Origin of the sequence: Hydrogenophaga sp., assembly GCF_026125785.1 — a bacterium.
Classification (GTDB): Bacteria; Pseudomonadota; Gammaproteobacteria; order Burkholderiales; family Burkholderiaceae_C; genus Hydrogenophaga.
This window is the reverse complement of sequence record NZ_JAHCKL010000001.1, coordinates 397,105-450,111: the sequence shown is the minus strand read 5'-3', so window position 1 is coordinate 450,111 and position 53,007 is coordinate 397,105. Positions and strand designations below refer to the sequence as shown.

65 protein-coding genes and 3 pseudogenes (2 of these 68 cut by a window edge) are annotated in these 53,007 nt (G+C 62.8%); 42 read left to right on the top strand and 26 right to left on the bottom strand.

Annotated features, from left to right (window positions below):
- From KIT53_RS02195 to KIT53_RS02110, 18 genes are all read left to right on the top strand, one after another.
- On the top strand, positions 1-316 hold the 3' portion of the coding sequence (locus KIT53_RS02195) for a transglycosylase SLT domain-containing protein (protein ID WP_297746876.1). Its footprint begins 503 nt before the window's first position; only the last 316 of its 819 coding nucleotides appear in the window; its start codon lies off the left edge, out of view; it ends in the stop codon at positions 314-316.
- On the top strand, positions 309-860 hold the full coding sequence (locus KIT53_RS02190; RefSeq protein ID WP_297746873.1) for a DUF2859 domain-containing protein: 552 nt from the start codon (positions 309-311) through the stop codon (positions 858-860). The genes KIT53_RS02195 and KIT53_RS02190 overlap by 8 nt, the downstream gene beginning before the upstream one ends.
- Entirely contained in the window at positions 857-3,139 is a 2,283-nt protein-coding gene (gene traD / locus KIT53_RS02185; RefSeq protein ID WP_297746870.1) for a type IV conjugative transfer system coupling protein TraD, read from the top strand. Before KIT53_RS02190 ends, traD begins: the two co-directional genes overlap by 4 nt.
- On the top strand, positions 3,136-3,921 hold the full coding sequence (locus KIT53_RS02180; RefSeq protein ID WP_297746866.1) for a TIGR03747 family integrating conjugative element membrane protein: 786 nt from the start codon (positions 3,136-3,138) through the stop codon (positions 3,919-3,921). Before traD ends, KIT53_RS02180 begins: the two co-directional genes overlap by 4 nt.
- 32 nt (positions 3,922-3,953) lie before the next feature.
- Positions 3,954-4,310 (top strand): RAQPRD family integrative conjugative element protein, encoded by a 357-nt coding sequence (locus KIT53_RS02175; protein WP_297746863.1) that lies wholly within the window; start codon positions 3,954-3,956, stop codon positions 4,308-4,310.
- Positions 4,311-4,329: 19 nt separating this feature from the next.
- Positions 4,330-4,560, top strand: a complete 231-nt coding sequence (locus KIT53_RS02170) for a DUF3262 family protein (RefSeq protein WP_297746860.1) — start codon at positions 4,330-4,332, stop codon at positions 4,558-4,560.
- Positions 4,561-4,658: 98 nt separating this feature from the next.
- Positions 4,659-5,054, top strand: a complete 396-nt coding sequence (locus KIT53_RS02165; RefSeq protein ID WP_297746857.1) for a DUF2976 domain-containing protein — start codon at positions 4,659-4,661, stop codon at positions 5,052-5,054.
- A gap of 25 nt (positions 5,055-5,079) precedes the next feature.
- On the top strand, positions 5,080-5,526 hold the full coding sequence (locus KIT53_RS02160) for a TIGR03750 family conjugal transfer protein (RefSeq protein WP_297746854.1): 447 nt from the start codon (positions 5,080-5,082) through the stop codon (positions 5,524-5,526).
- On the top strand, positions 5,523-6,314 hold the full coding sequence (locus KIT53_RS02155) for a PFL_4703 family integrating conjugative element protein (protein WP_297746851.1): 792 nt from the start codon (positions 5,523-5,525) through the stop codon (positions 6,312-6,314). The genes KIT53_RS02160 and KIT53_RS02155 overlap by 4 nt, the downstream gene beginning before the upstream one ends.
- A gap of 26 nt (positions 6,315-6,340) precedes the next feature.
- Positions 6,341-7,384 (top strand): TIGR03749 family integrating conjugative element protein, encoded by a 1,044-nt coding sequence (locus KIT53_RS02150; RefSeq protein ID WP_297746848.1) that lies wholly within the window; start codon positions 6,341-6,343, stop codon positions 7,382-7,384.
- Between the two features lie 14 nt (positions 7,385-7,398).
- On the top strand, positions 7,399-8,904 hold the full coding sequence (locus KIT53_RS02145; protein ID WP_297746845.1) for a TIGR03752 family integrating conjugative element protein: 1,506 nt from the start codon (positions 7,399-7,401) through the stop codon (positions 8,902-8,904).
- Positions 8,891-9,418, top strand: coding sequence for a TIGR03751 family conjugal transfer lipoprotein (locus tag KIT53_RS02140; RefSeq protein ID WP_297746842.1), 528 nt, complete (start codon positions 8,891-8,893; stop codon positions 9,416-9,418). The genes KIT53_RS02145 and KIT53_RS02140 overlap by 14 nt, the downstream gene beginning before the upstream one ends.
- A 35-nt stretch (positions 9,419-9,453) precedes the next feature.
- The gene (locus KIT53_RS02135; RefSeq protein ID WP_297746839.1) at positions 9,454-12,459 is read left to right on the top strand and encodes a conjugative transfer ATPase; all 3,006 of its coding nucleotides are present in this window, start codon (positions 9,454-9,456) and stop codon (positions 12,457-12,459) included.
- Positions 12,456-12,905 (top strand): TIGR03757 family integrating conjugative element protein, encoded by a 450-nt coding sequence (locus KIT53_RS02130; protein ID WP_297746836.1) that lies wholly within the window; start codon positions 12,456-12,458, stop codon positions 12,903-12,905. The genes KIT53_RS02135 and KIT53_RS02130 overlap by 4 nt, the downstream gene beginning before the upstream one ends.
- A complete protein-coding gene (locus tag KIT53_RS02125) occupies positions 12,902-14,260 on the top strand; it encodes a TraU family protein (protein ID WP_297746833.1) in 1,359 nt (452 codons plus the stop codon). The genes KIT53_RS02130 and KIT53_RS02125 overlap by 4 nt, the downstream gene beginning before the upstream one ends.
- A gap of 15 nt (positions 14,261-14,275) precedes the next feature.
- Positions 14,276-15,670, top strand: a complete 1,395-nt coding sequence (locus KIT53_RS02120; protein ID WP_297746830.1) for an integrating conjugative element protein — start codon at positions 14,276-14,278, stop codon at positions 15,668-15,670.
- A 14-nt stretch (positions 15,671-15,684) separates the two neighbouring features.
- Complete coding sequence (locus tag KIT53_RS02115) at positions 15,685-16,140, top strand: hypothetical protein (protein WP_297746826.1); 456 nt, start codon at positions 15,685-15,687, stop codon at positions 16,138-16,140.
- Between the two features lie 41 nt (positions 16,141-16,181).
- On the top strand, positions 16,182-17,819 hold the full coding sequence (locus KIT53_RS02110; RefSeq protein ID WP_297746823.1) for a conjugal transfer protein TraG N-terminal domain-containing protein: 1,638 nt from the start codon (positions 16,182-16,184) through the stop codon (positions 17,817-17,819).
- Here KIT53_RS02110 and KIT53_RS02105 read toward each other — a convergent pair whose 3' ends face one another.
- Positions 17,820-18,074 carry a hypothetical protein gene (locus tag KIT53_RS02105; protein WP_297746820.1) on the bottom strand — a complete coding sequence of 85 codons (255 nt, stop codon included), beginning with the start codon at positions 18,072-18,074 and terminating at the stop codon, positions 17,820-17,822. It lies immediately after the preceding gene.
- Positions 18,075-18,142: 68 nt separating this feature from the next.
- Between KIT53_RS02105 and KIT53_RS02100 the strand changes: the two genes are divergently transcribed.
- The 7 genes from KIT53_RS02100 to KIT53_RS02070 all read left to right on the top strand — a co-directional run bounded on the left by KIT53_RS02100 (position 18,143) and on the right by KIT53_RS02070 (position 22,035).
- Complete coding sequence (locus KIT53_RS02100; protein ID WP_297746816.1) at positions 18,143-18,385, top strand: hypothetical protein; 243 nt, start codon at positions 18,143-18,145, stop codon at positions 18,383-18,385.
- A gap of 153 nt (positions 18,386-18,538) precedes the next feature.
- Complete coding sequence (locus KIT53_RS02095) at positions 18,539-18,985, top strand: PH domain-containing protein (RefSeq protein ID WP_297746813.1); 447 nt, start codon at positions 18,539-18,541, stop codon at positions 18,983-18,985.
- Between the two features lie 16 nt (positions 18,986-19,001).
- Entirely contained in the window at positions 19,002-19,727 is a 726-nt protein-coding gene (locus tag KIT53_RS02090) for a DsbC family protein (protein ID WP_297746810.1), read from the top strand.
- A 33-nt stretch (positions 19,728-19,760) separates the two neighbouring features.
- The gene (locus tag KIT53_RS02085; RefSeq protein WP_297746807.1) at positions 19,761-20,360 is read left to right on the top strand and encodes a hypothetical protein; all 600 of its coding nucleotides are present in this window, start codon (positions 19,761-19,763) and stop codon (positions 20,358-20,360) included.
- 20 nt (positions 20,361-20,380) lie between these two features.
- Positions 20,381-21,292 carry a DUF3262 family protein gene (locus KIT53_RS02080; RefSeq protein ID WP_297746804.1) on the top strand — a complete coding sequence of 304 codons (912 nt, stop codon included), beginning with the start codon at positions 20,381-20,383 and terminating at the stop codon, positions 21,290-21,292.
- Positions 21,293-21,497: 205 nt separating this feature from the next.
- The gene (locus KIT53_RS02075) at positions 21,498-21,767 is read left to right on the top strand and encodes a type II toxin-antitoxin system RelB/DinJ family antitoxin (protein ID WP_297746801.1); all 270 of its coding nucleotides are present in this window, start codon (positions 21,498-21,500) and stop codon (positions 21,765-21,767) included.
- Positions 21,754-22,035, top strand: a complete 282-nt coding sequence (locus KIT53_RS02070) for a type II toxin-antitoxin system YafQ family toxin (RefSeq protein ID WP_297746798.1) — start codon at positions 21,754-21,756, stop codon at positions 22,033-22,035. The genes KIT53_RS02075 and KIT53_RS02070 overlap by 14 nt, the downstream gene beginning before the upstream one ends.
- Positions 22,036-22,056: 21 nt before the next feature.
- Here the strand turns inward: KIT53_RS02070 and KIT53_RS02065 are convergent, their stop codons facing one another.
- Both KIT53_RS02065 and KIT53_RS02060 read right to left on the bottom strand, forming a co-directional pair.
- Positions 22,057-22,194 (bottom strand): hypothetical protein, encoded by a 138-nt coding sequence (locus KIT53_RS02065; protein ID WP_297746947.1) that lies wholly within the window; start codon positions 22,192-22,194, stop codon positions 22,057-22,059.
- Positions 22,191-22,271, bottom strand: a pseudogene (locus tag KIT53_RS02060) (nucleotidyltransferase); the annotation flags it as partial. The pseudogene KIT53_RS02060 and the gene KIT53_RS02065, both read right to left, overlap by 4 nt.
- On the opposite strand from KIT53_RS02060, the pseudogene KIT53_RS02055 reads away from it, so the two are divergent.
- A pseudogene (locus KIT53_RS02055) lies at positions 22,266-22,373 on the top strand (type II toxin-antitoxin system MqsR family toxin); the annotation flags it as partial. The pseudogenes KIT53_RS02060 and KIT53_RS02055 sit on opposite strands and share 6 nt — an antisense overlap.
- A gap of 2 nt (positions 22,374-22,375) precedes the next feature.
- Positions 22,376-22,777 (top strand): type II toxin-antitoxin system MqsA family antitoxin, encoded by a 402-nt coding sequence (locus tag KIT53_RS02050; protein ID WP_297746796.1) that lies wholly within the window; start codon positions 22,376-22,378, stop codon positions 22,775-22,777.
- Positions 22,778-22,838: 61 nt separating this feature from the next.
- Here the strand turns inward: KIT53_RS02050 and KIT53_RS02045 are convergent, their stop codons facing one another.
- A complete protein-coding gene (locus KIT53_RS02045; RefSeq protein WP_297746794.1) occupies positions 22,839-23,891 on the bottom strand; it encodes a tyrosine-type recombinase/integrase in 1,053 nt (350 codons plus the stop codon).
- A gap of 101 nt (positions 23,892-23,992) precedes the next feature.
- Here KIT53_RS02045 and KIT53_RS02040 point away from each other — a divergent pair, with 101 nt between their 5' ends.
- Positions 23,993-24,529 (top strand): thermonuclease family protein, encoded by a 537-nt coding sequence (locus KIT53_RS02040; RefSeq protein ID WP_297746791.1) that lies wholly within the window; start codon positions 23,993-23,995, stop codon positions 24,527-24,529.
- Positions 24,530-24,537: 8 nt separating this feature from the next.
- On the opposite strand, the gene KIT53_RS02030 is transcribed toward KIT53_RS02040, so the two are convergent.
- Positions 24,538-25,713: a Y-family DNA polymerase gene (locus KIT53_RS02030; RefSeq protein ID WP_366521884.1), complete on the bottom strand. Its 1,176-nt coding sequence runs from the start codon at positions 25,711-25,713 to the stop codon at positions 24,538-24,540.
- Positions 25,714-26,158: 445 nt separating this feature from the next.
- On the bottom strand, positions 26,159-26,923 hold the full coding sequence (locus KIT53_RS02025; protein WP_297746786.1) for an IclR family transcriptional regulator C-terminal domain-containing protein: 765 nt from the start codon (positions 26,921-26,923) through the stop codon (positions 26,159-26,161).
- Between the two features lie 121 nt (positions 26,924-27,044).
- Between KIT53_RS02025 and KIT53_RS02020 the strand changes: the two genes are divergently transcribed.
- The 6 genes from KIT53_RS02020 to KIT53_RS01995 are packed head-to-tail and all read left to right on the top strand — an operon-like array spanning position 27,045 to position 31,835.
- Positions 27,045-27,518, top strand: coding sequence for a MaoC family dehydratase (locus tag KIT53_RS02020; protein WP_182120897.1), 474 nt, complete (start codon positions 27,045-27,047; stop codon positions 27,516-27,518).
- A gap of 14 nt (positions 27,519-27,532) precedes the next feature.
- Complete coding sequence (locus tag KIT53_RS02015) at positions 27,533-27,970, top strand: MaoC family dehydratase (protein ID WP_066787035.1); 438 nt, start codon at positions 27,533-27,535, stop codon at positions 27,968-27,970.
- A 48-nt stretch (positions 27,971-28,018) separates the two neighbouring features.
- Positions 28,019-29,008 carry a tripartite tricarboxylate transporter substrate binding protein gene (locus tag KIT53_RS02010; RefSeq protein ID WP_297746777.1) on the top strand — a complete coding sequence of 330 codons (990 nt, stop codon included), beginning with the start codon at positions 28,019-28,021 and terminating at the stop codon, positions 29,006-29,008.
- A gap of 9 nt (positions 29,009-29,017) precedes the next feature.
- Positions 29,018-30,271, top strand: coding sequence for a CaiB/BaiF CoA-transferase family protein (locus KIT53_RS02005; RefSeq protein ID WP_297746774.1), 1,254 nt, complete (start codon positions 29,018-29,020; stop codon positions 30,269-30,271).
- Between the two features lie 5 nt (positions 30,272-30,276).
- The gene (locus tag KIT53_RS02000; RefSeq protein ID WP_297746771.1) at positions 30,277-30,678 is read left to right on the top strand and encodes an OB-fold domain-containing protein; all 402 of its coding nucleotides are present in this window, start codon (positions 30,277-30,279) and stop codon (positions 30,676-30,678) included.
- The gene (locus tag KIT53_RS01995) at positions 30,675-31,835 is read left to right on the top strand and encodes an acetyl-CoA acetyltransferase (RefSeq protein ID WP_297746768.1); all 1,161 of its coding nucleotides are present in this window, start codon (positions 30,675-30,677) and stop codon (positions 31,833-31,835) included. The genes KIT53_RS02000 and KIT53_RS01995 overlap by 4 nt, the downstream gene beginning before the upstream one ends.
- Before the next feature lie 721 nt (positions 31,836-32,556).
- Here the strand turns inward: KIT53_RS01995 and KIT53_RS01990 are convergent.
- The 7 genes from KIT53_RS01990 to KIT53_RS01960 form a co-directional block, all read right to left on the bottom strand.
- Positions 32,557-33,102, bottom strand: a complete 546-nt coding sequence (locus KIT53_RS01990; RefSeq protein WP_297746765.1) for a hypothetical protein — start codon at positions 33,100-33,102, stop codon at positions 32,557-32,559.
- 661 nt (positions 33,103-33,763) lie between these two features.
- Entirely contained in the window at positions 33,764-34,540 is a 777-nt protein-coding gene (locus KIT53_RS01985; protein WP_297746762.1) for an ATP-binding protein, read from the bottom strand.
- The gene (locus KIT53_RS01980; RefSeq protein WP_297746759.1) at positions 34,541-35,215 is read right to left on the bottom strand and encodes a hypothetical protein; all 675 of its coding nucleotides are present in this window, start codon (positions 35,213-35,215) and stop codon (positions 34,541-34,543) included.
- A 70-nt stretch (positions 35,216-35,285) separates the two neighbouring features.
- The gene (locus tag KIT53_RS01975; RefSeq protein WP_297746756.1) at positions 35,286-36,173 is read right to left on the bottom strand and encodes a hypothetical protein; all 888 of its coding nucleotides are present in this window, start codon (positions 36,171-36,173) and stop codon (positions 35,286-35,288) included.
- Between the two features lie 177 nt (positions 36,174-36,350).
- Complete coding sequence (locus tag KIT53_RS01970; RefSeq protein ID WP_066784037.1) at positions 36,351-36,752, bottom strand: TetR family transcriptional regulator; 402 nt, start codon at positions 36,750-36,752, stop codon at positions 36,351-36,353.
- Positions 36,745-38,601 carry an integrase gene (locus tag KIT53_RS01965; RefSeq protein ID WP_297746753.1) on the bottom strand — a complete coding sequence of 619 codons (1,857 nt, stop codon included), beginning with the start codon at positions 38,599-38,601 and terminating at the stop codon, positions 36,745-36,747. The genes KIT53_RS01970 and KIT53_RS01965 overlap by 8 nt, the downstream gene beginning before the upstream one ends.
- The gene (locus KIT53_RS01960; RefSeq protein ID WP_297746751.1) at positions 38,591-39,574 is read right to left on the bottom strand and encodes a hypothetical protein; all 984 of its coding nucleotides are present in this window, start codon (positions 39,572-39,574) and stop codon (positions 38,591-38,593) included. The genes KIT53_RS01965 and KIT53_RS01960 overlap by 11 nt, the downstream gene beginning before the upstream one ends.
- Positions 39,575-39,645: 71 nt before the next feature.
- On the opposite strand from KIT53_RS01960, the pseudogene KIT53_RS01955 reads away from it, so the two are divergent.
- Positions 39,646-40,311 (top strand): annotated as a pseudogene (locus KIT53_RS01955) (IS256 family transposase); the annotation flags it as partial.
- Here the strand turns inward: KIT53_RS01955 and KIT53_RS01950 are convergent.
- Positions 40,300-40,851 (bottom strand): hypothetical protein, encoded by a 552-nt coding sequence (locus tag KIT53_RS01950; protein ID WP_297746749.1) that lies wholly within the window; start codon positions 40,849-40,851, stop codon positions 40,300-40,302. The pseudogene KIT53_RS01955 and the gene KIT53_RS01950 overlap by 12 nt on opposite strands.
- Before the next feature lie 40 nt (positions 40,852-40,891).
- Here KIT53_RS01950 and KIT53_RS01945 point away from each other — a divergent pair, with 40 nt between their 5' ends.
- Complete coding sequence (locus KIT53_RS01945) at positions 40,892-41,065, top strand: hypothetical protein (RefSeq protein ID WP_297746745.1); 174 nt, start codon at positions 40,892-40,894, stop codon at positions 41,063-41,065.
- 243 nt (positions 41,066-41,308) lie between these two features.
- On the opposite strand, the gene KIT53_RS01940 is transcribed toward KIT53_RS01945, so the two are convergent.
- From KIT53_RS01940 to KIT53_RS01885, 12 genes are all read right to left on the bottom strand, one after another.
- Positions 41,309-42,328 (bottom strand): DUF6094 domain-containing protein, encoded by a 1,020-nt coding sequence (locus KIT53_RS01940; RefSeq protein ID WP_297746940.1) that lies wholly within the window; start codon positions 42,326-42,328, stop codon positions 41,309-41,311.
- Between the two features lie 14 nt (positions 42,329-42,342).
- Complete coding sequence (locus KIT53_RS01935; RefSeq protein ID WP_297746742.1) at positions 42,343-42,552, bottom strand: DUF1902 domain-containing protein; 210 nt, start codon at positions 42,550-42,552, stop codon at positions 42,343-42,345.
- A 271-nt stretch (positions 42,553-42,823) separates the two neighbouring features.
- Positions 42,824-43,345 (bottom strand): JAB domain-containing protein, encoded by a 522-nt coding sequence (locus tag KIT53_RS01930; RefSeq protein WP_297746738.1) that lies wholly within the window; start codon positions 43,343-43,345, stop codon positions 42,824-42,826.
- Positions 43,346-43,568: 223 nt separating this feature from the next.
- Entirely contained in the window at positions 43,569-43,850 is a 282-nt protein-coding gene (locus KIT53_RS01925) for a hypothetical protein (protein WP_297746733.1), read from the bottom strand.
- 102 nt (positions 43,851-43,952) lie between these two features.
- Positions 43,953-44,222, bottom strand: a complete 270-nt coding sequence (locus KIT53_RS01920) for a hypothetical protein (RefSeq protein ID WP_297746730.1) — start codon at positions 44,220-44,222, stop codon at positions 43,953-43,955.
- Position 44,223: 1 nt separating this feature from the next.
- On the bottom strand, positions 44,224-44,520 hold the full coding sequence (locus KIT53_RS01915) for a hypothetical protein (RefSeq protein WP_297746727.1): 297 nt from the start codon (positions 44,518-44,520) through the stop codon (positions 44,224-44,226).
- A 527-nt stretch (positions 44,521-45,047) separates the two neighbouring features.
- The gene (locus tag KIT53_RS01910; protein ID WP_297746724.1) at positions 45,048-45,647 is read right to left on the bottom strand and encodes a DUF3275 family protein; all 600 of its coding nucleotides are present in this window, start codon (positions 45,645-45,647) and stop codon (positions 45,048-45,050) included.
- Between the two features lie 385 nt (positions 45,648-46,032).
- On the bottom strand, positions 46,033-46,260 hold the full coding sequence (locus KIT53_RS01905; RefSeq protein WP_297746721.1) for a hypothetical protein: 228 nt from the start codon (positions 46,258-46,260) through the stop codon (positions 46,033-46,035).
- A gap of 83 nt (positions 46,261-46,343) precedes the next feature.
- Positions 46,344-47,063: a DUF3577 domain-containing protein gene (locus KIT53_RS01900; RefSeq protein ID WP_297746718.1), complete on the bottom strand. Its 720-nt coding sequence runs from the start codon at positions 47,061-47,063 to the stop codon at positions 46,344-46,346.
- A 337-nt stretch (positions 47,064-47,400) separates the two neighbouring features.
- Positions 47,401-47,685: a type II toxin-antitoxin system RelE/ParE family toxin gene (locus tag KIT53_RS01895; RefSeq protein WP_297746715.1), complete on the bottom strand. Its 285-nt coding sequence runs from the start codon at positions 47,683-47,685 to the stop codon at positions 47,401-47,403.
- Positions 47,682-47,927 (bottom strand): type II toxin-antitoxin system ParD family antitoxin, encoded by a 246-nt coding sequence (locus tag KIT53_RS01890; protein ID WP_297746711.1) that lies wholly within the window; start codon positions 47,925-47,927, stop codon positions 47,682-47,684. Before KIT53_RS01890 ends, KIT53_RS01895 begins: the two co-directional genes overlap by 4 nt.
- Positions 47,928-48,106: 179 nt before the next feature.
- Positions 48,107-48,724, bottom strand: coding sequence for a DNA-binding protein (locus tag KIT53_RS01885; protein WP_297746708.1), 618 nt, complete (start codon positions 48,722-48,724; stop codon positions 48,107-48,109).
- A gap of 293 nt (positions 48,725-49,017) precedes the next feature.
- Here KIT53_RS01885 and KIT53_RS01880 point away from each other — a divergent pair, with 293 nt between their 5' ends.
- From KIT53_RS01880 to istB, 6 genes are all read left to right on the top strand, one after another.
- Complete coding sequence (locus tag KIT53_RS01880) at positions 49,018-49,281, top strand: type II toxin-antitoxin system Phd/YefM family antitoxin (RefSeq protein WP_297746705.1); 264 nt, start codon at positions 49,018-49,020, stop codon at positions 49,279-49,281.
- Between the two features lie 33 nt (positions 49,282-49,314).
- Positions 49,315-49,743, top strand: a complete 429-nt coding sequence (locus KIT53_RS01875) for a type II toxin-antitoxin system VapC family toxin (RefSeq protein ID WP_366521882.1) — start codon at positions 49,315-49,317, stop codon at positions 49,741-49,743.
- Positions 49,744-49,828: 85 nt separating this feature from the next.
- Positions 49,829-50,086, top strand: coding sequence for an antitoxin (locus tag KIT53_RS01870; protein WP_297746699.1), 258 nt, complete (start codon positions 49,829-49,831; stop codon positions 50,084-50,086).
- Positions 50,086-50,418: a type II toxin-antitoxin system PemK/MazF family toxin gene (locus tag KIT53_RS01865; RefSeq protein ID WP_297746696.1), complete on the top strand. Its 333-nt coding sequence runs from the start codon at positions 50,086-50,088 to the stop codon at positions 50,416-50,418. Before KIT53_RS01870 ends, KIT53_RS01865 begins: the two co-directional genes overlap by 1 nt.
- Positions 50,419-50,735: 317 nt before the next feature.
- On the top strand, positions 50,736-52,262 hold the full coding sequence (gene istA, locus KIT53_RS01860) for an IS21 family transposase (RefSeq protein WP_297746693.1): 1,527 nt from the start codon (positions 50,736-50,738) through the stop codon (positions 52,260-52,262).
- Positions 52,255-53,007: the 5' portion of an IS21-like element helper ATPase IstB gene (gene istB / locus KIT53_RS01855; protein WP_297746690.1), read on the top strand. Its footprint extends 63 nt past the window's final position; only the first 753 of its 816 coding nucleotides appear in the window; the start codon lies at positions 52,255-52,257; its stop codon lies off the right edge, out of view. The genes istA and istB overlap by 8 nt, the downstream gene beginning before the upstream one ends.

Genomic DNA, 53,007 nt, shown 5'->3' with positions numbered 1-53,007 from the left:
CTATGTGGGCCGGGGCGTGACGAACGTCGATTGCGGTGCCATGCAGGTCAACTGGCGCTGGCATGCCGACAGGCTGGGCAGCTTCGAGCGCGCCCTCGACCCGTACCCGAATCTCAGCGTGGGCGCGCAGATTCTGCGCGGACACTATGACGCGCGTGGCGACTGGCGCCGCGCGATTGCGCTCTACCACACGGGTTCCGACGCCACGGTGGAGACGCGCCAGCGGGGCGAACGCTATGCCGCGCAGACCCTGGCCAGGCTGGAGCGCCTGGGTGTGCGCCATGCCGCTGCGATCGCGGGAGGTCGCCATGGCTAAGTCCACGCACATCCTCGGCATCCTGGCGGCGGGCCTGGCCGGCATGCTGTGCCTGCCCTGGCCGGCGTTGGCCGGCCCCGGCAATTCAGGCCAGCCGCTGCAGGAAATCAACGCCGGCCCCGCCGTTCCCGTGGCGCCCTATCTGAGCCACCTGCTGGCAGGGCAAGACCAGCCGCTCGTGGGCGTGGAGTTTCCGCTGGTCTCACGCCTCAAGCCGGGCCGCCTCAAGACCGGGCTCGGCCCGGTGCTCGATAGCCGCTGGCTCACCGAGCCGGTGTTTGTGATTGGCTCCGACGAGGCATCCATGGCCTGGCTCGCCCGCCACGCCGATGCACTGCGCCGTCTCGGCGCCAGCGGTGTGGTGCTGGCGGCGCAGGACGCCACGGCTTTCAAGCGCGTGCAGCAGCTGGCCAATGAGCACAGCCTGCCGATTACGCATGGCCCGGATCGCTGGCTGGAAGAGCGCCTGCTGGCCCGTAACGCCGGCGTCCTACCCGTGTTGATCCTGCTCGACGGCCATGCCACCCAGGAGCCCACCCCATGAAAAACCATGCCGTCCTGGAGGGCCTGCTGCGCCCGCCCATCGAGCTCTACAGCGCAGGCGTGGCCGGCGGCGTGGCCGTGGTCGCCGCGGCGGCGCCCTGGGCCTTGATGATGCCGCCTGTCCTGGGCTGGGGCGCCGCCGCCATTGCCGGTGGCTTTGCCTGGGTACGCACGCGCCAGGCCCTGGAAGTCATGCACTACCAGCATGGCATGAAGTTCTACAAGGTCACGCGCGTGGCGCCCTCCAAGCTGCCGGTGAGTCAGGAGCTGCTGTACCTGGGCCAGGGCTTTGAGTGGACGCAGCAGCACACGCAGCGCAAGCGTGACGCAATTCAAGTGGACGCCAAGCCCTTCGTGCGGCCAGGGCGGCTGGAACAGTCTCTGCGCCGGCGCGGCGCCGCATGGCAGGAGGCGGCAGGCCAGCCCGAGGCCCGGCCTATGGTGCGCGCCCTGGGGGCGCTGGCCGGGGTGGACAGCTGGCTGAACCCGTTTCGCGCCTATCCCGACCTGGGCGGTTCGCCCATCCTGCACGGCGTGGGCGCCCCGCAGGAGGTTCCGGTGGCCCTGCGCCAGTCTGCGCGCACCGGGCACATGATCGTCATGGGCACGACGCGCGTGGGCAAGACGCGGCTGCTGGAGATGCTGGCGACGCAGGACATCCACGCGGGCAAGGTGACCATCGTCATCGACCCCAAGGGCGATGCCGACCTGATGCTGCGCATGTATGCCGAGGCCAAGCGTGCCGGGCGCCTGGATCGCTTCTACCTGTTCCACCTGGGCTACCCGGATATTTCTGCGCGCTACAACGGCATCGGCAATTTCGCGCGCATCACCGAGGTGGCCACGCGCGCCACCAATGCCCTGCCCTCGTCGGGCAACTCGGCCGCGTTCAAGGAGTTTTCCTGGCGCTTTTCCAACATCGTCGCCCAGGCCCAGGTGGCCCTGGGCCGGGTGCCGACCTATGAGTCGCTGCTCAAGGATGTGACCGGCATCGATGGCCTGTTCCTGGACTACGCCACCATGGTGTTCGAGGGTCTTGCGGCCCAGGGGCGCTTTCCCGATTGGCAGGAGCGCGTGACCATGCTGCAGGCGCAAATTGGCGTCAAGGGCGGCATTCCGGTGCCGCGCAGCCTGCAGGACAGGCCGGCCGAACTGGTGGCCATGTTCCTGTGGATCAAGGAAACCCGGCTCGATGACAAGGTGCTCACCGGCCTGGCCGCGGCCTTCAGCTACGAGCGCAGCTTTTACGAAAAAATCATCGCCAGCCTCGGCCCGTTCCTGGAGAAGCTCACCACGGGCGCCGTGGGCAAGCTCATCAGCCCGGACTACTTCGATCCCGAGGACAAGCGCCCGATCTTCGACTGGATGACCGTGATGCGCCAGGGCGGCATCGTCTATGTGGGTCTGGATGCGCTCTCGGACGCCGTGGTGTCCTCGGCCGTGGGCAACTCCATGCTGGCCGACCTGGTGAGCGTGGGCGGCAAGCTCTACAAGAGCGGGCTTGATCCGCATGACCCCGAGGGCAAGCTCAAGCTGCCCGAGGTCTGCTGCCATTTCGATGAGGTCAACGAGATTGCCGGCCCGGAGTTCGTGCCCATGGTGAACAAGCTGGGTGGCTCGGGGTTTCGGATCACGGCCTACACGCAGTCCATGTTCGACATCGAGGCCAGGGTCGGTGACAGGGCCAAGGCCGGCCAGATTCTGGACAACTTCAACCATCTGGTGATGCTGCGCGTGCGCAGCGTGACCACGGCGAATCTGCTGGCCGAACAGGTGCCGCAGGTGGACGTGGTGCATCTGACGCCCATGTCCGGTGTCACCGACACGGCGGCACAGGGCACAGGCGTGGACTTCACCAGCCGCAATGACGACATCGTCACCAAGACCAAGGCGCCCATGATCGAGGCCGCCGACATCCTGGAGCTGCCCCAGGGCCAGGCCTTTGCGTTGCTGGAGGGCAACCGGCGCTACAAGATCCGCATCCCGCTGGCGGATTCGCGCGGCGATCCCTTCGTGCCCGACTCGCTCAAGAAGGTGGCTTCGGACATGAAGCAGCGCTACCGCACGAGCGAGCAATGGGCCAGGGAAACCGACTGGCTCGGGCAGACCGGCGGCTGGCTGGCCGGCCAACCCCTGGGCGATGCCGGTATCGGCGTGATCGACACCACCCTGGCCGATGCCGATGAGGCCGGTGCCCGGCCCAGGGCCGGCGACGATGGCCCGTCCGGGGCGCTGGGCGATTCGGGCGTGCTCGGCCAGATCATGGAGCGTTCCGCATGACGCCGCGCCCCACCCAAGGCGGCGCTCCGGTGCGCGCCCGCACCCGTGGCCCGGTCGAGCTGACGCTGGAAGTGGCGTTCGGCCTGATCTTCGTCTCGCTGTTTGCCTGGTTCATCGGCGTCATGATCGAACTCGCCGGGCATTACGTTCTGTGGAAGGAAGAAGGCGCCCTGGCGCATTCGCAGCGCATCGTGGCGCAGGACATGGGCTACATCGCGGCGGCGCCGCGCAGCCTGCTGATCGACGACACCGAAGGCTTCGCCCACCGGCTCAACGGCTGGGCCGCCTGGCCCTATGAGCGCCTGGGGGTGCTGGCCTGGTACGGCCGCACGCATGCGCCGGGCCAGGAGCCGGCGGCGCCTGCCAGCCAGCGCAAGGCGTCGGCGCCGCAGCAGCTCGGCCTGGGCCTGCAAAGCGCCACGCGCTCCATCGGCAAGACCGCCAGCTACTGGGCTGTCGTTTCCATGCATGTGGCGCAGGACGTGCTGCTGCGCCTGTCGGTGGCCCTGTTCGCCCTGCCCGCCTTCGCCCTGGCCTGCATCGTCGGCATCGTCGATGGCCTGGTGCGCCGCGACCTGCGCCGCTGGCAGGGCGGGCGCGAAAGCTCCTTTGTCTATCACCACGCCAAGCGCTACACGGGCTGGGCGCTGACGGGCGGCTTCGGCCTGTACCTGACCTGGCCCTTCGGCGGCTTCAACCCGGCATACATGGTGCTGGTGTTCACCGTGCTCGTGGCCGCCACCCTCTCCACCACGGTGGGGAGTTTCAAGAAATACGTCTGACGCAAGCAGATTTCCAGCAAGGAGAACCCACCATGTCCCAAGCGATTCCTACCAACGCAGGCCAGCCCGGCGCCAGTGCCGGTGCCCGAGTGCGCCGCGCCTGGCTGCTGGCCCTGTTCGTGGCCGCGGGCCTGGCCGCGCAGGGCGCGCAGGCCGGCGACGATGACAGCGAGCGCGAGAACCTGGCGCGCATCGCGCACGAGATTGCTCGCCTGCAGGCACAGGTGTCTGCCGCCGCCCAGGACGCGCCGACAGGGCAGCGCGTGAAGTTCCGCTACGACTGGCTGCAGCGCGACCTGCAGATGCTGCGCGAGGGCGTGGAACGCCACGCCGATGCCGCGCGCCAGCCGCGTCCCGTGCCGCCGCTGCGCGGCGACTACCGCCAGTGATGGCACGCGGAGACAACACATGAACCCAGCCATGCGCAGTGCATTCCAGTCGGGATCGGGCATCGACCCCCTGGTTCTCAAGTCCACGCTGGGCCTGATCGCGGTGGCGCTCATCCTCGTGGTCGCCGGCTGGTTCGTGGTGCAGCTCATCGACGCCTACCGCGACGACAGGCTGACCACGGGCGACATGGTTCTTGGTTCGGTGCGATTGCTGATCCTGGTCGCGCTGGTTGTGTTCGTCATCGTTTGAGGGAGGACAGCCGCAGCCAACCCAACACCACATCCCAACACCACAGAACCCGACTTCAAGTGCTTTCGCAACCCTCCCACTTCCAAGGAGAACCTCTCGTGAAACAGCTCTCTCTCAAAAATCTCGCTGCCCGCGCCCGGGACAAGTCCGCCCGCCTGATGCTGGCGCCCGCCGTGGCCCTGCTGTGCAGCCCGGCCTTCGCCGCCCTGCCGACCATGCCCACCCCCGGCCAGGCCATCGGCGGCGGCTCCGTCGCCAGCGGCGACTGGCTGGGCGCCATGGGCGCCTGGTTCAAGGCCGGCGTGACCATCCTCGGCCTGGTGCTCGCCGCCCTGGGCTTCATTTACGTGGTCATGGGCGCGCTTGGAAAGTGGCGCGCCTACTCCATGGGCCGTGCGGAAATCGCCGACCTCAAGGAGTATTTCATCATGGCCGCCGTGCTCGGCGTGTTCCTGGTGATCATGGTCACCTACTCGCTGCAGATCCTGACCTGACCGGCCCGCCCCCAGGAATCAAGCCATGAGCACCCGCACCCGCTCCCAGGCCGCAGCCGATATCGAGGCCGTGCGCCACAAGGCGCCGGTCACCGATCGCGTGAACGTCGAGCCCTCCATCCTCAACGGCATGAACATGCCCGAGGCCCAGGTCATAGGCGCGGTGTCGCTCGTGGTGTTCCTGATCATCGGCGGCCTGGTCTTCTCGGTCACCCGACTGTGGCAGGTCTGGCTGCTGCTGTCGCTGATCGGGCCGACCCTGGCGCTGTGGTTCGGCTCGCTGTACCTGGCGCGCATCAAGCGCGGCCGGCCCGACGCCTACTACACCCAGGCCATCCACCTGTGGCTTGCCCAGCGCAGCCTCGCCAAGCCCAGGTTCATTACCTACCACGGCTGGTGGTCGCTGGGTCGCTCGTTCGACCTGTCGCTCGCCAGTCCTCTCGAACCACCCCAGGAATCGACCAAGCCATGAGCAGCAAGCAACAACTCGATGCGCTCGCCGCCGAGCGCTCCCACAACGCCACGCTGCGCAAGATGATCCTGCTGGTGGCCCTGCTCGGTGGCGTCGGCATGTACATCGCGCATTCCCTGCCAAAGTCCATAGACCTGCATGTGGCGACCGACATGAAGGCCGGCGATACCGTGCATTTCCAGGGCGGCCAGGCCGTGGTGCCGGACGTGAATGTGTATGGCTTCGCCTACTACATCTGGCAGCAGATCAACCGCTGGCAGGCCGATGGCGCCACGGACTACGGCGCGCAGATATTCCGCTTCCAGGCCTATGTGACGCCGAGTTGCCGGGCGCAGCTCGAAGCCGACCTGGACAGCCGCTACCAGGCCGGCGAGCTGCGCGCCCGCACGCGCCAGATGACGGAAATCCCCGGTCTGGGCTACGCCGCCAACCGGGTGCTGCCCGATGGCCAGGCCGCCTGGACGGTGCTGCTGGACATGCAGCTGATGGAGGCCTTCAGGGGCCAGCCCGTCAAGGATGCCTTCATCCGCTACCCGATCCGTGTGGTGCGCTATGACGTGGACAGGGAGCGCAATCCCTGGCGCCTGGCGATCGACTGCTATGGCAGCCACAGGCCCGAACGGCTTGATGTACGCGATGTGCAGGACGCCAGCAGCGGCAAGACCGAGGCCAGCCTCCCCTCCATCGTGACGCCGCCCGCGCTGCCACGCACCACGGGCGATGCCGTCGATCCCCACGCCACGCCCACGGCCACGCCCCTGCAGCACAGCGCTGCATCGGCGCAGTGATCCCGATCCCGCGAGGAAACACCACCATGACCCGTACTGCTTCAAAGCCCAGGCAAGTCCCGGCCCTGGCATGTGCCGTGCTGCTGTCCTGCGCCACTGGCGCCTGGGCGCAGGAGGTATCCGTTGCCACACTGCAGAACGTGCCTGCCGACATGATCGAGCCGGCGCCCGCCGCGCAGCCTGGTGCCATCGACCTGGGACAGAGCCTCACGTCCCCTGGCTCGCCAGGCACCGGCGCCGGCGCCGCCACGGGCGCCGCCAGCCGTGCGGCCAGCGCGGCACGCAAGAGCGACATGCGTACCCGCCGCCCCCCGGCGACTGCGGCCAGCGCCCGCGCCGGCATCGAGCGCGCCGTGTTCGAGCGCCAGCCCGTCGCGGTGCCGCTGCCCGTGGGACGCGAGCGCCTCATCACGCTGCCGGCCCCGGCGGCGCTGCATGTGCCCAGCGACATGGCCAGGGTGGCACGCATCGAGATCATCGACCGCACCATCTATGCCACGGCCCTGGTGCCGTTCACGCCCATTCGCATCGTGGCCGAGCTGATCGACACCGGCCAGCAGCTGCCGATGGACATGGTGGCCGACAAGAGCACGGCAGATGCGCAGGCCGAGCTGGAGGTGTTCGTCGTTGATCCCGCGAACCCGCGCGCAGCCAAGGCCGGCGCCGCGGCCGACGACAGCAGCGATGCCGCACCCGAGCAGCCTGCCGCCGACATGGTGGAGCTGACCCGCCATGCGGCACGCCAGCTGTATGCACCGCGGCGCCTGGCCTGGACGCAGACCGGTGTGCAGCAGGTGGAACTGAACACCGATCCCGTGGATGGCCTGATACCGGGCGCACGCGTCGAAACCGTACCGCTTGGTCAGTGGCGCAGCGGGCAGCTGTATGTGACCGCCGTGCGCGTTACCAACCGTTCGGCCCGCCCGCTGGAGATTCCCCTGGAGGGCATTCGCGGGCGCTGGCTTGCGGCGTCGGCCCAGCATGGCCGTATCGGCCCGGGCGGCAGCGACACCGACACCACGGCGCTGTACCTAGTGTGCGACCGCAGCTTTGCGGCCTGCCTGCGCTGACAAGGAGGCCCGTCATGGCAACCACCAGCAACAAGCTCATCCCCATCGTCGCCGCCGTCGGCATGACCATCGTCGGCGTGGTGCTCTACAAGCAGTTCGCAGGGGACGGCAGCGTCAAGGCAGGCGCCGAAATGACCGCCGTGCCCACGCCGCAACTGCCCAAGACCGATGGCGCGGACAACGACACGCCCACCGAAACCCTGCGCACGGTGACCACCAGCAACGCCGAGCTGCGCTCGGAAGTGGCCAAGGTCATCAAGATCAACAACGACCTGATCGAGGAGAACAGGAAGCTGCGCGAACGCGAGCGCGGCGGTGCCGCCGGGGCCGCGGCCCAGGCCGCCGCGCCTGCGCCGCCCGCTGCGGCCCCGGCGCCAGTGGCTGAGCGCTCACCGCTGGATAGCGCGCTGGACACGGCGGCACAGGCCGCCGACAGCTTCACGCTCGGCCTGCCCAGCCGGGATGCGGCCAAGGGCAAGACCCAGAACCCGCAAACGGGCGCTGGCGCTGCCGGCACCGCTGGCATGGCCGATGAGGCGACCGCCGAGGCCGCGGGTGCCGTGCGCTACAGCGTGTTGCCGCCCATGGGCTATGCGGTGCAGACCGAGCCGGCACGCGGCCAGGGCCCGAACGCGCCGCCCATGACGCGCTATGTGCGCACCATGCACACCGAAGGCCCCGGCACCACAACGGCGCCGGCCGATGGCCCGGCGTCCCAGGCCGCGCGTGCCGCCCAGGACAGGCGCGAGCCGGTGCCGTATTTCACGCTGCCGGAGAACGCCACGCTGGCCGGCGCCACGGCCATGACGGCGCTGATCGGCCGCGTGCCCATCGACGGACGGGTGACCGACCCGATGCAGTTCAAGGCCGTGATCGGCCGCGACAACCTGGCCGCCAATGGTTTCGAGCTGCCGGGGGATGTGTCCGGGATGATAGTGACGGGGGTTGCCATTGGCGACATGGCGCTGTCGTGCAGCGAAGGCCGGGTGCGCTCGGTGACCTTTGTGTTCAACGACGGCTCCATACAGACCGTCTCCGCGCGTGGCGCAGGCTCGCGCAGCATCAACACCGGAGCCGGCGCCAGCAGCAACAGTGATTTGGGTTTCATCAGCGACCTCCACGGCAATCCCTGCATCACGGGCAAGTTCGTCACCAACGCGCCCGCCTATCTGACCGACCTGATCGGCCTGGGCGCGCTGGGCGTGGCCGGCCAGGCCTATTCCGAGGCGCAGCGCACCACCTACAGCGGCATGCAGGGCAGCAGCAGCACGATTACTGGCAGTGCCGGCAGCTACGCCCTGGGCCAGGCCGTGGCCGGCGGCACAAACGAAGTCTCCAAGTGGCTGCTGCAGCGCCTGAAGAACAGCTTTGACGCTGTCATCACGCCCTCGGGCCACCAGCTCGTGGTGCATCTGGACAGGGAGATCCAGATCGACAAGGCGCCCAACGCACGCAAGCTCATCCATCGCAAGCAGGGCGGCCTGCAGCTCGCCCGAGGAGAACACCATGGTCTTGAATGATGTGAGGCGCCTGGGCGCCACCCTGCCTTGCGCGCTGGCCGCGCTGCTGCTGGCCGGCTGCTCGGTCACCGGCTCGCGCGAATCCCCCATCAACGAGGTCACGCGTGGCTCGCCCACGGTCGTGGACATCTATCGCGGGCAGACCGAAGGCGGCACACAGGGAGACGGCGCCAGGCGCGAGGCCGCGCCCCAGGAGCGGCTGCGCTCGCAGTCCCAGGCGCGCCCGATCGCGGCCGGCGACGGCAACACCCAGCGCTACTGGTCGGCCCTGGAGCCGCTGCAACAGCGCTTTGCCCGTGTGCCCAACCCCGACCTGGTGATGGTGGTCTATCCCCATCTGGCCAAGGGCAAGTACCCGGTGCCCGGCTATGTGACCGTGTTCCCGATGTACGAGCAGACCCAGTATGCGCTGCCCGGTGAGGTGGCCGAGGACTTGATCGCCGGACATGCCCGCTACCAGGGTTCCGAGACTGCGGCCAAGAACACCAGCGCCAAGGCGCCGCGCCAGCCCTGAGCCGGGCTGCTACAGCTACAGACAGGGAGACTTGCATGGAACTGATACAGAAACTCGGCCTGGGACTGTTCGGCCTGGGTGCGCGGCGCGCATCCACGGGCAGCGGTGCGCAGGGCGACGCCAGGGCGCGCGGCCGCGAGGCCCGGCAGGAGCGGGACAGCAGCGACAGCCAGCAGCGCAGCGCCAAGCCGGGGCGTGGCGAAACCGTGGGGCAACGCCGCCGCATGGCAATGCGCCCGCCATCGTTCACGGACATGCTGCCCTATGTCTCCTATGACGGCGACGAGCAGGTTTTTGTGCTCAAGGATGGCTCCACCCTGGGCGTATTCTTCGAGCTGACCGCCGTACCCACCGAGGCCCAGGCACTGGACTTCCTGGTTGATCGCGCCAACAAGGTGCAGGAAGCGTTGCAGGCCCTGCCCGAGTCCGATGCCTCGCCCTGGATCGTGCAGTTCTTCCTCAACGATGACCGCAACATCGACGGCCTCAATGGCGCGCTGCGCGACTACATCGCCGCTCAGCACGGCCGCTACCCTGAGCGGGCCAGCAACGTCCTGCAGTCCCCGTTCACGCGCTCGGTGCTGTCCGAGGTGGCAGAACATATCGATCTGGCATCGCGCCCGCAGGGCCTGTTCACCGATACCCAGGTGACGGGCCAGGTCTGGCGCGGCCAGCAGCGGCGCGTGCGCTGCTGTCTCTACAAGCGCTTTGCCTCGCTGGCCGAAGACCCCTCGCCCGCCACCACGCAGATCGAGGCCGTCGCCGTGACCTTGACCGCCACGCTCAGCGAGGCCGGGGTGAAAACACGCCGTTGCAACGGGCGTGACCTCTATGAATGGCTGCTGCCCTTCTTCAACCGCGATGTGCCCTGGGCGCAGAGCGATGCGGGCCTGATGCGCCTGGCGCCCTACCCCGGCGACGATCCCCAGCAGGCCGGGCAGACCGGCAGCATGGCCGGCGCCGCTGCGGCCCCCATCTTTGGCTGGGACATGGCCGAGCTGCTCACCCTGTCGGAGCCCTATTCGGACGTACAGGATGGCCTGTTCGAGTTCGATGGCGTGCCGGTGAAGGCCCTGGTACTGCAGTCCATGCGTTCATCGCCGCAGATCGGGCATTTCTCAGCGGAGCTGCAAAGCGGCAACGAGGCCTTCGCGCGCTTTGACCGCCTGCCGGCCGGCTCCATGCTGTCGATCTCGATCACGGTGGAGCCGCAGTACAAGCTGGAGCGCCATATTGAGCGCATCCGCGACTCCTCGCGTGCGCGCAATGCCCTGGCCATGGAGACACACCGCGAATGCGAGCTGGTGTTGCACCGCATGGTCGAGGGCGACAAGCTGTTTCCGATGATGGTCACGCTGTATGTGACCGGGCCGAACCGCGAAGCCCTGGAGACGGCGGTATCCCAGACAAATGCCCTGCTGGTGCCCACCGGCCTGCGCTTCGTCCATCCACGCCAGGATCTGGTGCCGCTGGACGGCTTCATGCGCGGCCTGCCGTTCAACTTCGACCCGGCCTTCGACAACCGCGCCCTGCGCCGCTCGCGCCTGACCTTTGCCTCACAGATCGCGGCGCTGCTGCCCGTCTATGGGCGGGCACGCGGCACGAACCATCCGGGCTTCTGGTTCTGGAACCGGGGCGGCGAGCCCATCTGGATCGACCCGCTGAACAAGCATGACCGCAAGAAGAACGCCCATATGCTGGTGCTCGGGCCTACCGGCGCAGGCAAATCGGCCACGCTGAACTACCTGGCGATGATGATGATGGCCATCCACCGGCCGCGCCTGGTGATCGTCGATGCCGGGCGCTCGTTCGGCCTGCTGCTGGACTATTTCCGCACCATGGGCCTGTCCACCCATTCGGTGACGCTCAGCAGCGAGGCCGACGTGTCGCTGCCGCCCTTCGTGCATGCCAATCGCCTGCTCGATGACGCGGACATCATGACCTCCTTCGATGCGGCCGAGCGCCAGGCGCGCATCAACGCCGGCCTGCCCGACGCACCGGTCATGGACGCGCTGCTGGGCGACAGCGATGCGGCGCAGCCCGGTGCGGCAATGAACTCAGACCCGGAGCAATCCGAGGGCGAGGACGACCAGGCCGCCACGGACAAGCGCGACCTGCTCGGCGAGATGCTGATCGCCGCCATCATGATGATCACGGGTGGCGAGAGCGGCGAAACCGCGCGCATGGGCCGTGCCGACCGCTACCTGATCTCGCGCGCCATCATCCGCGCGGCGACGCGCGCACGCGAGGAAGGTCGGCGGCACCCGCTCGCGCATGACGTGGCGATTGAGCTCATGGGCATGCACAAGGACGCCACCCTGTCCGGGCCGCGCCAGATCCGTGCCGAGGAAATGGGCCAGTCCATGATGAGCTTCACCCAGGGCCTGCGCGGCAAGCTGTTCAACCGCGAAGGCCAGGACTGGCCGGATGCAGACGTGACCCTGGTGGAAATGGGCACGCTGACCCAGGACGGCTATGGCGACGCCCTGGCCGTGGCCTACACCAGCCTGCTCGATTCGGTGCAGTCGCGTGGTGAGCGCTTCGTGGCCGAGGACAGGCCCATCATCTTCCTCACCGACGAGGGCCACCTGATCACGACCAACGACCTGCTCGGCCCGAAGATTGCCAAGGGCACGAAGATGTGGCGCAAGCTGAACATCTGGTTCTGGCTGGCGACGCAGAACCTGAAGGACTTCCCCGGCAGCATGGATCGCGTGCTGTCCATGTGCGAATACTGGATGCTGCTGACCATGGACAAGTCGGAGATCGAGGAGGTCACGCGCTTCCGAACTCTGACGCCCGAGCAGCGCAAGCTGATGGAATCGGCGCGCAAGGAGCCGCCCAAGTACACCGAAGGGGTGATGATTTCCGCGACCGGCCAGTTCCTGTTCAGGAACGTGCCACCGGCCCTGCCGATTGCACTGGCGATGACCGAGGGTCACGAAAAAGCCCAGCGCAGGCGTCTCATGGAGCAGCATGGCTGCACCGAGATGGAGGCCGCCATGATGGTGGCGCGCGAACTGGCGAGGACACGCTCATGACATGCCACCACCGGCTCGCATGCACGCTTGCCGCCCTGCTGCTGGCCGGCGCCGCTCATGCCCAGGGTGGTGCGGCAGGGGTCATGACGGTGGAGGTGTTCGCCAACTCGGCGATGCTGGTCACGCCCGAGCCATCGCCCGCCCTGCCCTACCAGCTCAAGGTGTACCGGCTCGATGCCATGCGCAACATCGAGGCCGCGATCAACCAGAACCTGCCCCAGACCGAGGCCGAGGCGCAGCAGTGGATAGCGGCCAACGAGGCGCGCATCCGCCGCCAGGTGCAGCCGCAGGTGGAATCGGCCGCCCAGGGCCTCACGCTGGCCGCCAACTACCGGCTCAGCCGCATTCCGGCCATCGTCATCAACCGCAAGACCGTGGTCTATGGCATCACGGACGTGCACCAGGCCCTGGAGCTGGCGCGCCGCCAGCCGGGAGGCAAGCCATGACCATCCGCACGGCCCTGCAGCAGCTGGCCCGTCGCTGCCTGCTGGCCCCATTGGTGTTGGCCCTGGCCTGTTCCATGGCGTTGCCTGCGCGGGCAGACACCATCACCACGCCGATGATCCTCACCAAGACCATCGCCGCCATGCCCAGCTGCCTCAGCTACCGGGTCAAGGGCATTTGCTTCTTCCTGTACTGCACCCTCAAGGGCTGCACCATTCGCACGTCGATACGCATCAGCCACTATGTGCCCGATGCGATCGTCAGCAGCTACCACGAGCCTCTGACCCACCCCTGGCTGGACATCGGCAAGCCACTGGCGGCGACCATGAGTGCCGTCGGCGCGGCGATGATGGGCATGCCGGTCGATGCCTCGTCCAGCTCGGCGCGCGAGCACCGGGAAATGGCCACGTTCAAGAGCGTGGACGCCATCGGCAACCCTGCAGGCATGATCCTGGCCACGCTCGCCAGCGGCACCCTGCCCGATCTGCCCAGTGCCTTTGGCGTGCCAGGGGTCGGCGAGCTGATGAAATTCCCCTATCAGGAGCTGCCCAGCATCCAGCAGCAATGGCTGTCCGTGCCGGGGACGCTCACCAACAACGTCCTGGCCGGCGCCGCCAGCCTGGCCAAGGCGCCTGCCGACATCCTGGGCAAGATTGGCGCCGTTCCCGGCTATCTGGGCAAGCTGCAGTCGGCCGTCGGCAATGTCGGCAGCCTCATGAACGCGGGCATGAAGCTAGGCGATCTGGGCATCACGGTTTCCAAGCTGACGGGGGTGGATCTGGGGCCGCTGCAGAGCGTCATGCAGATCGCCCAGGTCGCCAGTGGCGGCGGCTACCCGCTCGGTTCACTGTTCTGTCCCGGCTCGGCATCGGCCTTCACGCTGCATTTCCAGTCGGATCTGGATTCGCTGTTCTGGCGTGAGCTGATTCCCGTAGAAATGCTCTACCCGGCAAGCTGGATTCCCACGATGCAAGAGGTCAGCAAGTCGCCTGCACTCAGCACCTGGGGCGGACGCTATCCGCGCACCGGAAAACTGGTGCAGTCGCACCCGGTCAAGGCCTCGGCGGTGTATGCCGAACGGGTGGCATCCATCATCACCAGAAGCGCCCAGCCGCATATCTACGCGCCGCTGTCGCCTGGCGGTGGTTTCAAGTATTTCTCGCAGTTCAGTGGCAGGCGCTGGCAGATGCTGTCGCCCTCCAGCACCTCCTGCATCGAGTTCGGTGACAACGACTCGTTGTCACTGGCCTCATTCGGCGACTTCAAGACCAGCTCCACGGACGGCTATGTCTGGAACCTCTGGCACAACTACGACTGCTGCCAGCGCCGTGGCATCTACCTTTTCTCGGTTCCCTGACCACGGAGTAAGGCAATGCCTGCTTTGTCACACACCTATCCCCCAGCCTTGCGCCTGCTGTCGGCGGCCGTCATGGGCGTCCTGCTGTGCCATGCCCCGGCGCAGGCTCAGCCGGTGAACAACTCATCGCTCTATTACCGCATGGGCGGCGGCTCGCCGGGTGGCGCGGCGGCCTACCGCGGGCAGCTGGCCAACACTCTGGGCATACAGGGCAACTTGCGGTTGAATTACTCCTGCGGCAAGTTCGACATCGGCCTGTCCTGGTCGAACCTGATGAACGGGTTCAGCAGCCTGGGCACGCAGGTCAGCAATGCGGTGAAGGCCGGCATCGCCTCGCTGCCGCTGTATGTGCTGCAACGTGCCCAGCCGGGCCTCTACCAGCTTTTCCAGAACTACTCGCTCAAGGCCGACACCATGATCGGCGCCGCGCTCAAGACCTGCGAGGAGATGGAGGCCGTCATCCGCCAGGGTCAGAATCCGTATGAGGATTGGGTGAAGATGGCCCAGGGCGACCTGTGGAAGATCAAGGCCACGGCCGGGGGGGACGTGGTACAGGCCAAGCTCGACCTGACCAAAAACGACCAGGCCCATATCCGCGGCATACCCTGGTTCGGCGGGCTCGCCGGCGGCGCCTCTTCGAGGCCCATCTCTCCCATCCATGACATCTCGATCGCGGGCTACAACGTCACGTTGAACAAGCCGGCCACGGCATCGCCGACCACCAACTATTCCGCAAGTGCCCTGGAAAAGGATGCCCGCCTGGTGCGGGCCTTCCCCACGCCCAACGACCTGGCCAAGTTCACCACCGAGGTGCTGGGCGACAAGCGCATCTACACCTGCACGGAAGGTACATCCGGCTGTCCCACCCCGACCACCGTGACCACGGCCACGGGCCTGGGCCCTAAGTACGAGGACGAGTACAACCTGGTGGCGCCAAAGCTGAATGTCCTCGCCAGTTCCGGCACGGGGGCGGGAACACCTGCCACCTATGCGGAGCTTCAGACCATCGCCGCGCCCGGCATGGCCGTGAGCCCGCAGCTGCTCGATGCGCTGCGCCGCCTGCCGGTGGAGACGCGCAGCATCGCAGTGAATCGCCTGTCCCAGGAGCTGGCCATGCACCGCGTGATCGACAAGGCGCTGGTGGCGCGCGCGGCCCTGCTGACCGGCATCAGCCTGCCCGAGGTGGCCGGGGCCGGCGACGCCATCCGCGACACCCAGGAAACCATCAACCGCCTGACGCGCTACATCGACGACCTGATGTACGAGTCACGCATCCGCAAGGAGCTGACGGCCGAGACGGCGCTGGCCATCATGGGCGGCCAGCTGCAGGCCGATACCCAGGCGATGCGCGTACCGGATGGCCGCAGGCCCGACCCCGCGCCGCTGGACAACGGTCGCGTCAAGCCATGAGCCTGGAGCGGAACATGACGCAGCACACGCCACCTCCCGAGTCGCCCAAGAGCGAGCGGACACCGCTCCAGGCCGACAGCACGAAGTCTCGCGCACAGCAGGCGCGCGGCATCGGACGGCTGGTGCTGCGCCTGGCGCTGCTCGTTCTGATCTGTGTGCTGGTCGCGGCATTACTGGCCTCGCTGGCCGCACGCTCCCAGGTCAGCCAGCAGACCCTGCAGGACTGGCTGCAGCTGGCGGCCAGCATCAAGCGCTGGGGCCTGTTCGCGCAATGCCTGGCCCTGGCGGCCATAGGCATCTGGTGGCAGCGCATCGTGGCCTGGGGCCATGCCCGCAACATCGTCAAGACCCACGAGCTGGCCCGCGTGCTGCGCCTGCGCCCGGCCGTGCTGGCGCTGGGCGTGGCCTACCTGCTGCTGGTGCCCATAGGGCCGACGACCCTGTGGCGCTACCTGGGCTTGGGAGGGTGAGGCCGGCAGGCACCGCCCGTGAATGAAGAAAGGCAACGATCATGCAGCTCGACAGCTACCTGGAGATTTTCACGACCATGTACGGCTGGGCCTTCGCCAACATCATTAGCGAAGTCATCACCGGCACTGGCCTGGTGATCATTCCGTTCGCCATCATCATCTTCCAGAGCTGGCGCGAGGCCAAGGAGCAGGGTCTGGAGAGTTCGGGCGTGCTGGCCCTGCTGGAGCGCGCGATGACGCGCCTGATCATTGCGCTGTTCGTGATGTCGGTATGTTTTGCGACCACGCTGATCACGTCGCTGCACCACACCAATCTCGCCTACATGCCGCCGGCCACGCCGCTGGCTCCCAGCCCGGTGCAGGGCTCGCGCGATGGCGGCACGGGCTCGGGCTTCGACAGCGCCATGCATGACAGTGTCGATGGTTCGATGAGCGGTACCGGCAATCTGTCCTATGTGCCGGCCTGGTGGTATTCGGTAATGGCCATCAGTTCGGGCGTGAACAACGCCGTGCGCAACGGCCTGAACAATTCCGGCAGTTCGATCCGCATGGTCGAAGACCTGGCGCGCACCGCCACCATCGAAGATCCGAAAGTGCTCAACTCCGTTCAGCGCTTCTACAGCGAATGCTTTGTTCCAGCCCGCAGCCGCTACCTGACGCTGACCGCGGGGGATATTTCTCCGGCAGGCCAGACCGTCCTTGACCCCACCAACAAGGCCTATGGCCCGACCGACGTGGATTGGATGGGCAGCCAGCTGTTCCGCACCGAACCGGGGTTCTACGCCCATATGCGCAGCTACAACCCGGTGCCTGGGTTCGTGGTGGATTTCACGCGGGACACGGACTACTACAACCCCAGCAGCGGCCTGCCGCCGCCCAATCCCGGCGTGATCAATCCCGCCTGGGGGCGCCCCACCTGCAAGGAGTGGTGGGAGGATTCCACGCAGGGCGTGCGCGAGCAGATGATTTCTCACTCATCAACGTGGCAGCAGCTACTGAACGTCGGTGCCAGCGCCATGACCTGGGGCAGCAATGACCAGCGTAAGGACTCCTTTGCCAGGCTGGCACAGGCCAAGGCCAATCCCAGCTTTGTCGATCAGGATCGGATTTCCGGGTCGGACTATGACGTGGCGACCAGCATTGGGCGCATCGCCGGGGGCGCCCTGAGCACCATTGGTGTTGGCTCGGCCGCAGCGGTTGCGGGTGTGGCCTTCACGCCCCTCATCACGGCGTTGCCGATGATGCAGGCGCTGGTGCTCATGGGCATCTATATGTTCCTGCCGCTGGTGGTATTTCTGAGCGGATTCGATCTGCGCGCGATGTTTTACGGCGCTGTGGCCATTTTTACGGTGAAGCTCTGGGCCGCGATGTGGTTCATTGCTCAGTGGATAGACGCGCGCCTGATCAGCGCCATGTACCCCGGGGGCCAGGGCAATATGTTGATTCAGGAACTGACGCACCTCGCCAGTGGGTCAACGCCGCAGGGATACAAGCGGATGATCCTGAACATATTGCTGCTGACCTTATTCATCGGACTGCCAGTTATTTGGACAGCGATGATGACATGGATCGGAGTGAATATCGGTGGTGGACTAGGAAAGCTAATGGGTAGCGCTGAGTCAACAGCGCAATCATCCGCAAAGACTTCAACGTCGTTTGTGACTCGCGGCAAACGCTAATCAAATTCGTCGCGCGTCCTTTCCGTACACAGATTCCCATGCCTCATGCTCGATATTCTCAACCCATGGCGTTCCATCGGGAAACTCGCCATATTCCTCTTTGCTGCTGTTATGCAGCTGATCCGCAGCTGTGAACATGGATCTCATGCTTTGCCAAATCGAATATCCAACCACCGGCCCCAGGATCATGAGCACGCGCCACACCAGCCTGCCGCCTTGCAGGCCCAGCCGCTTGAGGTAGTCAACATGGTTCATTTTTTACTCCTGTGGTTCGTTCCCCTGCGTCCCATGATGAATGGGACAGCTCCTGTCCGTCAATCGCCATGAGCCGATCAGCAACAACATCGATCGGCCCGCAGCCTGCCCCGTGCGTGGGCGACCCAGATGCCACGGTCAGCTACCGGGTGTGGCCCGATGGCACGGTGCAATCTGTCGAAGAAGGTGCGGCCTACACCTGGATGAGCGACGACTACATGCGGGTCGAGGCTACGATCGAGGACGAAGCGCTACGCATAGCGCTCCAGCGAGAGGCCGAAAACTACAAGGATGACGCGCGCCATGAATAGCATGTTTTTCAGATAGCGTCAAGCGCTTACCCTCCGTCACGTAACCCAGGCTTGCGTGCTGACAGCCTTCAACCGCCCATCTATTCTGATCCCATGCACACAGACCCTACTTCAGCAGCACCAGCGAGCAGGACGGCCCTGGAGTCAGCGGCGATGCCGGTTCACTCCGGTATCAACGCGACGCCCGAAGTGCATGTGCTGTGGTCGGCCTCGGAGGGACAGGTGGTGAACGCCGCGGTGTTTGTGTTTGCCCTGTTCTGCTTCTGGCTGCTGTTTCCCGTGGCCTGGGCCTTGTACCGCTACCTGGCCACGGCGAATCACCGCTACACACTGACCGACCAGCGGCTGCTGGTGGAGTCCGGGATCATCGTCAAACGGGTGGAGTCCCTGGAGCTCTACCGGGTCAAGGACATGTCCATCGGCAGCACGCTGATGCAGACCATCTTTGGCCGCGACCGGATCACTCTGCACACGACAGATGCCTCGTGCCCCACGCTGCTGATCAACGCCATCCCGAACGCGATGGATGTGTCACAGCTCATTCGCAACACCATCGAAACCTGCCGCGCTGCCAAGGGCGTGCGGGCCTTCGACTACTGACAGGGAGTCCCGTTGCATGATACCCAGGCACATCCTCGCCATCACGCTGGCGGCACTGTTTGCCAGCGGCAGCGCCCTGGCCCAATCGCCCGCCACCATCAAGGCAAACATCGAGCGCCTGACAGGCGGCAAGGTCAAGGTCGATCAGATTCAGGCGACGCCTGCCCCTGGCATCTACCAGGTGATTTCTGACGGCGAGGTGTTCTACACCGACGCCAGCGGGCGCTTCGGCATCATCGGCGGCACGATGCTCGACATGCAGACCCGGCAGGATCTGACGGCGGACACCATGAACCGGCTGACCTCGGTGCCGTTCTCCAGCCTGCCGCTCAAGCATGCGATCAAGGAGGTGCATGGCAACGGCAGCCGCAAGGTCGCCCTCTTTGAAGATCCCAACTGCCCCATCTGCAGGGTGTTCACCAAGTTCGTCGATCAGCTCGATGACGTGACCGTGTACCGCTTCATGTTACCGGTCATTGACCCGAGCTCGCAGGCGCTGGCGCGCACGGCCTGGTGCTCTCCTGACCGGGCCGGCACCTGGAAGGCCATCATGGCGGGCCGGCGCCCGACCGGCAACCAGGACTGCGACGTGTCGGGCCTGGTGGAAATCCTCAAGTTCGGTGAAAAACACCGCATCCAGAACACGCCCACGGTATTCCTCGGCAATGGCAAGCGCCTGGTGGGAGCCACCCCGCCTGAGCAGTTCGTGGCCGAGCTCGATGCCAGCGGCAAGGCGCAATAGCGGCCCAGTAAAGACGCAGCAGGAGTGATGAATATGCAGTTTCGCAAGACGGTTTCCGTCCTGGCCCTGGGCCTGTCACTGGCCGTGGGCGCCCAGGCCCAGGGCAAGAAGGTGGAGTTCCCGAAGGGCCTGCAGTGGCAAACCATGGATATGCTGGCCTTCGATTTCAACTTCCCCGGCTATGAGGGCACACCTGAATCCAGAAAGCTCGCCGCCGCGATCTGGGCGCCGACACTGGAGGGTCTTCCGCCGCATGAAAGCGGAGGCAAATACCCCGCATTCGTGAACATTGCTGCATTCGAGTCAGGTGGCAATCGGTACATCTTCACCATCCTGAGCGCCGCATCGCTGGTCTATCCGCAGTGTGAAGACCCGCCCAACAGCAGCGCCATCAACACCCCCATCTATGCCATATGCCCGATGCGCGTGGTGATCCAAAGCCTATCGGGTGGACAGGCCACGCAGCAGGACTTTCCGCGCTACTGCAACATCACCTCGAACGACCAGTTTCAGCCCAAGTCGCGCAACTACGAGCAGGTCGCGTTTGATGCGAAGAACAGGATGGCCTATGTCCGCGTGGTGCAGTACGGCAAGCCGGCGCCGGAATGCAACCGGGCAATCAAGCTGCCCTGAGCCGCAGCCGAGGCGACCTCATGACGGCCCTGCCCTCCACCCTTCGCTGGCTGATCATCGCCCTGCTGGCCGTGGCGACACTCATGCTGGCCAGGCAGTCACATGCCCAGGATCGGGTTACGGCGGCGGATGTGGCGAACGCCGTGCGCAACTCGCCCCATGCCAGCCCATGGCTGCGCGCCAACGCGGACGCCGTGGGCAACCTGGCCATGTTCGAGAGCGGCGGCCGGCTGGGGATCTACAACGGCTCATGCTGTTTTGGCGTACTGCAATTGAACACGCAGAACGTCAAGGAGTTCGCCAAGGTTGAGCCAGCGGTATTCCAGACCTGGAGCCTGCAGCAACAGGTCGATGCGTGGTCGAAGCTGACCACGCAGATGCTGGCCACTAAGCCGCCCGCGTCGCTGGTCGCCCTGGGCAAGTTTGACGGCCGCACGGTCGATGGCAACCTGGTGCTGTCGTGCGTTCAGCTCGGTGTCGGCAACTGCCAAACGATGATCAACTCGGGCAAATGCACGGGCTTTGCCGACATCAACGGCACGACGATCTGCACCATGGCCGACAAGATGACGGGCGGTAGCTCTGGCCCGGCGCCCAGTCCGGGTTCACCCCCCATAGCGGGAACCGGGACAAGCTACAACCCGTCCTGGACGCCGTCGAGTTGCGTGCGCGACGGCAGCGGCGGATGCATGAGCATGAACGCGGCCATAGCGGCGGGCTTCCAGTCGGGCTCTGGCATCAGCATGGCAAAGCTGCGCTCCATCAACCAGATGCTGCTGGTGGTGGTCACTCTGCTTGTGGTCGGCAGCGCGATGCTGGGTGTCTGGCAGCGCTACGCCAGGGGCGTGATCGCCACGGCCGATCTGCTGCTGTACATGAAGCGGGGGTTGATCGTGGTCTGCATGGTGTTCGTGGTCATGTCGCTGTTTTGACAAGCCAGCGTTCCACCAGGGGGGACTGTGCTGGCAGCTGCAGCCACGTGATACGGCGGGTCATGGTGCCCTGGCGTAGTGCGGTGCGCTCTGCAGGGGCAACGAAGCATCGCACCCGTCACGTCTTGTGGCATCAATGAGTTGGCGATTTGTAGTCTTGTTGTGACTACAATGTGCATGTCTGAACCGTTCCCGGATAACTGCCATGAGCACAACCGCCGACACCTATGTCCGCGCCCGTATTGACTCCGACACCAAGGAGCGCGCAGCCACTGCTCTCGAAGCAATGGGCCTGTCGATTTCCGACGCCATCCGCCTGCTGATGCTGCGCATAGCCGACGAGCACCGCCTGCCCTTCGAGGTGAAGGTGCCCAACGCCACCACGAAGAAGGCCATCGCTGAGCTAGAAGCCGGCAAGGGCAAAAAGTTCGCCACCGTGGACGATCTGATGGTGGATCTGCGTGCGGACGATTGATCGATCCTCAGCGTTCAAGCGCGACTACAAGCGCGAAGCCAAGGGCCAGCACCGTGCCACACTCGATGACGAGCTCAAACCGATACTGGTCGCGCTGGCGACCGACCAGCCCCTCGATGCGCGTCACCGAGACCACGACCTGTCCGGCAATTGGGCGGGTTACCGTGAATGCCATGTCAAGCCAGACCTGCTGCTGATCTACCGCAAATCCGGTGCCGACACCCTGCGGTTGGCGCGGCGTGGCTCACACAGCGAGCTTTTCGGTTGACGCCAGCGGTAAAGTGGAGGCTCATGACGGCCTGCTGGGTTGGGTGCGCTTGTCGGCCTGGAAGTCGTCCTCGGTCAGCCCTTCCACGAAGCTGCATGCATCGGTCGCGGCCTGCTGGATGTGGTCAAGGTAATCCGGCCGTCGGTGGTTCGCGCTCATACCGGTTGCGCCTCAGCGAGCACCTTGGCACGGAACTTCGGCGGCAGGTCGCCGGGTGTCAGCAAATTCAGTACAAGGTATGGCAGGACGTGTACCGCACAAGCACGCCGGCGGGCGACCTGTACCTGAAGTTGACGGTCATTGATGACGTGCTGATCGTGTCTTACAAGGAGCTATGACCATGAAATGTCCTGTTTGCGGCGCGGCGGAACTGATCCACGACACCCGCGACCTGCCCTATACCTACAAGGGCGAAACCACGGTGATTCCTGCGGTGACGGCTGACTTTTGCCCGGCGTGCGATGAGTCCATCACCGATATGCTTGAGACCGAGCGCGTCATGCGTGAGATGCAGGCGTTCAACAAGCAGGTGAATGCGGCCATCGTTGACCCCGCCTTCATCGTCAACGTGCGCAAGAAGCTCGACCTCGGCCAACGCGAGGCCGCCGAAATCTTCGGTGGCGGTATCAATGCCTTCTCGCGCTACGAGAACGGCAAGACCAAGCCGCCCCTGGCCTTGGTCAAGCTGTTCAAGCTGCTGGATCGTCACCCCGACCTTCTCAACGAGGTCAAGACCGCTTGACCTTCTCGAATCTCGCCGTTCATAGCCCGGAGAATGGAGAATACCCCGGCCACACTGGCGTTCATGTCGCTGTTTTGACAAGCCAGCGATCAAACAAAGCGAGGTGATCTTTCTGCACGGGTCGCAACGATGTGACGGGGCGGATCAACGTGTCCCGGGGTTGGCAGCGTTGAGATCGATCGTAGTGGATACCGCGCGGATGAAAGCGCTCAATGAATGCCAGCATCAACTCTGGCGCTGGCCGGGCATAGATGCAGGTCGTTGCCAGATGACTATGGCCGAGCAGTTCCTGGATGACCCTCAGGTTGGCGCCGCCCTGATAGAGGTGGGTGGCAAATGCGTGGCGCAGCGAATGGGCGGTCAACAGGGGTAGCCCGGCAGCATCCGCGTAATCCCGAACCATGCGCCGAAAGTTCTGATAGGACAGGCTCCCCATGTACCCGGGATGAACAAAGAACTGAGTTACCCGACCAGCGGGGATTTCGGCTCTGGCGAGCAGTTGCGGCCTGGCCACACGGAGGTAGTAGCGCAGCCATGTCTGTGCGGTTCGCCCGTAGATCACGATGCGTTCCTTCTGACCCTTTCCCATCACCGCAATGATCCGGTCGGAGTCTCCGCTGGCGACCTGATGGCAGGCCAGGCCAAGCAACTCGGCCGCGCGCAGACCCGTCGCATACAACAGCTCCAGGATGGCGCGGTCGCGCACGCCGATCATGGTGGTAACGTCGGGTTGGGAAAGCAGCAGATCAACGGCGCGGATAGAGGGCGTGAAACGTGGGCGCCATGGTCTGTTGTTGCATACACGAACGATAGGCTGCCAGGGGTCGGATTCGACGAGCTCGTGCGCCCGCGCCCATCGGTACAGGCTGCGCAGAATTGCGGTCTTTTTCTGCATCGTCGAATCGGCGTACTCTCGATAGTGCCCTAGCCATAGCCGGATGTCCGAGGGTGTGACCCCATCCCACGCAATACCCCTGGCGTTGAGCCAGCGCAACCAGCCATTGAGTTCGATCCGCATGGTGTGGATTGACGAAAACGTCAGGCCATGCAGATGCATGCGCTCATCAAGGAACGCGTCCATCCATGCCGATGCTGAGCAGCGTTGCTGGATCATTGGCCCCACCTCGTTGTTCAACGTTGTTGGAAGGCCCAAGAACCCATGGAGGTTTCCGGCATGCCAGTATCCTCAGCGTCCCTTATTGAAGTCAATCGCGCATGCTTGCCGCCCTGCTTTGCCTGATCGTCGGAATATCCGACGGCGATACCCTGACGACCCGCTGCCCCGCAGCTGATCCAGCCCATCCCTATCAGCAAGTACGCGTGCGCCTCGCCGAGATCGATGCGCCAGAGAGCCGCCAGGCCTTCGGCCAGCGCAGCAAGCGCCACCTGTCCGATCTATGCTTCAAGGCGGATGCGACGATCAGGCCGACAGCCACGGATCGCTATGGCCGCACGGTGGCCAGGGTCGAATGCCGCGGTAAGGATGCCAATCTGGAACAAGTCAAGGCAGGCTTGGCCTGGGCCTACACCAGGTACCAGATAGATGCGGCATTTCCCGAGGCCGAGCAGGCAGCACGCGTGGCGCGTGTCGGGCTGTGGAGCACGCAGGGAACCGCAGCGCCCCCTATGGCTCCATGGGAGTTTCGGCAAAGCAACCGCCTCAAGTCGGCTGATGCCACGGATTGCGTCACCGGCCCCAAGGGCGGCCGGTATCAATTGCTGCCAGACGGATCAAAGCGCTATGGCTGTTAACAGGAGCGTCAGCAATATGCGACTGGCAGGTCACTGAAGGCGGTGGTGAACCGCGGCGAGAGGTGTTCCTGCCGCATTCCCCAATGAGGCGTTGATTGCCAACCCGTGGCTCCCAGTCCGATCGCACCACGCCCATGGCGGCGGTTGATGGCATCGACGACTTCCATCAATCGTTCGTTGCCGGCGGTGGCCGGGCCGAACAGTTCTGGCTGCAGATCCACAGGGCGCGCCAAGTCCATGAGCCACACCCCTGCCTTCTTGTACGCCAGGCCCTGCTTCAGAAAACGCCTGCTCAGTTGTGCCACGGTCGCTGCCACCAGGCGTGAATCACTAGTGGCTCCCGGCAGGTTCGCTGCGCGCTGTGGATGGTGTTGGATGGCCTCCCGATCGAACGCGTCGGTACTCGCAAAAATGCCGACGGCCGACGCCACGAGATTGCGCTGGCGCAGCTTTTCGCAGGCGCGGACGGCGAAACTGACAAGGGCTTCGCGCACCGCATCATGGTCATACACCCTTGCGCCAAAACTGCGGCTGACCATGATTTGCTGCCGATCCGGCTCCACATCCTCCAACCCCATGCAGGCCAAACCGGCCAGCTCACGCTGGGTGCGGGCCAGCGTCACGCCAAAGTCCTGCAAAACCTGACCCCTGGGCGCATCTCGAAGCTGCAGGGCGGTATGAATGCCCTGGGCCTGCAGCTTGTCTGACCAGCGCCGGCCAACGCCCCAAACTTCGCCTACCGGGGTGGCAGCCAGCACATCCACCAGGACTGCCGGCGAAAGACTCGCGAGATCCGCCACACCGGCATAGGCATCGGGGTAGCTACCGGGTTTGCGCTGCGCACTCTTGGCGACATGATTGGCCAGCTTGGCCAGGGTCTTGGTGCTGCCTATGCCTATGCCGTTGGGAATTCCCGTCCAACGCTCCACACGCGCGCGCAGCTCCCATACGAGCGCCTCGCGGTCGCGGATGCCGTCCAGATCGAGGAAACATTCGTCGATGCTGTAACTCTCGACACGTGGCACGGCCGCTCGCAGGATGGTGTTGATGCGTGCCGAGAGATCGCCATACAGCGTGAAATTGGCCGATCGGATGACGAGTTGACGGCGAATGGCGGCCGGCACCTGGTGGATGGGTTGACCCATCTTCACGCCCAGCGCCTTTGCCTCGTCGCTGCGCGCAATGGCACAGCCATCGTTGTTTCTGAATGACCCTAACTGTTAGTAGGTATTTAGTCGTTGATTCTTCAACAAGAATCAAGACTAACAGTTTTGTACGTAATAAGGCTCAATTCGAGCACGCTCTGAGTCGTTGAAGTAGGAGGCCCAGCGCCACCCTGATCGACGCAGGACGACCCTCAAGAGCCGCTCAGAATTTCTGGTCAAGCGCCGGCAGTGCAGCGTTTGCTGCCGTTCGATTGGTATATCCGAACTCACGCTACCTACCGCATAGCGGCCATCGCCACGCGCGTCAATCGATGTCTTTAGGCTGCCAGCAGGGGCGCAGCGGTCCCGCTCTCACGGTCGACTCAAGCTTGAAGTGCCCCAGAAGCAGTTGCAAGGCACGTAGGTTTTTGGTCCGCCTGTAGATCAGCGTCGCCTTGGCCTGCGCATCGAGTGTGGCGATAGGCTATCGATCGCTCGCGCGCAGCCGCGACGCTGCGACTCGCAGTTCGCCCAGGAACCGCTCCACGGCCTGTTCTTGCGTGAACTCTCCAGACGGCAAGCTGACATTCAGCGCGGCGATCGTGGCGCCTCTGCGATCCCTGACTGGCACCGCGAGACCACAGATCGATTCGTCTAGCTCGCCATCCACCCAAGCCCAGCCACGCTGCCGGATTGCGAGGATGGCTTTGTGCATCTGATCGCGATCCGTCAGCGTTGCGGGCGTCAGTGCGACGAGCTCGGCGGATTCGAGATATTGCTCCAGTTCCTCGTCTGTAAGCCCTGCGAGCAGCACGCGGCCCATCGACACCGCATGCGCGGGCAGCCGGCTGCCGACGGTAGGGCTCATGGGGAGGATGCGCTTGGCGTGCTGCCGCTGCACATAGACGAGTTCTTCGCCGTCCAGCACGGACAGTGCGCAGGACTGCTGCACCCGCGCGCACAGCTCCTCCAGCGCAGGCTGCGCATCGCGCCAGTAAGGAAGCGTGGAGAGGTAGGAAAGACCAAGGCGCAAAACGCGTGGTGTGAGCCAATAGCGCTTGCCGTCGGTTCGAACGAATGCCAGATCAACCAGCGTTAGCAGGAACCTGCGCACTGCCGTGCGCGGCAGTGCTACACCGTCCGCCACCTCGGCCAGGGTAAGCCCGCCGGGACGTAGGCCCAGTACCTCAATGACTTTTAGTCCGCGCGCAAACGTGCGGACGAAGGATTCGCTTTCAGGGGTGGCCATAAGTTCTTCAAGTTGACAACAGCCGCTTACCGGCTAATAATGATCTCTAGGCGGTTACCAATGACCGCCAGGCGGATATTGTAGACGATTCGCCGAATTTTTCAACCTCAACTTGTAAGCCATGACCGCACAAACCTTCGAAACCGATTTCTGGAAGGACAACGAGCTGCGCAAGACCTGGGAACAGATCGTTCCCGGTGAACCGCGCAAGACAATCCCGTACACGCTGACGCTCGAAGCGATCCAGAAGTACTGCCGCGTGGTGGGCGACACCCATCCGCTGTACTTCGACGAGGAATACGCCAAGACCACGCCGTATAAGGGCCTCATCGCTCCTCCCACCATCCACATCCTGTTGATGTTCGCCTGCACCCCGGCGGACGACTGGATGCGCAGCCCCGGCACCGTCAACGCGGGCCAGTCCTGGAGCTACAACATCCCCGCGCGCCCCGGCGACACCATCCGCCTGGAAGCGCGCGCACTGGACAAGTTCATCAAGAAAGACCGGCTGTTCGTCGTCCACGACAACGTCTTCTTCAACCAGCACAACCAGGTTATCTGCTCCGGCCGAGGCCAGACCATCCGCCCGGCCTAAGAAGGATCCACGACATGACGACCACTACCCAATTCGAAGCCGGCCACAAGATCACCGGCACCCCCTTCTCGCCCACGCGGGAAACGATCCGTGCTTTCTGCGAAGCCTCGCTTGACTTCAACCCGCTGCACCTCGACGACGAGTACATGAAGGGTGACTTCGGCAAGACGAACTTCGGCGGCATCATCATGCACGGCATGAACAACTTCGGTGTCATCACCAAGATGCTGACCGACTGGATCTACGCCCACGGCGGCGTGCAGCGGCGCCTCGAGACCCGCTGGAAGATGCCCGTGAAGCCGGGCGACACCATCACCCCGAGCGCGGTGGTCAAGGCGGGTAAGGACACGCAGACCGGCCGCTGGTTCATGCTGGACGTGCAGGTGCAGAACCAGCGCGGCGAAGTCGTGGCCGTCGGCGAAGCGATGGTCGAAATCCCGCTCGCTAGCTGACGCCCCGCTGCCGCCGGCAGCCCCGCCCCAGAAACCCAGGAGACATCCATGCAGATCCTTAAGAACTACAAGGCGCGGCTGACCGCAGCGGCGCTTGGCATCCTGTGCGCAGCGGCAGCGCCGCTCGCGGCGCACGCACAGGATTTTCCCACGCACCCCGTGAAGATCGTCGTGCCGTTCCCGGCCGGCGGCACCACCGACATCCTTGCGCGACAGCTGGCCAAGGAGCTGGGGGAGCGCTGGGGCAAGCCCGTCATCGTTGACAACAAGGCGGGTGCCAGCGGCACCATTTTCTCAGAGCAACTGGCGCGCATGCCGCCGGACGGCCACACGCTCATGCTCACCGCCACGCACCACGTGATAAATCCAGGCCTGTACAAGAACCTCAAGTACGACACGCGCACCGACTTCACGCCGCTCGCGCAGGTCGCGGCCGTGCCCAACGTGCTGGTGGTGCACCCGTCTTTCCCACCTAAGACGGTGCAGCAACTGGTGGCTTACGCCAAGGCAAATCCGGGCAAGGTGAACTTCGGCTCTTCCGGGACGGGCGGAGCTAACCATCTCTCCGGCGAGCTGTTCAAGTTGATGGCGGGCGTGGAAATGGTCCACGTGCCTTATAAGGGCGCCGCGACCGCGCTAACCGACCTGCTGGGCGGCCAGATACCGATGATGTTCGACTCGGTGCCGGGCGTGCTGCAGCACATCCAGTCGGGCAAGCTGCTGGCCCTGGGCGTGACGTCGCTCAAGCGCTCACCTGCGCTGCCGAACGTTCCGACCATCGATGAGGCCGGTCTGAAGGGCTTCGAGGCCACCGCCTGGTTCGGCCTCTACGCCCCCGGACGCATGGACCCCAAGCTGCGCGAGAAGCTTGCAGGCGACGTGCGGCAGGTGCTGCAAAGCGCCAACATCCGCTCGCAGTTCGCCGCCCTCGGCGCCGAGCCGGGCTCCATGACGCAAGCCCAGTTCACTTCGTTCGTCGACGCCGAGCTGACCAAGTGGGTCAAGGTGATCAGCGACGCCAACGTCAAGATCGACTAGGAGCGCTACATGCCTGACACGACGATGGAGCGGCCCGGCGGACCGGGCGCCCTTTCGCACCTGCGCGTGCTGGACCTGTCCCGGGTGCTGGCGGGCCCGTGGTGCAGCCAGAACCTCGCCGACATGGGCGCGGACGTGATCAAGGTGGAACGCCCCGGCGCCGGCGACGACACACGCGGCTGGGGCCCGCCTTGGGTCGAGGGCGCGCAGGCGGGGGCCGGCGCGGACTCGACGTACTACGCTGCGGCCAACCGCGGCAAGAAGTCGATCACCATGGACATCTCGCGCCCCGAAGGGCAAGAGATGATCCGCAAGTTGGCCGCGGTCAGCGACGTCGTGATCGAGAACTACAAGGTCGGGGACCTCAAGCGCTACGGTCTTGACTACGCCGCGCTGTCGGCCCTGAACCCGCGTCTGGTCTACTGCTCGATCACCGGCTATGGCCAAGAAGGACCGAGCGCGCACAAGCCCGGGTACGACTTCGTCTTCCAGGCCATGGGCGGGCTCATGAGCATCACCGGCGAGCGCGACGACCTGCCGGGCGGCGGGCCGCAGAAGGCAGGCATCGCGATCGCCGACGTTATGACCGGGATGTACGCGACGATCGCGATCCTCTCGGCGCTGGAGCATCGCTCGGTGTCGGGCCGCGGCCAGTACATCGACATGGCGCTGCTCGACTGCATCGTGGCCCTCGGCGGCAACCAAGTGACGGGTTACTTCGCAAGTGACAAGGTCCCGGGCCGGTTCGGCAACGCACACGCGAGCCTCGTGCCCTACCAGGTGTTCGTAGTGGCCGACGGCGAGATCGTCGTGGCAGTCGGCAACGACGGCCAGTGGCAGCAGTACTGCGCGGCCATCGAGCGGTCGGACCTGGGCGCCGACCCGCGCTGGACCAAGGTCACCGGCCGCATCACCGGTCGGGATGAACTTGTGCCCGAACTAGCCCGCACTATGCTCACTCGCACACGCGCCGAGTGGCTGGAGCGGCTGGAGTCCCGTGGCGTGCCCTGCGGTCCCATCAACAACTACCGGCAGGTCTTCGAGGACGCGCAGGTGCAGCACCGCAAGCTGCGGGTGGACCTGCAGCGCCCGGACGGCAGCATAGTGTCCACGATTGCCAGTCCGCTGCGTCTGCAAGGCACACCGCCGGTGTACGACCGCGCGCCGCCGACGCTGGGCGACGCGACAGAGGACGTCCTAGGCAGCCTGCTCGGGCTGAGCAGTGAAGAAATCGCGCGCCATCGCGCCAACCGCATTATCTGAATCCCATGAGCCTCAACACGATTGCCGCGGGCGCTTCGCCGCTCGCGCTCTTCCGCGACTACCTTCAGCGCGGGGAACTGGCGTACCAGTTCGACGCCGCCTCCGGCCAGCCGGTGTTCTTTCCACGGGTGATCGCTCCCGGCACAGGCAACGCCGTTGAATGGCGCGTGAGCGGGGGCAAGGGCGCCGTTCACGCCGCGACGGTGATCAGCCCGCGCGGCGAGCCGCCGTACAACGTGGTGCTGGTGGACATGGACGAGGGCTTCCGCCTCATGAGCCGCGTCGAGGAGGTGCCCGCCGATGCGGTGCGCATCGGCATGCGCGTGCGCTCGCGCGTCCACACCCCCGGCGACGGCGACGGCGACGGCGCCGCGCCTTACGTCGTCTTCGTGCCGGAGGCCGCATGACACAGCATGGCCTGAAACGCGGCGCCTGCGCTATTGCAGGCGTCGCCGAATCCGACCTGGGGGAAGTGGCTGCCGGCCTGTCGCCCCTGGACCTCATGGGGCAGGCGGCGCAGCGCGCCCTGGCCGATGCGGGCCTGTCGCTGCGCGACGTCGATGGCCTGTTCGCCACCACCTCGCAGAGCCGCATGCCGACCTTGGCGCTGGCCGAGTACCTCGGGATCCGGCCGCGCTACCACGACGGCACCAACATCGGGGGCTGCAGCTTCATGTCGATGGTGGCGCACGCACAGGCGGCCATCCAGGCGGGGCTGTGCGAGGTCGCGCTGATCGCCTATGCCAGTACGCAGCGCAGCCTGGGCCGGGCCAACGTCGCGGCGCCCGATGTCAATCCCTACGAGTCGCCTTACCGGCCCCTGTACACAGCGAGCTCGTACGCGCTCGCGGCGTCGCGCCACATGCACGAGTACGGCACCACGCGCGAGCAGCTCGCGCAGGTGGCGGTGGCCGCGCGCGAATGGGCGCTGCTCAACCCGCAGGCGTGGGAGAAGGAGCCGCTGACCGTGGCGGACGTGCTGGGCTCGCGCATGGTCAGCACGCCGCTGACGGTGCGCGACTGCTGCCTGGTGACGGACGGCGGCGGGGCGATCATCATCACCTCGGCGGAGCGGGCGAAGACGCTCAGGAAGCGTCCGGCCTACGTGCTGGGGGTCGGCGAGGATCTCGGCCACTACAGCATCAGCAACATGCCGGACCTCACCGTGACCGGCGCCGTGCGCTCCGGAGCAGCCGCGTATGCGATGGCAGGATTGAAGCCCGCAGACATCGACGTGGTACAGGTCTACGACGCCTTCACCATCACGACGCTGCTGTTCCTGGAAGATCTGGGCTTCTGCCCCAAGGGCGAGGGCGGCCGCTTCGTCGCGGACGGTGCCATCGCCCCAGGGGGGCAGCTTCCCGTCAACACCAGCGGCGGCGGTCTGTCTTATTGCCATCCAGGCATGTTCGGCATCTTCGTGCTGATCGAGGCCGTGCGCCAACTCCGCGGTGAGGCCGGTCGTCGGCAGGTGGCGGGGTGTAACACCGCCATCGCGCACGGCAATGGCGGCACGCTTTCGGCCCAAAGCACGGTCATCCTCGGCACGCAGGCCACGCTTTAGGCGTTGCGCCCTCTGAGTTGCCCAGGTCAAGCTCCGACGCCATCGACCAAAGCTCGGCGTTCGAGAGGAACCTGGGAAGTGGAATCAGCTCGTGCGATGGCACGACGGCGATCTTCGTTTTCAATCGCGGCACCGAGACCTTGACCGTCCTCACCGGCATCGACGCTGTTGCCAAGGCGCACGGAAACTTTAAGCGTGCCGAGACATGGCCGCACGAGAGCGGCGTCCGGTACGTCCTTCACAGCAGCGGTGACAAGAACCGCGAGTTAGTCCTGACTGCGCTCGTGTTTCACGTCCGATATAGCGGAACGGTGATGCCCGACGCCCGCGTGGATGGCGAATGGCAGGTGACGCCGGAACCTGCCGTTCGATGGTCAAACCTGACGGGCGGCAATCAGCCTCAAACTGCCGCTCGGGTTCTCACATCAGTTGGTCGCTCTTGGCCGGGAGGATGAATTCTTAGCTGCACCAGGAAGCCGACAGTCAGCAGTTCAACCGCCCAGCAGCGGTTGACGCCAAACGTCCGCTTTTAGGAAAACGGACTGTCTTCTTCGATGGACACCGACGGAGAACGCGCTCACGTGCGTGTTCGGCGTTTGACGACCGGCAGTTCAATTAGCGTGCTGTGCAGAGAGCAACGGAGCAAACCACAGCTGAAGGTGCTGAAGGCGTTCCGGTCTAGCCCCTGGGCACGTTCTGTCAGCTTTGTGAGCACCTTCGCTCAATCGTCCCGGGATCCATCGAATTCAAAGGCCGAGAAGTCACTTGCACTGATTGCCTTTTTAAGATGGCCGTCTACGTCAGGCGGTTGTTTGAAGCGCATCGTGCCCATGTCGATCAAGTCTGCGACCGAGCTGTCTTTGACGTTTCTCGGCACCACGATAGATGTCTTGGCTTCGCCGTACAGGTTCGCCGCCGTGACGACGGCGTCAATGCAGAATTCATCCGCGTACTCCTCCCAATCAACGCGGGTGCAGTCGGCCAGCGCGATCTCTACCCGAGGTGCCGGCGACTCTCGGACTAGGACGGTGGACTGGCCTTCAAGCAAGGGCCGCAACGTCCGATTGAAGCGTCGGGCGTGATCCGCAAGCCGCGCGTGGTTCTTCTTGGAGTCCACCTCTTGCATTACCGTCGGTACCACCAGAACTAGGATGGGGCCGGTTGCACTGATCTCTTTCCATGGGAGCCCGCCGAGTGCGGAACACTCAAGGGCGACGTTTGAGTCGATGAACGCGACCACCGGATACTGCTGCCAATTGATGCTCATTGAGAGAGTGTGACGCAATTAAAAGCAGTCGGAGTGTAGGGCTCTGTGAGCTGATGCGAACTCAGGCAGTTGGTGAATGTGTCGATGTCACAGCGGATGCGGCTGACACCGTCGGCAGACAGCGGCTTGAAGGGCACGTCGCGCTGCCAGCTGCACGCGTCCTACGTCCTGATGCACCGAGTAGTCGTTTTCCGTCCCGACCAGCGCCATGCGCGGGTTGATGGCCAAGCCTTCCCACTTTTCGACCAGACACCGCCCAGGCCGGCCAGCGAGGGCGAGGCCAGCGTGGCGGCCCGCAGCCAGGTCTAGGCAGGGCGCGGCCTGCTTGGCCGTTGGATGGCCGGCGCTCGACGATGCCGAGGTGGGCCCAGGGCTTGAAGCGCCTACAGACCGCTCCGCGAGAGCAGGCCCGCGATGCCCACCGACTGCTACGGGTCGGGACGCGGCGAGCAACCTTCTTAGTTCGGCGCCGGAAACCGGCCGCTCAAGTTTCGCATCCCGAAAGCTGCCGGACGCCATCGAGTGCAGCCGACCCAATGCCGCCGTAGATTTTTGAGGAAAGCTGCCGCTCAACGTAGAGCTAACCGGCGCCCTACAGCAAGCGAGGCTTGCTGTAGGGCGCCGGTGTTGAGCGTCATGTTATTGCGCAAGCGTTTTACGCTTAGAATCGCACTTGAATTAAAAATTCAGAGTAGCCAATACCATTAAAAATGAATTTTTTTCTGTTACGAACTTCAGCAAAAATGGATATTCCATGAAAATCGCAGACCCGTTTAGCAAGAAATAAGCCTAAGCCTTCGCCAGGCATTGTCTTGGTTAAAGCTCCACGAAACCCCTTTTCAAAAAGTCTTGGCAACTCGTCATCTTCTACATCTGGACCGTACGATTTGACAGTAACCTGTTGTCTTCCAGAAAAACTCTCGAATATGATTTCGATTGTTTGATTCTGCGGAGAATACTTTACCGCATTCTCTAAAATCACGAAGGGTAGCAATTCAAATACGGGCAAAGCATCAATTTCGGTGCGCGACTCCCCGATTAGGCTTATGGTGACATTGCGGTTTTTGGCCTCTTCCGCAAGAATCCTCTTTGTTTTGTCAAACTTCTTAAAGATACCGGACCGTAAAGGCGTCTGGCTTTCAATCGCCTTGGGGTTGAGCTCGATGTCCGTATACGCAAGCCGAGATGAAATCATGCCTGCTGTATAAAATGCCGAAAGTGCGGCTTGGTTCAGGCCGGGATCGCTCTGTGTATCTCGGCTAATGCGCTCGCAGAACTTCGATAGTTGAGCACTAAACCTTCTTATTTCGTGTAGGGTGTTGTTCAAAATTTCCCGTGTTGAGTCGACCTCATTTTTCAGAACTGCGTTTTGTCTAATTAAATCGGTTACCTGCTGGCTAAGGTTTTCGATTCTCTTGTTTTGTTTGTCGTATCTCATTTATATTCCCAGTGCACTACCAATAAGTGTGGCCAGTGCGGTTGCTGAGAATTTAATGACCAGGTCTTTTGCCTCGGCGCTAATCTCGGCACTTGTGGCTTTGTTATTTAGTATTTCTGGTTTTCCTGCGTGAACGGCTTTAATTAACGCCTGCTCCAGATTGAATACGTGATGTAACTCGACCCCCCTTGATAGCAAGGCAGTGCGCAACCGAATCCATCTGTTCCTTGGATTGGATACTTCATTTAAGCCTGACTCAAGTGTTTTTATCCACACATCAATGCTGTCGTCTTTCGCCAACCTCTTGTCTGCGGCTGCTAGAGCATTGGTTAACGGTAGGCTATAGGTCTCGCCCGTATACGAGACAATATATTTATCAGGATAGTCTTTGCGAATCTCGGAGACGAGGTGAGCGCCTTCTAAAGAACTTCCAAATGCTTTGCCAACACCACGCACATCACAAATAACAATCGGATATGAGGATATCATGTCGGTTGATCTGATATCTGGACCGAGCTCCCTAATTCTGAAACCATGCGAAACTAGCGAATCTTTTGGAGCGAATGGTTTGTCGTCTAGGACGGCAATTTCTATTTTTGATTTTGCTTCCTTCAGGTCAATGGTTTCTTGACCTATCGAGCTTAACCTCTCCGGGGTTCCAAGCTGAATAAACATTGAGATGACTCTTTATATCCTGATGGTTGCGATATTGCAGCTACCCGGTAAGTAGCCCTTCAACGACCTGCTAGAGGGCATGCTGCGTCAAACGGGGTAGGTGCTGAAAGACCTCAACAATCTCGTACCTGACGTTTACGTAGATCCCCGAGTCTGGCTTTTTTTCTTGGACGATGCGAAGAGCGACTTCAAGCGAGTCCCCGGGCGCGATCATGATCTCGTGTGCGAAGAATCTGTCAAAAAACTTTTGATCGAGCACGGGCGCGGCAATTCTTACCCCTCGCCAGAAAAATTCCCAACGTCGCTTGCCACGTTCAAGAATTGCACGGGAGATCTCAACGTGTGTGATCTCCACGATTTCACGGGTGGATTCGTCCACGGGCTGTTCGGTCTGAAACAGCGCGAACTTCTCTCTTGGAACGATTAGTGGAGGACGCTGCGGTCCGGTATCGTCGACTATGGCAATGCCTTCGACATTCGGGTCAGATGCTGCCGCATCGAACACCTTTCCCAATGCATTGTTGAAGCGTTCAGAGCGTTCGACTTGCTTCTTTGCCTCGTAGACGTCCTTTGGAACAATGATCTTCTCGTTTCCAATCTCGATTGTGACGAGGGTGTCCGTCACCGTGATATTTGGAGGAACTTCGGTCTTTATGGCCTTCTCGTAGATGTGGGTCGCGACGATGCCCCAAATCACAGCTTGTACGGCCTGGTGCGAGAAGAGATTCTTGGCTTTGGTGAAGATCGTCCGGACCGTGGCTTTGAAGCTGCCGTCTGACAGCGCCTCCACTACAACTTCAACGACATAGCCAGGATTGACTATCGCGTTCGCTTCCCGGACCGCGTCAGCCAACCCCACAAGGGCTGTCGCAAGGGCATAAGCGCTGATCTCTCTGCGCGGGGTATCGAAGTAGAGGACGAAGCGGTCGACCTCATGGCGGATTTCTAGTGTTGCCAAAGAACCTGCCCTCTAACATGTTCATGAAGTTATAGGCAGCTAGCATACCGCGTCGCCCGGATGACCGCTATCCGAATGGGGTGGCCAGTGACGGCTCCTGGCCGAGTGCAGTCTCCCATCTCATAGGTCAAGACCAACTAACGTAAAAATTATTGCCACCAACCAGAGCGAACATGACTAAATGCCTGTGCCTTTGGGTTGAAGAATCGAGACCACCTTCCCCGTGGCCATGCCCTTGAGCAAGGCCACTTCATGGACAAGCACTTGATTGATCGACGCAAGCTTTGACAAGTCCGCACGCGTCTCAGCGAGTTCCTGCCTTAGAGCGCGGTTTACCTCGCGCTCATGAACCAGTGCGTCATGCTTGGCGTCGCGCTGGGCGCGCGTCGCCTTGCCCACCAGGCCTCGAATTTTCTCGGCGAGGTCAGGGTATGTGTTGTGAATCAGTCCAGGGGTGACTTCAGCCAACTTGGCAACCGCAGAGATGGACAGCTTGCCTTGGTCAGCCTGCAATTGCACAATGGCCCGTTGAATTTCATCAACAGTTTTCTTTCGACTACGAGCCTTGGGATCATTCATTTGAAGCTCCGCTCAAATTTGACGCACACGACGCTTGTGGGAGCACCCCGAGATCCACCATAACCTGGCGCGCCCATTGAACGTCACGCTCAGCCCGTTGCTTGACCGCTGGTCCCGCATCGTCAATGGCCAGCAATTCGTTTTGTTGGTCATAGATACCTCTCCAGACGTCCGCAAACGACTGATCAATCACACCGTTCTTACATCCCACACATCGGGTTGTTTCATACAATCCCGCGCCTCCGCATCCTTTTTCCTGGGCCAAGCACCACCCGTGGCCGGTAGCACGGATGTGAACTTGAGGCGCCGTCTCCGCCAACAATGCCGTGCGACTTTTCAAGGCAATCGCGCGCACCTTTTTGATTTCGTGCCCGGCTCCGCCGCTCAAAGGCTGATCCCCAAGCCAAGACTCAATCAAGTCCACCTTGAAGTTGGTCATCTCCTCCAGAACTTCATCGAACAGCGATGCATCCTGCATTGGGTTGGACGCATACAACTGGGTCATGCTCATGCTGGAATGTTTGAACTGCCATTTGAGGAATACAAGCGAGGAGCGCCCCATGCGCGACTCCACAATGTTGCGCGCGTAAGTTCTACGGCATTGGTGCGGTGCCAACTGCCAGTCCGTTCCGGCAGCCATGGCCAATCGTCGGAATGAGACCTTTGATCCACCATTGGATAGCGCATCAACGTGGTATCCAGCCGATTCACTCTGGCCAGACATGCTGGTGCATAGAAAAAGCTTTCTGACGTCTCGCTTTGCCTTTGCCAATCGCAGCATCCGATTCGTCAAATCCTGAGGTGGTGGATTGCACTCCAGTTCCGCAACTTCAAGAGCCATCTTTTCTTGAAGCGGCTTTGCATAGCGGTTCATCAGATCCAAGACTTTGACTGTGAGTTCGGGGATCAAGAATTCGACCTTGCCTTTTCCTGTCTTATGCTCGGTGGTAGCGACCCAGTGGAATTGAACGCCGTCTCGCACTTCGCTTCGCCATGACCCAGACTCGACCCCAATCGCCTCCTCATTGCGCATGCCACTGGTTATCGACAGGACGTAAAGTGCAGCATCCCGAATGCGGATCAACGCAGGATTTCTAAACCCCAACCTCCCGGCATCGCGCTCGTTCAGAATTTCCGGTGCCGCTGCAAGAACCTCTTCACAATAGTTGAACACCTTGGCCTGAACATCAGCAGGAATGATGGGCGTTTTCCCGGTTTCAGTTCGCCCAAATTGGTTTCCGGGTTGCTTTGCCAATCCGCTGACCCGCCACAGTGAGCTCTCGCCCCATGGACATGCAGCAAGCGGAGATGAAGTCTCGTTGCGAAACACCCATAAGAAGTCCAGGATGCGCAAGCTGTCGTAGACGCTATGCGCATTGCGGGTCAGGCGGGCTTTGGTGTGATGGACGTAGTTCGCGACGTGTATGGGTCTGACCTGGTCGAATCTCTTGATGTTCAACGCAGTCAGCCAACGCATCATCGGAATCGCGGATGCGATGGCAGTCTGGCAGATGCCCATTGCCACCGGAGGCTTGGAGCCTGGCAGGCCTCGCTTGAACCATACATACAGAACAACCTTGCAGTCGTCGACCAACTCTTGCGAGCAGTCCTCAGGCCAGGGAATGTATTTCTGACCATCGGCCACATTGGATTGCTCAAAGTAGGGCCTGAAGTCCCACACCGGATCACCAAATCGGGACAGAACGTGGTTGCTGCCGTCCATGTCAGCCACCGCACTGACCACGATATTGGATTTCTCGGATTCCGACAGCCCTTTGGATGAAGCGGGCTGGGCAGCCAAGAGGTCGTAGGCCTTTGGCGGCTGCAATGCAATCGCGTTACCGGCCATAGCGTGCCTCTCGACTCAGTTGCGACTGGCGCATGCGTATCGCCCAGAAGGGATGGGGATTTTTCTCGGCAAGCGCCTTGGCTTGCGCCACCATTTCCGGGATGAAGTTGTCGTATGCAATTTGGTCGATTCTTGCAATGAGGTCCTGATGGTGAAGGCGCCACTCACTCCACTCGTCCGTGGCGTAGTAGCCTACCTCCGACATCAGGAAGCGCTGAAAACTGAAGAGCCGGTGCAGATCCTTGACCGTCCCCACAATGGCATAGCTCGGACACCCTAGGCAATGCGTGAACTCCGCGCAATGTGTTGAGCCGTCCTTCGGAGCGAGCGCGCCTTGCAAGCTGTCCTTGCAACTACCCGTGGGGGTGGGCACGAGGTCGTGCCCCCTGAGTTTGCCTGGCAACGCCTCGCCAATGAATTTGGCACCCTCGGCCTTGGTGCGCTCATCAAGGTGCAAGTAGTGGTTGTCTGCGACCTGGGGGGAATGGCCCATCACTGCGGACACGGCAAGCAGGTCGCCATCGCTGAGCTTCCATAGACGGTTTTCCATGGTCTTTCGTAGGCGTCCAAGTGTGACTCGCAACACTGAGCCGTCATCGGCGAACAACCCGTGGCGGTGAACTATTGCTTTGGTATTTTCGTGAACGCGGCCCATATTCAGACAAAGTGTTTGCCCCTTGAGGTCACCGCGTTGTGATGAGCGGTAGAGCCAAACACGATCTTTGATGCCGTCTGGTGCCTCGGCGACGAGGTTCTGCGTCATTCCCAGCACCATTTTTAGCACCGCGACGCCATCCATGGGGATCGACGCTGCAAGGTCGTGGATATGAGTTTGCCGCAGTGACGTTAATTGCGCACCTTTTCCTCTGCGCTTGAAAGTTCTGACCAGCATCAAGTTGGGCATAAAGGGGTGTGGACCCAAGCAATCCCGCTTCATTTCAAGGAGCGGAGTGGTGTTGATGCCCGAACGCATGCGAGGGTGTGCAGAATTTTGTGTAAACGGACAATCCAACGCCGACGCAAGTCGGCCTGTCCGTAAGCACCATGAGTACCAAGAAACACGACGTACCCGAAGAACTGCTGTCTGGCCTGCTGGCCAGCTACAAGAAGCCCGAAGACCTGATTGGCGAGAACGGACTGCTCAAGCAGTTGACCAAGCTGCTGGTCGAGCGAGCTTTGGACGCTGAGCTGACTGAGCACCTGGGCCATGAACGCAACGAGGCAGTGGCCAACCCCAGCGGGAACACCCGCAACGGCAAGAGCAAGAAGACCCTCAAGGGCGATTTCGGCGAGTTGCCCATTGAGGTGCCCCGCGACCGCCATGGCAGCTTCGAGCCCCAGCTCATCCCCAAGCACCAGACCCGCTGGGCCGGCTTCGACGACAAAATCATCTCGCTGTACGCCCGTGGCATGACGGTGCGCGAGATACAGGCTCACCTCGAAGAGATGTACGGCACCGAAGTTTCGCCCAGTCTGATTTCCTCGGTGACGGACGCCGTGGCCGACGAGGTCAAGGCCTGGCAGGCCAGACCGCTGGAGCCGATTTACCCCATCGTCTACCTGGACTGCATCCATGTGAAGGTGCGCGAGGGCGCGGTGCGGGTCAAGGCGGTGTACCTGGCCATCGGCATCACCATGACGGGCGACAAGGAGGTGCTGGGCCTGTGGCTGGCCCAGACCGAGGGTGCCAAGTTCTGGCTACAGGTGGTCAAGCCTCGCGCCAAGGCATTGCCTAACCTGCTCTTTGGTCAGGAATTTGATCGTTGCCTTGCGCTCGCGCGCCATCACCGTCGGTTTTGAAACGACGCCGCCCGCGCGATCCACATGGGCAAGAAAGCCCTGATGCGATGGCGTGCGAACATCGCGCACGCCAAACGGTAGGTAAGTGATGTGCCCCTGGCGTTTGCACCAATCGTAAAACCGGACCACCAGATTCAACCGCTTGTTCACAGTGTTGGGATTCAAGCCCAGCTCTCCGAGCGACCAGTCGCGATACCTTGCCACAACGCTGAGTCCGTGCGGCTTTGGGTCTTCATCCCAGGCCAGGCCGTTGGCAGACAAGAACGCAAAGTAGTCATAAAGCCTGCGGCCATATGCTTCCCATGTGAGCTTGCTTTCAATGCTTCCTTGGGTGACCAAGGCGTGCCACAGGAACGATTGTGCTGGTTCCAAAGGCCAGCCGTCATCGGCCAGCAGCAATGGGAAGCCCTCAAACGATCGGCCTTCAACCATGAGATCAGCCGTGGCCAAGACAAGCCTCATAGACCCATGTCTTTCAGAAGCTTTGCCCGTGTCGTCCGAGTTTGCGCAGGCCACGCTAGGCGACCGGCGTCTCAAGTGCAGCCATTGCGGCAGCGCCTTGTGGACGCTGACCATCACCATGCTCGACAGGTTTGTGCCTGTGATCAACGCGATCGACTTCACGCCGGGCGACCGGCTCGGGCAGATCGTGAAGATCAGTTGACTTCGCCTGCAATCCAAGGAGAGTCACCATGCAAGTTCAACCGGTTCAACAAGTTCAAACGTCCTACTACCGCACCGCCTATGGCTGGACGGGCCTGTCCCTGATCGAGATGGGCAACAACCAGGTGCTGCGCATCATCACCGAGAAGCGCCAGAACGAGCACGGCCTGGCGAGTTGCGCGACCTGTCACACGCGCGAGAACGGCATCCTGGCCTTCCGCTTTGGAACCCGCGGCAATGGGGACTACAGCGAAACCCTCGCCGTGTCCCAACCACCGCGCATCACGGAGGCCCGGGTCTCCGTCACGTTGCCGTTGTCATCGACCTGGGTGGCCACCGTGCGCTCCTTCTTTTTGAAGGTGTCGCCCTTGATCAGAAACACACGGCCGTCCTTGCTCTCGATGCGGCCAGTGACCTGTCCGGCGGCAAGCGCCAGGGCCAGGTGCCACTTGGTCATATCGCGCAGGGGCCTGCGGTGCTCCGATTTGGCCTGGCTGAACGTGGTGTCGAACCCCGTCCACAAGAGGCTGTTTTGCCACCGGTCGAGCTCTTGCGCGAGCTGCGGCCCATCGAGACGGATGGCACGGAAGTCGAACTCCGAGCCATAGGCCACCGATGGAACCACATAGCGCTCCTGCGTCCACTGCCTGGGCAGCTCCTGGTCGTTCAGCTCGCCGGCCTGGGCGCGTGTCAGCATGTCCAGCACGTCCTTTCGGGGGTGCCCAGGCTTGCACTTGGTTCCCACGATGACGCATTGCTTGAATTGCTGCTCGGGCGCCATGAAAAACCGCAGGTCGGTGAAATTGCGCGCCAGGTAGGTGCGGATTTCATCGTCCAGGGCATAGTGCGGAATGATGTACACCAACACCCCGCCGATCATCAACAGCGGTGCGGTTTTCTTCAGGAAAGTGCGCTCCAGCCGTTCGGCCCGCTCGTTGGTGTCCGAAGCCACGGCTCCAGTGGCGTTGTCCTTCAATCCAAACCCATAGGGCGGATTCAGGAACAGCAGGCCCACCGTTCTCGGCTTGATCACCACGTCATGGATGTCCGAATGGATCACGCTCTGCACGATGGTTTTCGCGTGCCAGGCACGTTCCTGGTCAAACTCGACACCGTAGGTTTCGATGAATGGCCCGTTGGGCCAGCTGTTGCACAGGCCCTGACACAGGTCAGCCAGGGCAGCGCCCTCGCCGCAACAGGGATCGAGCATGCGGATCGTCCGCCCCTCACATGGCACACCACCCGACAGATCGGGAATGAGCATGGGGAGGATGCGGCTCAAGGTCTCCCCGTCGGTCGGGAAGTAACCGCATCATCCATCGCTACGCCATTGGCTTCGAGCAGCTCAGGCACCAGGTGCTGGAGCTTCTCTGCCAGGGCTTCGAGTGAGGCGCTTTCGGTGGCAAGACCCGGAACATCGTCCGAGGTTGCCACCCAAACGCCCGCCTCGTCGTCCCATTCGGCGTGAATGAGATAGGGCTTTTGCATGGGGCCAGTATAGGCCGGCATGCACAGTGCAAGTGCCATAAAACACCTCCTTGAACAGGTGGTGGACAGGAGACCCGCAGGGGCCAGCCCGTCCGGGTTGATGAAATGACGAATGCCTCGATCGCCATGGCGACCGGCTGTGTTTACAAGGCTGAACACAGCGCAAAACCATCTTTCGGTTGGAGGGATGGTTTCCCACAGCGCCCTGCTCTGCCTATGTGCAGGCCTGACGCTGTGGGAACCCATCCGTGGGTGGGTTCCGGGTTGAGGCTTAGACCAAGCCTTGCTCGGCCAGGCTCAATACCTGCATCGGCGTGACGATGAAGTGATCGAGCAGCCGGATGTCCAGCATCGCCAGGGCAGTTTTGAGGGTCTGCGTCAGCACCTCATCGGCGCGTGACGGAGTTGGATCGCCACTGGGGTGGTTGTGAGCCACCATGACGGCCGCTGCTTCGTGGCGTAGCGCCCCGATGGCAAGCTCGCGCGGATACACAGAGGTCTGTCCCAAGGTGCCGCGAAACAGCGTTTCAGCATGCAGCAGTCGGTGGTGGCTATCCAGGTACAACACCGCGAATTCCTCATGTGGCAAGGTGCCCATGCGAATCCGCAGGTATTCCTTGACCGCCGTCGGCGTCTGCAGGGCCGGGCCGTGATGCACCCTGGCCAGCAACCGCAGCTCAGCGGCGTTCAGGATCTCAACGTCCGATGCCGGCCTGTAGCAGCCACCGGCCTCGGCCACCAGCAGTGGCGAGTTTTCTTCGCGTGCGCGAGAGTCAATCGGATTGATGAACATGGTGCTCTCCAGTCAAAAATGGACGGAGAACACCCCCGGTAGGAGCGTCGCCCCATCCGGGTTGTTGAAATGAGTGATACGGGAATCAGCCCGTGCGATGGCACACTAACGGCCATGGCCGATCGCACGAAACTGATTTCCATCCAGGGTGGCAATGCCGCCCAGCAGGTCGATCTGACCGAACTGCTGGAGGACATGGACTTGAGGCAGGCGCTGCCCAGGCTCAGGGCGCTATCGCGCCGTCGCAAACCTGCGGCCAATTCCGTTCTTGCAGTAGTTGACGCAGGGACAGTGGAAGCTCCTGCACCAGTTCCTGGCGAGCCAGACAGCGGCGCACCAGCCTGACGGCTGAGCACACTTCGTTGGGAGCAAAGTGCTCGCGCGCCTGCTCCAGTTGCAGCCAGTCGTCTTCGCTGGCATGGGCCATCACCCATTCATTGAAGATGCTGTGAAACAGCCTGCGCTCCTGGTCGTCGTTGGTAACAGAAAGGTTGTTGAAGGTCATCGACGTCTCCATGAGAAAAACGGGGACGACCTACCCCGCGCGGGGATCGGCTGTCCCCAGGGGGTTGATGAAAATGCATTCCGGCTGCAGTGCCGGACGAACTCAGCGGGAACGCAGTCGGTGTTCCCAGCCTTCTTCACGCAAGTCCCAGAGCAGTTTCTGAAACTCGCCTTCGAGCTTGTTGGCCATGTCGGGTGGTGTGCCCAACTCGGTAAACGCCTCGAAGATGTGCAGCTCAGGCCAGGGCATCTCGCGCCTGAGCATGACGGGCCTCAGATAGTCGAGCACTTCATGAAGTGCCCTGTCCACCTTGTAGGCTGCATCGTGGGGCTTGCCGGCTGCCACCAGGGTTTTGTAGAAATCGCCAGCCATGTCACGCCAGCTTGATCACCACAGCGATGATGATGCCGGTCGAAGCCAGCATTGCACCGAACATCTTGATCGTGAGGTCGCTGATGGTCTTGTGAAGCTCGGTCACGATTTCGGCCCGAAGCACTTGCCCGTCCGCTTTGCTCAGAACTTGCTCTCGCAAATCCCGAACATCGCCGCGCACGCCTTCGACGCCGTTATCGACCATCTGTTTCATGGCTTGCTCCACCTCGTTGGCGTTATCGGAGGGGATGCCCGCTCGCGACAACGAACCGTAAACAGTCGAATGAGACACGCTCATCAGTCTACTCCTTGCATCGAAAAATGCAGGGCCTGGCTCTTGCGGACAGGCGCCCGCAAGGCTTGATGGAAATCACAGTTGTACCCGGTAGGCTTGCGCCGGCCTGCGTGTTTTCAGGGTTGAACACGCCTTGAGACCATCATCGGTTCGGGTCAGATGGTTTCCCCCAGTGTCCGCCACGCTGCGGGCACTCGGGGAACCCATCGGGTTCCGGGCTAGATACGATTGCTTGAACTGCACCCCCTCACTGCGGCCCGCCATCGCTCCGAAGAGCTGGGGCGGCAGGTGGATCACCGAAAGCGGGGGTCGAGGTGACCAATAAAAGGCGCGAGGGTCAACGGTGCGGCTTGGCTTTCACCGCACACCGCCCATTCGCAAAGCTGCGGACGCATGAGGTCGCCGCCACCCTGCTAGGACATCTTCCCGCGGCATGCCGGGAGGCTGGCCTCTACACCCAATGCGTGATGTAGAGGTCAACCCACCGTCAGGCGGGCTGGAGGCGGAACCCTTGCGGGCTCCCCTTCCTGTCAACTGGTAAAGAGCCAGATCTGCTGCTTGGCATCGAAGCGATAGCCACGCTGCCTAAGCATTCCTGCCTGCTGTCTCAACAAGGCCCGATCCACGGAGGCATCGAGCTTGACGGGCATGGCCCGCTCCATGGCCGACCAGGTTTCTTCATCGAACAGATCGTTTGCAGGTTCAGATTCATCCGCGTCCTGTACGGGTGCGGCTTCCTCCTTGGACTTCTTGAACTTGTCCCAGCGCTTGTCGCGGGGCTCTTCCTGGACGGGTGGCTTCTGGATGGCGGGTGCCGGCTGCGGCTGCTCTTCCAGGGGATCGGGTTCAACGATTTCCTCGGACACCGGGCGTTGATCTTCGGTCAGCACCTGCACATCGCGCAGGCGTGCCCGAATCTCCGTGACGGCCTTCCCGTAGGCGACATACTGGCCCATGTAGATCTCGTCGATCCACACGGTCGCCTCGTAGGTGCCCTCGTCGAACTGGTCGAGCAGTGATTCCTTGACCTTGAACTCACCGAAATCGGTGGACAGGTCAGCAATACAAAACGGGCCATTGCGGCCGTTGATGCGCTTGACGCGCAGGGTGGCATTTTTGACGGTGATCATGGTGGTGTGCTCCTGGTGAAAAAACACGGAAGCACTCCACCCACGCCCCTCGCGGGACATGAGGGTTGTCCCGTGAGGTTGAAAAAAATTAGAAGATACCCAGACCGCTTGCGCGGCCTGGGCTCTCCGAGGCTTGAAGTTACTGACAGGCTTGCGACCTGGCAGTTCTGGCGACGCAACAGCGAGTGTGTGTGCAGTTCGAGGAAGCGTGCCGAGGGTACCCCGACGCTTGCGCGCGTGCCCACTTCAGGGGTTGATGGGCCTCATACGCCAGCAGTGCTGGCCCTGGTTATTCAAGTGACACCAGTAAACACTCGCAAAGCACTCTAAGGATATGCGCTGGGCATCAGAAAATCAAGACTGACTGGCTGCACGCACGGTAACGCTAGGGTTCCATGCGTTGCGTCCATGCGCGGCTGCGATGCGCTGCATGCGCCTGGTCAGCGGTCAGGAAATACTCCACCGACTCGCGGGACACTGGCCCATCCTGATCGCAAGTGCCAAGGTAGTAGCCCGCCCGCGACCGCAGCACCTGCAGTGGCAGGCACTTGTCGCAATACCGCCGGGCCAAAAGGCCATGCGCAGGGGTCTGTGGGTGTTGTAACTCTGTCATCTGGTACTCCGTTCGCTTCAAAAAGCAAACCCCTCGATCCGCCACGAAGGCGAATGCGAGGGGTCTGGTCGTGGCGCTGAGTTTCAGGCTACGGCACGAGCAACATAGTCGGCGCCCTGACGGACGGTACGACCGGCAGCGTATCCACCGTTGTAGGCGGGACGCTGGCTGGCAGGACGTGCTTGCGGCGGACGAGCAGCCGGCTGGACACGTTCCTGGATGCGCTCGGGACGCTGGCGTCGAGGTTCACCCTCGGCCACCTGCGGCGCAGTATCGCGTTGCAGCTCTTCACCCTGTTCGACCGGTTGCGCCGCTGGCGAACCCTGCTCCAACTCCTGGGGAGCGGGTTGCAGGTCGTCAACGGGCTGGTCGGCTTCGGGATCACGCCGGTACACGTTTTCACCGTCGATGGTGATACTGTTGATCAGGAGCAGGCGACCCTTGATGAGTGCTGCCATCTCCTTCTCGCCAGTCTTACTACCATCGCGCCGTACATCGCGTTCGTACATGTGGGGATAAATGTCCCCAATGCGGAATGCGATGAACACCTTGCGCTTGTTCTCAACATCCACCTTCAGGCGCTCGACCATCTCGATGGCCTCGCTGCCACTGACCCGCAGGTCGAAGTAGGTGTAGTCAGGACTCTCCGCATTGCCACGAATGGCAGACACGGAACAGGCAAGGAAGGGTTCGGCACGGCGGCCGGCGTTGCGACGAGGTTCAACCCAGCGGACACGGTTCACGTATCCGACGCCATTGACATGCAGGTTGAAATGGTTGGTTTGTGCGGAAGCAGTCATCATGATCTCCAAAAGAATGGACTTAGGAGATCACGCAGCCCGACACCGACCGTGAGGCCGAGGACAGGGATACGCAAAATCCCTGTCCGGGTTGCAACGAAAATACTCTGGCACCGACCTTGGGAGTCAGTGCGTGCGCCTTTCAAGAGTTGAGGCGCTGCGTGGTGCCTTGCGGCATGTCACAGGACGAAAGCTATATGGTTCGGGGAGCGATGTCAATAGTCGTCATCGACGCCCACACCGTGGAAGCCACACTATGAACCGCACCCTGCACCCCATCAACAGTGACACCGAAGCCGGCTGTCGCGCCGCACTCAAGGCAGCAGAGAGTTTCTTTGACCTATAGGTGCCGCTCAACGTCTTGCCGTTGGTGCAGCACGCGGATCACGTTCAGGTGGTCTGGGAAATCGAGGAAATAGACCACATGCGAGCCGCATAGGTATTTCTGCAGGTTCGGCAGCACGGAGGGGCGGCCTTGCTTTGTTCCTCGGGCTAGCGCATAGCAGGCATCCCGAATTGTGTCGGTGTAGCTGTCGGCCTGGTCTGGCCCCCACCTGTCCGCGCTGTAGTCCCAAATCTCGCCAATGTCCGCCTCCGCCGCTGGCGAAAACGCAATGGCTTTCATGGCGCTGGAAACCCTGCACGCTTACGGGCCTTAAAAGCCTCGAAGTCGAACGGACGCGGTTCACCGGATGCAAGGCCGACATTCAACGCATCTTGCAGCGCCTTTACCCTGGTTTCATGCTCCTCCAGCAGTCGCAGCCCTGCCCGGACTACATCGCTTGCGGAGCCATAGCGTCCGCCCTGCACTTGGGAATCAATGAAACTGGTGAAGTGCTGCCCGAGGGATACGGATGTATTTCGCATGGATGCTCTCCTTGGCTGCGTACCATTTTATATTAATTGTTGGTACTTACCGCGCCGCACATCTGACAGATCAATGTTGTCCGACGCCCAATGTCATCTTTCGGCGCCTGCTGAATCTCGCTTGCCTTGTGTGCCACCGGGTCGGGAATCCGGGACGTTACATGCGACGGCTTGAGCGGTCAGGTGGCCTCCATGCGTCCCCGCAGGTGCGCGGCTTCCTGCTGGGCCCTGGTCAGCTCCTGGGCCTGCTGCGCTGCCAGTGTTTCCGCACGCGTTGCGCGCTCCAGCGCCGCCTGGACTTGGGCCTGGGCCACGGCAGCTGCCTGCTGCGCCGTCTGTGCCTGCTCCCGCCCTGCGTCCAGTGCAACGCGCAGACGCTCGTTCTCGGCCTGCAGGGCATCCACCCGGCCTGCAAGAGTGTCACGCTCACCGCGCAGCGCCTGCGCCAGTACTGACAGGTCGTCGCGGGCGGTTTCCAGTGCCTCACCGGCTACTGCCAGTTCGGCGGCCTCGGCCTGCGCCTGGTCTATTTCGGCCTGAGCCGCTTCACGCGCTGCGGTTGCAGCGCCTGCCAGCTCGGCGGCGATGGCAGCGGCCAGCGCCTTCGGTAGCTCCTGCCCTGGTATAGCTGCCGGGCGCGATTTGCGCCACGCGGCCAGGTGCCGCTGGATGGTGTTCGGGCTACCGGTGTCGCCCAGGCGCTCGCGCACGGCGCGGATAGTGGGTTGCTGACCCTCGGCCTGCAGCGCCTCGGCGGCTGCTGCGACATGGGCGGCGGAAATTCCTGGGCGAGACATATCATATCCATTAATTACAATACAGATACGATATATGATAGCGCTACGATATGCAAGTGTTTTTTAACCGTTCTGCAGAGCACGATCGCAGCAAACGGAGGATGTTATTCGCAACAACGTGGAGCGATAGCGACCCTGGTTTAAGGTGATCGGACGCTGATGACCCAGGCCCTGGTGGAGCCCATGCGGCTGCTGACGCATGACAAGAAGATTGCAGCCTACAGCGATACGATCATTCTTGACCAATGTTGGCAACGTGACTAACATCATCAAGTGGATTGAAAGGAAAGATCATGGGACAGGCACAAGTGCGAACCGTCACGAGCCGAGAGTTCGTGCATAACGTCAGCGCGGCTAAGCGCGCCGCATCCGAGGGGGACACCGTGATCATCACAGACCGCGGCGAGCCTTCCCTCGCGCTCATCCCCATCGCCGAATACCGCCGCCTCACAAAGACCGACAAGAGCCTCGTGGAGCTGCTGCGCATGCCCGAAGCCGACGCCTACGATTTCGACGTTGAACCCATCCGCATCGACGCCAAGGATTTGGACGCATGACGCCCACCAGCAACGGCAGGGAGAAGTGATGTGATGCTGATCCTGGACACCAACGTCGTTTCCGAGGCTCGCAAGAGCACCTGCGCCTCGAATGTGCAAGCCTGGTTGGCCGCCCAGAGCACCGACCAGCTATTCATCACCGCCATCACCGTGCTGGAGATCCAGCGCGGCATCAGCCTGGCCGAGCAGCGCGGGGACGCGGCGCAGGCGGGGGTTTTCAATCACTGGCTTGAGAAAATGGTGCTGCCGGCTTTTGCCGGCCGCATCCTGCCCATCGATCACGTCGTCGCCCGACAGGCGGCGAAATTGCAGTGGGCTGATTCCAGGGACTACCGTGATCCGTTGATTGCCGCAACGGGCCTCGTCCATGGTGCGGCCGTGGTCACGCGCAACATCAAGCATTTCGAGGCCACCGGGGTTCAGCTGGTCAACCCCTGGGAATTTCTCCCCGAGAAAACATGACACTCATCAGCACGAGTCGAAGCCGTTGGCATGTTTCATTGAGTCATGTTATATTTTCGTATAACTTAACCAATGCGGGCCTCAAATGCACACCACGAACCTACGCAAAGTCGGCGGCTCGGTCATGCTGGCCGTCCCGCCCGCCTTTCTCGATCAATTGCACCTGGCGGCTGGCACCACGGTTGGCTTGGCTATCGATCATGGTCGCCTGGTCATCGAACCCAAGCCGCGGCCTCACTACACGCTTGATGAACTGCTGGCCCAGTGTGACCCCTCGGGCGATCCGAGCGTCGAGGAAAAAGAATGGCTGGATACCCCCGCCATCGGCCGTGAGTTGCTGTGATGGAGCGCGGGGACATTTATTTCGTCTCGCTCGATCCCACCTCCGGCCATGAGCAGCAGGGCACCCGCCCAGTGCTCATCGTCTCGCCAGGCGCGTTCAACCGCCTGACGAAGACGCCCGTGGTGCTACCGATCACCAGCGGCGGCGCCTTCACCCGCATGGCCGGTTTCGCCGTCTCCCTGATGGGCGCAGGCACTCGAACAACGGGCGTTGTCGTGTGCGCCCAGCCACGCGCGCTGGATGTGCTCGCCCGCGGCGGCCGCAAGGTGGAAAGCGTGCCTGGCTACATCATGGATGATGTTTTGGCAAAGCTGGCCACGATCCTTGAATGAGAAGGCGACGCCCCTCGCTGCATCGGCAAGTGCTCCGCGCAGGTGTGACTTGCTTCCTGGTGTGTGGCAACTCTATTGCCGCCTTCCTCCAAACTACATCAGGCAGGCTAGACAGAATGGCTTCGCGAACTCGGGCGGCCCGACTCCTGCGATGCCGTAGATTGCAGGCCAAGGGCCTGCAGAGCTACACCAATGCACCCGGTGTTGATTCATTTCCAAAACTGGGCCATTTCGGGACGCGTTCACGCTGAAATCTGAGCCACGTTGCGGCTCTATCGTGCTGAATTTTTCAGCACGTGGGAGCAGGAGTGATTAACGTGAGCACATTGAGCAAGTTACGCCGCCTCGTGCTGAGGCAGGACGTGTCGGTGCGCGAGGCCAGCCGGCGGCTGGGCATCTCGCGCAACACAGCCACCAAGTGGCTCAAAGACGAGCAGATGGTCGAGCCCCGATACCCGCAGCGGGTCTCGGGCCCCAGCATCCTGGATCCGTACAAGGAGCAGTTGAGCCAGTGGCTCAAAGCCGATAGCCATCGCAGCAAACGCGATCGGCGCGGTATCAAGGCCATGTTTGAAGCGCTGCGGGTGCAGGGCTACAGTGGCAGCCGAGGGCCGGTGTACACATTTGCCCAGCGCTGGCAGCAAGAGCAGGGCAACGCGGCGCGTGGTGCAGGGTTCGTGCCGCTGAGCTTCGAACTGGGCGAGGCGTTCCAGTTCGACTGGAGCTGCGAGTACCTCTTCATTGGCGGGCTGCGTCGCCGCCTGGAGGTGGCACACACCAAGCTGGCGGCCAGTCGCGCCTTCTGCCTGGTGGCGTACTACAGCCAGGCGCACGAGATGCTGTTCGATGCGCACGCACGGGCGTTCGCCCTCTTCGGTGGCGTGCCCCGCCGGGGCATCTACGACAACATGAAGACGGCGGTGGACAAGGTCGGCCAGGGCAAGCAACGCAGCGTCAATGCGCGCTTTGAGGCGATGACCGGGCACTACCTGTTCGAGCCGGAGTTCTGCAACCGGGCCGCCGGCTGGGAGAAGGGGGTCGTCGAGAAGAACGTCCAGGATCGGCGCAAGGACATCTGGCGCGAGGCCAGTGAGCGACGCTGGGGATCGCTGGACGAGCTCAACGACTGGTTGCAGCAGGCCTGTGTGAAGGCCTGGGCCGAGATGGCTCACCCTGAGTGGGCACACCTCACGGTGGCCGACGTCTGGCAGGACGAGCGTGCTCGCCTCATGCCCACCCCCCGGGCGTTTGATGGCTACGTGGAGCAGCCGGTGCGGGTCTCTGCCACCTCGCTGATTCACTTCCAGCGCAACCGCTACAGCGTGCCGTGCGAGTGGATCCATGCGGTGGTCAGTCTGCGGGCCTACGCGGATGGCCTGCTGGTGGTCGGGCCTGACGGGCGAAAGGTGCGCCTGGCGCGCAGCTTCGAGCGGGATCAGACGCTCTACGACTGGATGCACTACATCGCGCTGATCGAGCGCAAGCCCGGCGCGTTGCGCAACGGCGCGCCCTTCAAGACCATACCCGAACCCCTGCAGGAGCTGCAGCGCCAGTTGCTGCGCCACAGCGGTGGCGACAAGGTGATGGCGCAGGTGCTCATGGGCGTGAGCCTGCACGGGCTCGAAGCCGTGCTGGTGGCCGTGGAGCTGGCACTGCAGTCGGGGCGAGTGAGCGCCGAGCACGTGCTCAACCTGCTCTCGCGCCTGCAGGAGCAGCGCATGCCCGAGCCACCGGTGGCCACCATGCTCACGCTCAGCACGCCGCCACTGGCCAACCTGCAGCGCTACGACGCGCTGCGCAACGCCCCGCCTCTTGAGGCGTCACAGGAGTCCGGCCATGCATGACGTCATGGATGCTTTGAAGGCGCTGGGCCTGCACGGCATGGCCAGTGCCTGGCCAGAAGTGCTGGGCACTGCCCGCATGAAGTCGCTCGATCACGAGGCCGTGTTGCACCAACTCATCAAGGCCGAGACTGCGCAGCGCGAGGTGCGCTCCATGGCGTACCAGATGCGCGTGGCGCGGTTCCCGGCGCACCGCGATCTCGCTGGCTTTGACTTCGCCCACACGCCCATCGATGAGGCGTTGGTGCGCCATCTGCACACCCTGGGCTTCGTGGACTCGGCACACAACGTGGTGCTGGTCGGTGGCCCCGGCACGGGCAAGACCCATCTGGCCACAGCCATGGGGATCGAGGCCATCCGCATGCATGGCAAACGGGTGCGCTTCTTCTCCACGGTGGACCTGGTCAACGCCCTGGAGATGGAGAAGGCGCAGAACAAGTCCGGGCAAATGGCGCACCGGCTGATGTACGTCGATCTGGTGATCCTCGATGAATTGGGCTACCTGCCGTTCACGCAGTCGGGCGGTGCGATGCTGTTCCACCTGCTCTCCAAACTCTACGAGCGAACGAGCGTGGTGATCACCACCAACCTCACCTTCTCAGAATGGAGCAGTGTCTTTGGCGACGCCAAGATGACCACCGCTTTGCTCGACCGCCTCACGCACCACTGCCACATCGTGGAGACAGGCAATGAAAGCTGGCGATTCAAGCATTCCAGTGCCGCTGGCGCGGCGCCACCCAAGCCGCGC

Excerpts from the sequence above, each read along its gene's own strand:
- KIT53_RS02135 (WP_297746839.1), top strand. The coding sequence starts at position 9,454 with ATGGAACTGATACAGAAACTCGGCCTGGGACTGTTCGGCCTGGGTGCG.
- KIT53_RS01900 (WP_297746718.1), bottom strand. The coding sequence starts at position 47,063 with ATGATGACTGCTTCCGCACAAACCAACCATTTCAACCTGCATGTCAAT.
- KIT53_RS02140 (WP_297746842.1), top strand. The coding sequence starts at position 8,891 with ATGGTCTTGAATGATGTGAGGCGCCTGGGCGCCACCCTGCCTTGCGCG.
- KIT53_RS02040 (WP_297746791.1), top strand. The coding sequence starts at position 23,993 with ATGCTTGCCGCCCTGCTTTGCCTGATCGTCGGAATATCCGACGGCGAT.
- KIT53_RS02175 (WP_297746863.1), top strand. The coding sequence starts at position 3,954 with ATGTCCCAAGCGATTCCTACCAACGCAGGCCAGCCCGGCGCCAGTGCC.
- KIT53_RS02065 (WP_297746947.1), bottom strand. The coding sequence starts at position 22,194 with ATGAGCGCGAACCACCGACGGCCGGATTACCTTGACCACATCCAGCAG.
- KIT53_RS01885 (WP_297746708.1), bottom strand. The coding sequence starts at position 48,724 with ATGTCTCGCCCAGGAATTTCCGCCGCCCATGTCGCAGCAGCCGCCGAG.
- KIT53_RS02110 (WP_297746823.1), top strand. The coding sequence starts at position 16,182 with ATGCAGCTCGACAGCTACCTGGAGATTTTCACGACCATGTACGGCTGG.
- KIT53_RS01925 (WP_297746733.1), bottom strand. The coding sequence starts at position 43,850 with ATGACCTTCAACAACCTTTCTGTTACCAACGACGACCAGGAGCGCAGG.
- KIT53_RS02100 (WP_297746816.1), top strand. The coding sequence starts at position 18,143 with ATGAGCCGATCAGCAACAACATCGATCGGCCCGCAGCCTGCCCCGTGC.
- KIT53_RS02130 (WP_297746836.1), top strand. The coding sequence starts at position 12,456 with ATGACATGCCACCACCGGCTCGCATGCACGCTTGCCGCCCTGCTGCTG.
- KIT53_RS01940 (WP_297746940.1), bottom strand. The coding sequence starts at position 42,328 with ATGCTCATTCCCGATCTGTCGGGTGGTGTGCCATGTGAGGGGCGGACG.
- KIT53_RS01970 (WP_066784037.1), bottom strand. The coding sequence starts at position 36,752 with ATGAATGATCCCAAGGCTCGTAGTCGAAAGAAAACTGTTGATGAAATT.
- KIT53_RS02025 (WP_297746786.1), bottom strand. The coding sequence starts at position 26,923 with ATGGCCACCCCTGAAAGCGAATCCTTCGTCCGCACGTTTGCGCGCGGA.
- KIT53_RS01870 (WP_297746699.1), top strand. The coding sequence starts at position 49,829 with ATGCACACCACGAACCTACGCAAAGTCGGCGGCTCGGTCATGCTGGCC.
- KIT53_RS02115 (WP_297746826.1), top strand. The coding sequence starts at position 15,685 with ATGACGCAGCACACGCCACCTCCCGAGTCGCCCAAGAGCGAGCGGACA.
- KIT53_RS01980 (WP_297746759.1), bottom strand. The coding sequence starts at position 35,215 with ATGTTTATTCAGCTTGGAACCCCGGAGAGGTTAAGCTCGATAGGTCAA.
- KIT53_RS02105 (WP_297746820.1), bottom strand. The coding sequence starts at position 18,074 with ATGAACCATGTTGACTACCTCAAGCGGCTGGGCCTGCAAGGCGGCAGG.
- KIT53_RS01915 (WP_297746727.1), bottom strand. The coding sequence starts at position 44,520 with ATGAGCGTGTCTCATTCGACTGTTTACGGTTCGTTGTCGCGAGCGGGC.
- KIT53_RS01890 (WP_297746711.1), bottom strand. The coding sequence starts at position 47,927 with ATGCGAAATACATCCGTATCCCTCGGGCAGCACTTCACCAGTTTCATT.
- KIT53_RS02180 (WP_297746866.1), top strand. The coding sequence starts at position 3,136 with ATGACGCCGCGCCCCACCCAAGGCGGCGCTCCGGTGCGCGCCCGCACC.
- KIT53_RS01920 (WP_297746730.1), bottom strand. The coding sequence starts at position 44,222 with ATGGCTGGCGATTTCTACAAAACCCTGGTGGCAGCCGGCAAGCCCCAC.
- KIT53_RS01960 (WP_297746751.1), bottom strand. The coding sequence starts at position 39,574 with ATGCGTTCGGGCATCAACACCACTCCGCTCCTTGAAATGAAGCGGGAT.
- KIT53_RS02120 (WP_297746830.1), top strand. The coding sequence starts at position 14,276 with ATGCCTGCTTTGTCACACACCTATCCCCCAGCCTTGCGCCTGCTGTCG.
- KIT53_RS02000 (WP_297746771.1), top strand. The coding sequence starts at position 30,277 with ATGAGCCTCAACACGATTGCCGCGGGCGCTTCGCCGCTCGCGCTCTTC.
- KIT53_RS02045 (WP_297746794.1), bottom strand. The coding sequence starts at position 23,891 with ATGATCCAGCAACGCTGCTCAGCATCGGCATGGATGGACGCGTTCCTT.
- KIT53_RS02010 (WP_297746777.1), top strand. The coding sequence starts at position 28,019 with ATGCAGATCCTTAAGAACTACAAGGCGCGGCTGACCGCAGCGGCGCTT.
- KIT53_RS02190 (WP_297746873.1), top strand. The coding sequence starts at position 309 with ATGGCTAAGTCCACGCACATCCTCGGCATCCTGGCGGCGGGCCTGGCC.
- KIT53_RS01895 (WP_297746715.1), bottom strand. The coding sequence starts at position 47,685 with ATGAAAGCCATTGCGTTTTCGCCAGCGGCGGAGGCGGACATTGGCGAG.
- KIT53_RS01985 (WP_297746762.1), bottom strand. The coding sequence starts at position 34,540 with ATGAGATACGACAAACAAAACAAGAGAATCGAAAACCTTAGCCAGCAG.
- KIT53_RS01910 (WP_297746724.1), bottom strand. The coding sequence starts at position 45,647 with ATGATCACCGTCAAAAATGCCACCCTGCGCGTCAAGCGCATCAACGGC.
- traD (WP_297746870.1), top strand. The coding sequence starts at position 857 with ATGAAAAACCATGCCGTCCTGGAGGGCCTGCTGCGCCCGCCCATCGAG.
- KIT53_RS02050 (WP_297746796.1), top strand. The coding sequence starts at position 22,376 with ATGAAATGTCCTGTTTGCGGCGCGGCGGAACTGATCCACGACACCCGC.
- KIT53_RS02160 (WP_297746854.1), top strand. The coding sequence starts at position 5,080 with ATGAGCACCCGCACCCGCTCCCAGGCCGCAGCCGATATCGAGGCCGTG.
- KIT53_RS01875 (WP_366521882.1), top strand. The coding sequence starts at position 49,315 with ATGCTGATCCTGGACACCAACGTCGTTTCCGAGGCTCGCAAGAGCACC.
- KIT53_RS02150 (WP_297746848.1), top strand. The coding sequence starts at position 6,341 with ATGACCCGTACTGCTTCAAAGCCCAGGCAAGTCCCGGCCCTGGCATGT.
- KIT53_RS01905 (WP_297746721.1), bottom strand. The coding sequence starts at position 46,260 with ATGACAGAGTTACAACACCCACAGACCCCTGCGCATGGCCTTTTGGCC.
- KIT53_RS01880 (WP_297746705.1), top strand. The coding sequence starts at position 49,018 with ATGGGACAGGCACAAGTGCGAACCGTCACGAGCCGAGAGTTCGTGCAT.
- KIT53_RS02155 (WP_297746851.1), top strand. The coding sequence starts at position 5,523 with ATGAGCAGCAAGCAACAACTCGATGCGCTCGCCGCCGAGCGCTCCCAC.
- KIT53_RS02170 (WP_297746860.1), top strand. The coding sequence starts at position 4,330 with ATGAACCCAGCCATGCGCAGTGCATTCCAGTCGGGATCGGGCATCGAC.
- KIT53_RS02125 (WP_297746833.1), top strand. The coding sequence starts at position 12,902 with ATGACCATCCGCACGGCCCTGCAGCAGCTGGCCCGTCGCTGCCTGCTG.
- KIT53_RS01965 (WP_297746753.1), bottom strand. The coding sequence starts at position 38,601 with ATGGCCGGTAACGCGATTGCATTGCAGCCGCCAAAGGCCTACGACCTC.
- KIT53_RS01990 (WP_297746765.1), bottom strand. The coding sequence starts at position 33,102 with ATGAGCATCAATTGGCAGCAGTATCCGGTGGTCGCGTTCATCGACTCA.
- KIT53_RS02145 (WP_297746845.1), top strand. The coding sequence starts at position 7,399 with ATGGCAACCACCAGCAACAAGCTCATCCCCATCGTCGCCGCCGTCGGC.
- KIT53_RS02080 (WP_297746804.1), top strand. The coding sequence starts at position 20,381 with ATGACGGCCCTGCCCTCCACCCTTCGCTGGCTGATCATCGCCCTGCTG.
- KIT53_RS02085 (WP_297746807.1), top strand. The coding sequence starts at position 19,761 with ATGCAGTTTCGCAAGACGGTTTCCGTCCTGGCCCTGGGCCTGTCACTG.
- KIT53_RS02005 (WP_297746774.1), top strand. The coding sequence starts at position 29,018 with ATGCCTGACACGACGATGGAGCGGCCCGGCGGACCGGGCGCCCTTTCG.
- KIT53_RS02095 (WP_297746813.1), top strand. The coding sequence starts at position 18,539 with ATGCCGGTTCACTCCGGTATCAACGCGACGCCCGAAGTGCATGTGCTG.
- KIT53_RS02090 (WP_297746810.1), top strand. The coding sequence starts at position 19,002 with ATGATACCCAGGCACATCCTCGCCATCACGCTGGCGGCACTGTTTGCC.
- KIT53_RS01930 (WP_297746738.1), bottom strand. The coding sequence starts at position 43,345 with ATGTTCATCAATCCGATTGACTCTCGCGCACGCGAAGAAAACTCGCCA.
- KIT53_RS01865 (WP_297746696.1), top strand. The coding sequence starts at position 50,086 with ATGGAGCGCGGGGACATTTATTTCGTCTCGCTCGATCCCACCTCCGGC.
- KIT53_RS01995 (WP_297746768.1), top strand. The coding sequence starts at position 30,675 with ATGACACAGCATGGCCTGAAACGCGGCGCCTGCGCTATTGCAGGCGTC.
- KIT53_RS02075 (WP_297746801.1), top strand. The coding sequence starts at position 21,498 with ATGAGCACAACCGCCGACACCTATGTCCGCGCCCGTATTGACTCCGAC.
- KIT53_RS02015 (WP_066787035.1), top strand. The coding sequence starts at position 27,533 with ATGACGACCACTACCCAATTCGAAGCCGGCCACAAGATCACCGGCACC.
- KIT53_RS01935 (WP_297746742.1), bottom strand. The coding sequence starts at position 42,552 with ATGCAAAAGCCCTATCTCATTCACGCCGAATGGGACGACGAGGCGGGC.
- KIT53_RS02020 (WP_182120897.1), top strand. The coding sequence starts at position 27,045 with ATGACCGCACAAACCTTCGAAACCGATTTCTGGAAGGACAACGAGCTG.